General features: G+C 54.8%; 51 protein-coding genes, 3 tRNA genes, 2 other RNA genes, 1 pseudogene and 1 other annotated feature (2 of these 58 cut by a window edge). Of the genes and pseudogenes, 29 read left to right on the forward strand and 28 right to left on the reverse strand.

The features are described 5' to 3' along the window. Window positions 1–130 carry the end of a YciK family oxidoreductase gene (locus ACOTYB_RS09730; protein ID WP_017384219.1) on the forward strand. It extends 632 nt beyond the left edge of the window, so only the last 130 of its 762 coding nucleotides appear in the window; its start codon lies beyond the left edge, outside the window; it ends in the stop codon at window positions 128–130. After that, window positions 127–717 (forward strand): cob(I)yrinic acid a,c-diamide adenosyltransferase, encoded by a 591-nt coding sequence (gene cobO, locus ACOTYB_RS09735; RefSeq protein ID WP_220153107.1) that lies wholly within the window; start codon window positions 127–129, stop codon window positions 715–717. Before ACOTYB_RS09730 ends, cobO begins: the two co-directional genes overlap by 4 nt. Window positions 718–753: 36 nt before the next feature. Here cobO and rluB read toward each other — a convergent pair whose 3' ends face one another. From rluB to rnm, 3 genes are all read right to left on the reverse strand, one after another. Next, window positions 754–1,629 carry a 23S rRNA pseudouridine(2605) synthase RluB gene (gene rluB / locus ACOTYB_RS09740; RefSeq protein WP_003856794.1) on the reverse strand — a complete coding sequence of 292 codons (876 nt, stop codon included), beginning with the start codon at window positions 1,627–1,629 and terminating at the stop codon, window positions 754–756. Between the two features lie 97 nt (window positions 1,630–1,726). Then, window positions 1,727–2,347, reverse strand: coding sequence for an L-threonylcarbamoyladenylate synthase (locus tag ACOTYB_RS09745; RefSeq protein ID WP_003856793.1), 621 nt, complete (start codon window positions 2,345–2,347; stop codon window positions 1,727–1,729). Beyond that, window positions 2,344–3,237, reverse strand: a complete 894-nt coding sequence (gene rnm, locus ACOTYB_RS09750; RefSeq protein WP_023314252.1) for an RNase RNM — start codon at window positions 3,235–3,237, stop codon at window positions 2,344–2,346. Before rnm ends, ACOTYB_RS09745 begins: the two co-directional genes overlap by 4 nt. A 127-nt stretch (window positions 3,238–3,364) precedes the next feature. On the opposite strand from rnm, the gene trpL reads away from it, so the two are divergent. From trpL to yedF, 8 genes are all read left to right on the forward strand, one after another. Beyond that, window positions 3,365–3,409: a trp operon leader peptide gene (gene trpL, locus ACOTYB_RS09755; protein ID WP_071524153.1), complete on the forward strand. Its 45-nt coding sequence runs from the start codon at window positions 3,365–3,367 to the stop codon at window positions 3,407–3,409. Beyond that, window positions 3,386–3,480 (forward strand) — a sequence feature (Trp leader region). (Overlaps the previous gene by 24 nt.) Window positions 3,481–3,503: 23 nt before the next feature. Beyond that, the gene (locus ACOTYB_RS09760) at window positions 3,504–5,066 is read left to right on the forward strand and encodes an anthranilate synthase component 1 (RefSeq protein WP_220153108.1); all 1,563 of its coding nucleotides are present in this window, start codon (window positions 3,504–3,506) and stop codon (window positions 5,064–5,066) included. After that, window positions 5,066–6,661, forward strand: a complete 1,596-nt coding sequence (gene trpD / locus ACOTYB_RS09765) for a bifunctional anthranilate synthase glutamate amidotransferase component TrpG/anthranilate phosphoribosyltransferase TrpD (RefSeq protein WP_032609354.1) — start codon at window positions 5,066–5,068, stop codon at window positions 6,659–6,661. The genes ACOTYB_RS09760 and trpD overlap by 1 nt, the downstream gene beginning before the upstream one ends. 3 nt (window positions 6,662–6,664) lie before the next feature. After that, a complete protein-coding gene (gene trpCF, locus ACOTYB_RS09770; protein WP_220153109.1) occupies window positions 6,665–8,023 on the forward strand; it encodes a bifunctional indole-3-glycerol-phosphate synthase TrpC/phosphoribosylanthranilate isomerase TrpF in 1,359 nt (452 codons plus the stop codon). Between the two features lie 10 nt (window positions 8,024–8,033). After that, entirely contained in the window at window positions 8,034–9,227 is a 1,194-nt protein-coding gene (gene trpB / locus ACOTYB_RS09775) for a tryptophan synthase subunit beta (protein ID WP_003856780.1), read from the forward strand. Further along, window positions 9,227–10,036: a tryptophan synthase subunit alpha gene (trpA, locus tag ACOTYB_RS09780; RefSeq protein WP_220153110.1), complete on the forward strand. Its 810-nt coding sequence runs from the start codon at window positions 9,227–9,229 to the stop codon at window positions 10,034–10,036. The genes trpB and trpA overlap by 1 nt, the downstream gene beginning before the upstream one ends. 174 nt (window positions 10,037–10,210) lie before the next feature. Continuing rightward, window positions 10,211–11,422 carry a selenium metabolism membrane protein YedE/FdhT gene (gene yedE / locus ACOTYB_RS09785; RefSeq protein WP_022651357.1) on the forward strand — a complete coding sequence of 404 codons (1,212 nt, stop codon included), beginning with the start codon at window positions 10,211–10,213 and terminating at the stop codon, window positions 11,420–11,422. Beyond that, on the forward strand, window positions 11,419–11,652 hold the full coding sequence (yedF, locus tag ACOTYB_RS09790) for a sulfurtransferase-like selenium metabolism protein YedF (protein ID WP_006175744.1): 234 nt from the start codon (window positions 11,419–11,421) through the stop codon (window positions 11,650–11,652). Before yedE ends, yedF begins: the two co-directional genes overlap by 4 nt. Window positions 11,653–11,938: 286 nt before the next feature. On the opposite strand, the gene ompW is transcribed toward yedF, so the two are convergent. Then, a complete protein-coding gene (gene ompW / locus ACOTYB_RS09795; RefSeq protein ID WP_017693317.1) occupies window positions 11,939–12,571 on the reverse strand; it encodes an outer membrane protein OmpW in 633 nt (210 codons plus the stop codon). 282 nt (window positions 12,572–12,853) lie between these two features. On the opposite strand from ompW, the gene ACOTYB_RS09800 reads away from it, so the two are divergent. The 5 genes from ACOTYB_RS09800 (at window position 12,854) to yciA (ending at window position 17,441) form a co-directional block, all read left to right on the forward strand. Further along, on the forward strand, window positions 12,854–13,258 hold the full coding sequence (locus ACOTYB_RS09800) for a YkgJ family cysteine cluster protein (protein ID WP_003856766.1): 405 nt from the start codon (window positions 12,854–12,856) through the stop codon (window positions 13,256–13,258). Between the two features lie 25 nt (window positions 13,259–13,283). Next, entirely contained in the window at window positions 13,284–14,027 is a 744-nt protein-coding gene (locus ACOTYB_RS09805; RefSeq protein ID WP_003856765.1) for a YciC family protein, read from the forward strand. Window positions 14,028–14,040: 13 nt separating this feature from the next. Continuing rightward, complete coding sequence (locus ACOTYB_RS09810) at window positions 14,041–14,580, forward strand: septation protein A (protein WP_023324803.1); 540 nt, start codon at window positions 14,041–14,043, stop codon at window positions 14,578–14,580. A gap of 180 nt (window positions 14,581–14,760) precedes the next feature. Further along, entirely contained in the window at window positions 14,761–16,947 is a 2,187-nt protein-coding gene (locus ACOTYB_RS09815) for a TonB-dependent siderophore receptor (RefSeq protein WP_045343248.1), read from the forward strand. Between the two features lie 98 nt (window positions 16,948–17,045). Further along, window positions 17,046–17,441: an acyl-CoA thioester hydrolase YciA gene (gene yciA / locus ACOTYB_RS09820; RefSeq protein WP_003856759.1), complete on the forward strand. Its 396-nt coding sequence runs from the start codon at window positions 17,046–17,048 to the stop codon at window positions 17,439–17,441. A gap of 37 nt (window positions 17,442–17,478) precedes the next feature. Here the strand turns inward: yciA and tonB are convergent, their stop codons facing one another. Continuing rightward, window positions 17,479–18,207, reverse strand: a complete 729-nt coding sequence (gene tonB, locus ACOTYB_RS09825) for a TonB system transport protein TonB (protein ID WP_017384230.1) — start codon at window positions 18,205–18,207, stop codon at window positions 17,479–17,481. A gap of 221 nt (window positions 18,208–18,428) precedes the next feature. Here tonB and ACOTYB_RS09830 point away from each other — a divergent pair, with 221 nt between their 5' ends. Next, entirely contained in the window at window positions 18,429–18,725 is a 297-nt protein-coding gene (locus ACOTYB_RS09830) for a YciI family protein (RefSeq protein WP_003856755.1), read from the forward strand. Window positions 18,726–18,758: 33 nt separating this feature from the next. On the opposite strand, the gene leuE is transcribed toward ACOTYB_RS09830, so the two are convergent. From leuE to ACOTYB_RS09850, 4 genes are all read right to left on the reverse strand, one after another. Further along, window positions 18,759–19,394, reverse strand: coding sequence for a leucine efflux protein LeuE (leuE, locus tag ACOTYB_RS09835; RefSeq protein ID WP_022651359.1), 636 nt, complete (start codon window positions 19,392–19,394; stop codon window positions 18,759–18,761). A gap of 67 nt (window positions 19,395–19,461) precedes the next feature. After that, window positions 19,462–19,872, reverse strand: coding sequence for an Exc2 family lipoprotein (locus ACOTYB_RS09840; RefSeq protein WP_003856751.1), 411 nt, complete (start codon window positions 19,870–19,872; stop codon window positions 19,462–19,464). An 11-nt stretch (window positions 19,873–19,883) separates the two neighbouring features. After that, complete coding sequence (locus tag ACOTYB_RS09845) at window positions 19,884–20,012, reverse strand: KPN_01571 family protein (protein ID WP_210911827.1); 129 nt, start codon at window positions 20,010–20,012, stop codon at window positions 19,884–19,886. A gap of 118 nt (window positions 20,013–20,130) precedes the next feature. Next, window positions 20,131–20,304, reverse strand: coding sequence for a YciY family protein (locus ACOTYB_RS09850; protein ID WP_017384232.1), 174 nt, complete (start codon window positions 20,302–20,304; stop codon window positions 20,131–20,133). A 143-nt stretch (window positions 20,305–20,447) separates the two neighbouring features. Between ACOTYB_RS09850 and cls the strand changes: the two genes are divergently transcribed. Both cls and ACOTYB_RS09860 read left to right on the forward strand, forming a co-directional pair. Beyond that, a complete protein-coding gene (cls, locus tag ACOTYB_RS09855) occupies window positions 20,448–21,908 on the forward strand; it encodes a cardiolipin synthase (protein ID WP_003856750.1) in 1,461 nt (486 codons plus the stop codon). A 33-nt stretch (window positions 21,909–21,941) separates the two neighbouring features. Then, on the forward strand, window positions 21,942–22,271 hold the full coding sequence (locus tag ACOTYB_RS09860) for an HI1450 family dsDNA-mimic protein (RefSeq protein WP_003856748.1): 330 nt from the start codon (window positions 21,942–21,944) through the stop codon (window positions 22,269–22,271). A 31-nt stretch (window positions 22,272–22,302) separates the two neighbouring features. On the opposite strand, the pseudogene ACOTYB_RS09865 reads toward ACOTYB_RS09860, so the two are convergent. The 7 genes and pseudogenes from ACOTYB_RS09865 to ACOTYB_RS09895 all read right to left on the reverse strand — a co-directional run bounded on the left by ACOTYB_RS09865 (window position 22,303) and on the right by ACOTYB_RS09895 (window position 30,182). Continuing rightward, a pseudogene (locus tag ACOTYB_RS09865) lies at window positions 22,303–23,170 on the reverse strand (ion transporter). 14 nt (window positions 23,171–23,184) lie between these two features. Continuing rightward, entirely contained in the window at window positions 23,185–24,189 is a 1,005-nt protein-coding gene (gene oppF, locus ACOTYB_RS09870; RefSeq protein WP_003856743.1) for a murein tripeptide/oligopeptide ABC transporter ATP-binding protein OppF, read from the reverse strand. After that, window positions 24,186–25,199 carry an ABC transporter ATP-binding protein gene (locus ACOTYB_RS09875; RefSeq protein ID WP_003856742.1) on the reverse strand — a complete coding sequence of 338 codons (1,014 nt, stop codon included), beginning with the start codon at window positions 25,197–25,199 and terminating at the stop codon, window positions 24,186–24,188. Before ACOTYB_RS09875 ends, oppF begins: the two co-directional genes overlap by 4 nt. Before the next feature lie 11 nt (window positions 25,200–25,210). After that, window positions 25,211–26,119, reverse strand: a complete 909-nt coding sequence (gene oppC, locus ACOTYB_RS09880) for an oligopeptide ABC transporter permease OppC (RefSeq protein WP_015570372.1) — start codon at window positions 26,117–26,119, stop codon at window positions 25,211–25,213. Window positions 26,120–26,131: 12 nt separating this feature from the next. Next, the gene (gene oppB / locus ACOTYB_RS09885) at window positions 26,132–27,052 is read right to left on the reverse strand and encodes an oligopeptide ABC transporter permease OppB (RefSeq protein ID WP_003856738.1); all 921 of its coding nucleotides are present in this window, start codon (window positions 27,050–27,052) and stop codon (window positions 26,132–26,134) included. 82 nt (window positions 27,053–27,134) lie between these two features. Then, on the reverse strand, window positions 27,135–28,766 hold the full coding sequence (oppA, locus tag ACOTYB_RS09890) for an oligopeptide ABC transporter substrate-binding protein OppA (protein WP_220153111.1): 1,632 nt from the start codon (window positions 28,764–28,766) through the stop codon (window positions 27,135–27,137). A gap of 768 nt (window positions 28,767–29,534) precedes the next feature. Further along, on the reverse strand, window positions 29,535–30,182 hold the full coding sequence (locus ACOTYB_RS09895) for a YchE family NAAT transporter (RefSeq protein ID WP_126524876.1): 648 nt from the start codon (window positions 30,180–30,182) through the stop codon (window positions 29,535–29,537). A gap of 480 nt (window positions 30,183–30,662) precedes the next feature. On the opposite strand from ACOTYB_RS09895, the gene adhE reads away from it, so the two are divergent. After that, window positions 30,663–33,344, forward strand: coding sequence for a bifunctional acetaldehyde-CoA/alcohol dehydrogenase (gene adhE / locus ACOTYB_RS09900; RefSeq protein ID WP_003856730.1), 2,682 nt, complete (start codon window positions 30,663–30,665; stop codon window positions 33,342–33,344). A gap of 69 nt (window positions 33,345–33,413) precedes the next feature. Here the strand turns inward: adhE and tdk are convergent, their stop codons facing one another. Further along, the gene (tdk, locus tag ACOTYB_RS09905; RefSeq protein ID WP_003856726.1) at window positions 33,414–34,028 is read right to left on the reverse strand and encodes a thymidine kinase; all 615 of its coding nucleotides are present in this window, start codon (window positions 34,026–34,028) and stop codon (window positions 33,414–33,416) included. Between the two features lie 550 nt (window positions 34,029–34,578). Here tdk and hns point away from each other — a divergent pair. Further along, window positions 34,579–34,992 carry a histone-like nucleoid-structuring protein H-NS gene (hns, locus tag ACOTYB_RS09910; RefSeq protein ID WP_003856724.1) on the forward strand — a complete coding sequence of 138 codons (414 nt, stop codon included), beginning with the start codon at window positions 34,579–34,581 and terminating at the stop codon, window positions 34,990–34,992. A 202-nt stretch (window positions 34,993–35,194) separates the two neighbouring features. Here hns and galU read toward each other — a convergent pair whose 3' ends face one another. The 3 genes from galU to rssA all read right to left on the reverse strand — a co-directional run bounded on the left by galU (window position 35,195) and on the right by rssA (window position 38,305). After that, window positions 35,195–36,100, reverse strand: a complete 906-nt coding sequence (gene galU, locus ACOTYB_RS09915; protein WP_003856723.1) for a UTP--glucose-1-phosphate uridylyltransferase GalU — start codon at window positions 36,098–36,100, stop codon at window positions 35,195–35,197. Window positions 36,101–36,299: 199 nt separating this feature from the next. Next, window positions 36,300–37,313: a two-component system response regulator RssB gene (gene rssB, locus ACOTYB_RS09920; protein ID WP_003856721.1), complete on the reverse strand. Its 1,014-nt coding sequence runs from the start codon at window positions 37,311–37,313 to the stop codon at window positions 36,300–36,302. Between the two features lie 89 nt (window positions 37,314–37,402). Beyond that, window positions 37,403–38,305 carry a patatin-like phospholipase RssA gene (gene rssA, locus ACOTYB_RS09925; RefSeq protein WP_045333132.1) on the reverse strand — a complete coding sequence of 301 codons (903 nt, stop codon included), beginning with the start codon at window positions 38,303–38,305 and terminating at the stop codon, window positions 37,403–37,405. Between the two features lie 113 nt (window positions 38,306–38,418). On the opposite strand from rssA, the gene ACOTYB_RS09930 reads away from it, so the two are divergent. The 7 genes from ACOTYB_RS09930 to ACOTYB_RS09960 all read left to right on the forward strand — a co-directional run bounded on the left by ACOTYB_RS09930 (window position 38,419) and on the right by ACOTYB_RS09960 (window position 40,599). Next, on the forward strand, window positions 38,419–38,883 hold the full coding sequence (locus tag ACOTYB_RS09930) for a YchJ family protein (RefSeq protein ID WP_045333133.1): 465 nt from the start codon (window positions 38,419–38,421) through the stop codon (window positions 38,881–38,883). A gap of 41 nt (window positions 38,884–38,924) precedes the next feature. Beyond that, window positions 38,925–39,767, forward strand: coding sequence for a formyltetrahydrofolate deformylase (gene purU, locus ACOTYB_RS09935; protein WP_003856715.1), 843 nt, complete (start codon window positions 38,925–38,927; stop codon window positions 39,765–39,767). A gap of 157 nt (window positions 39,768–39,924) precedes the next feature. Next, a tRNA-Tyr gene (locus ACOTYB_RS09940) sits at window positions 39,925–40,009 on the forward strand. Between the two features lie 34 nt (window positions 40,010–40,043). After that, window positions 40,044–40,128 (forward strand) — tRNA-Tyr (locus ACOTYB_RS09945). A gap of 34 nt (window positions 40,129–40,162) precedes the next feature. Then, a tRNA-Tyr gene (locus ACOTYB_RS09950) sits at window positions 40,163–40,247 on the forward strand. A 45-nt stretch (window positions 40,248–40,292) separates the two neighbouring features. Continuing rightward, a non-coding RNA gene (locus tag ACOTYB_RS09955) (RtT sRNA) lies at window positions 40,293–40,423 on the forward strand. 45 nt (window positions 40,424–40,468) lie between these two features. Continuing rightward, window positions 40,469–40,599, forward strand: a non-coding RNA gene (locus tag ACOTYB_RS09960) — RtT sRNA. A gap of 211 nt (window positions 40,600–40,810) precedes the next feature. Here ACOTYB_RS09960 and narI read toward each other — a convergent pair. The 5 genes from narI to ACOTYB_RS09985 all read right to left on the reverse strand — a co-directional run bounded on the left by narI (window position 40,811) and on the right by ACOTYB_RS09985 (window position 49,249). Next, window positions 40,811–41,488 carry a respiratory nitrate reductase subunit gamma gene (gene narI, locus ACOTYB_RS09965; protein ID WP_409248839.1) on the reverse strand — a complete coding sequence of 226 codons (678 nt, stop codon included), beginning with the start codon at window positions 41,486–41,488 and terminating at the stop codon, window positions 40,811–40,813. Continuing rightward, window positions 41,488–42,198, reverse strand: a complete 711-nt coding sequence (gene narJ, locus ACOTYB_RS09970; RefSeq protein ID WP_058658131.1) for a nitrate reductase molybdenum cofactor assembly chaperone — start codon at window positions 42,196–42,198, stop codon at window positions 41,488–41,490. Before narJ ends, narI begins: the two co-directional genes overlap by 1 nt. After that, entirely contained in the window at window positions 42,195–43,730 is a 1,536-nt protein-coding gene (gene narH / locus ACOTYB_RS09975; protein ID WP_017384243.1) for a nitrate reductase subunit beta, read from the reverse strand. The genes narJ and narH overlap by 4 nt, the downstream gene beginning before the upstream one ends. Then, complete coding sequence (locus ACOTYB_RS09980) at window positions 43,727–47,470, reverse strand: nitrate reductase subunit alpha (RefSeq protein WP_023300281.1); 3,744 nt, start codon at window positions 47,468–47,470, stop codon at window positions 43,727–43,729. Before ACOTYB_RS09980 ends, narH begins: the two co-directional genes overlap by 4 nt. A gap of 381 nt (window positions 47,471–47,851) precedes the next feature. Next, window positions 47,852–49,249: a NarK family nitrate/nitrite MFS transporter gene (locus ACOTYB_RS09985; RefSeq protein WP_047054857.1), complete on the reverse strand. Its 1,398-nt coding sequence runs from the start codon at window positions 49,247–49,249 to the stop codon at window positions 47,852–47,854. A gap of 309 nt (window positions 49,250–49,558) precedes the next feature. On the opposite strand from ACOTYB_RS09985, the gene narX reads away from it, so the two are divergent. Together narX and narL are read left to right on the forward strand one after the other, a co-directional pair. After that, a complete protein-coding gene (gene narX, locus ACOTYB_RS09990) occupies window positions 49,559–51,355 on the forward strand; it encodes a nitrate/nitrite two-component system sensor histidine kinase NarX (RefSeq protein ID WP_003856703.1) in 1,797 nt (598 codons plus the stop codon). After that, window positions 51,348–51,998 carry a two-component system response regulator NarL gene (gene narL, locus ACOTYB_RS09995; protein ID WP_003856701.1) on the forward strand — a complete coding sequence of 217 codons (651 nt, stop codon included), beginning with the start codon at window positions 51,348–51,350 and terminating at the stop codon, window positions 51,996–51,998. Before narX ends, narL begins: the two co-directional genes overlap by 8 nt. A 1-nt stretch (window position 51,999) precedes the next feature. On the opposite strand, the gene ACOTYB_RS10000 is transcribed toward narL, so the two are convergent. The 3 genes from ACOTYB_RS10000 to nirB all read right to left on the reverse strand — a co-directional run. Beyond that, a complete protein-coding gene (locus tag ACOTYB_RS10000; RefSeq protein WP_220153115.1) occupies window positions 52,000–53,418 on the reverse strand; it encodes a YchO/YchP family invasin in 1,419 nt (472 codons plus the stop codon). Between the two features lie 174 nt (window positions 53,419–53,592). Further along, entirely contained in the window at window positions 53,593–56,070 is a 2,478-nt protein-coding gene (locus tag ACOTYB_RS10005; RefSeq protein ID WP_220153116.1) for a nitrate reductase, read from the reverse strand. Continuing rightward, a protein-coding gene (nirB, locus tag ACOTYB_RS10010; protein ID WP_220316919.1) for a nitrite reductase large subunit NirB crosses the window boundary here: on the reverse strand, window positions 56,067–57,671 show its 3' portion. It continues 2,382 nt past the right edge of the window; the window shows 1,605 of its 3,987 coding nt (coding positions 2,383–3,987); its start codon lies beyond the right edge, outside the window; its stop codon occupies window positions 56,067–56,069. Before nirB ends, ACOTYB_RS10005 begins: the two co-directional genes overlap by 4 nt.

A 57,671-nucleotide genomic window follows, 5' to 3' on the forward strand; every position in this document is an offset into this window, starting at 1 on the left:
TCCGCAAAAGCTTAAAACCCCGGCCGATATTATGCCTCTTTACCTGTGGCTGATGGGTGACGACAGCCGTCGTAAAACCGGAATGACATTCGATGCCCAGCCAGGCCGCAAACCGGGGATATCGCAATGAGTGAAGATCGGCATCAGCAGCGCCAGCAGCGTCTGAAAGAACAGGTTGATGCACGCGTGGCGGCCGCTCAGGACGAGCGCGGGATCCTCATTGTGTTTACCGGCAACGGTAAAGGCAAAACCACCGCCGCATTTGGTACCGCCACCCGCGCAGTCGGGCACGGGCAGAAAGTGGGCGTGATCCAGTTTATCAAGGGTGAATGGCCCAACGGCGAGCGTAATCTGCTCGAGCCGCATGGCGTTGAGTTTCAGGTGATGGCGACCGGTTTTACCTGGGATACCCAGAACCGGGAAACCGATACCGCAGCCTGCCTCGCCGCCTGGGAGCATGCTAAAAGGATGCTCTCTGACCCGTCGTTGAACATGGTGTTGCTGGATGAGATCACCTATATGGTCGCCTACGACTATCTGTCGCTGGAGGCCGTGCTGGCTGCCCTGAAAAACCGCCCAGCGCATCAGACGGTTATTGTCACGGGGCGCGGGTGTCATCGGGATATTCTGGAGCTGGCCGATACCGTCAGCGAGCTGCGTCCGGTTAAGCATGCGTTCGATGCGGGAATCAAAGCGCAAATTGGGATTGATTACTGAAGAAAAAAAGCCCGGTGTATTCACCGGGCTTTTCAATTAACCGTTGTTATTACGGCTGCCAGAGCGGCGATTGCTGCTGACCTGGCTGTGACGCTTCACCGCACGGCGGATCTGATTCGCCTTCATGCGACGACGATCTTTCTCTACCGCTACTTTCGACGTGGTTTCTGGCGTCAGGCCAACCAGATCGCGCAGGTAGTTGGTTTGCGTCAGATCCAGCTCGGTATAGCCGCCACGTGGCAGGCCTTTCGGCAGCAGAATGTCGCCATAGCGGACGCGAATCAAGCGACTTACCTGGACACCGACTGCTTCCCACAGACGACGCACCTCGCGGTTACGTCCCTCTGTCAGGGTAACGTTGTACCACTGGTTAATGCCTTCACCACCGGTAAACTTGATGGTTTTGAACGCCGCTGGGCCGTCCTCCAGCTGAACACCACGCGACAGGTCGCGCAGTTTGTTTTCATCAACCTGGCCGAAAACACGAACGGCGTATTCACGTTCCACTTCACGACTCGGGTGCATCAGACGGTTTGCCAGTTCACCATCGGTGGTGAACAGCAGCAGGCCGCAGGTGTTCACGTCCAGACGCCCTACGGCAATCCAGCGGGCGCCACGCAGTTTTGGCAGACGGTCAAACACCGTCGGGCGGCCTTCCGGATCGTTGCGGGTACATAGTTCGCCTTCCGGCTTATAGTAAGCCAGCACGCGGCAGATCTGTTCAGCAGACTCTTTCACGGAGATAAGATGGCCGTCAATGCGGATCTTCAGCCCCGGTACGATTTCAACGCGGTCACCGAGCGTGGCGATTTTACCGTCCACACTCACGCGACCTGCTTCAATAATGGCTTCGATTTCACGGCGCGAACCGTGGCCGGCACGCGCCAGCACTTTCTGTAACTTCTCGCTCATTGAGCTTCCTCAGGTGTCGCCTTCACAGGCGTCGAATCAGGTCAAAAACAGGGCGGCGCCCTGCTTTGATGGCCGCGTAGTATATCTGCTTACACCCTTACAAGAAAGGCTTAACATCGCCCACGCCTTCACGAATGACTTCTGGCGCGTCTTCGGTGAGATCCACCACGGTGGTCGGCTGCTGGCCAAGATAGCCGCCATGGATAATCAGCTCCACCACCTTCTCCAGACGATCTTTGATCTCTTCCGGGTCGGACTCTGTAAACTCACTGCCCGGCAGCATCAGCGATGTGGAGAGCATCGGCTCGCCGAGGGTTTCCAGCAGCGCCTGGGCAATCGGGTTCGACGGCACGCGCATGCCGATGGTTTTACGTTTTTCCTGCAACAGACGACGCGGCACCTCTTTTGTCCCTTTCAGAATGAAGGTGTAGTTACCGGGCGTGTTGTTCTTAATCAGGCGAAAGGCCACGTTATCAACATAAGCGTAGGTCGACAGTTCAGAGAGATCGCGACACATCAGGGTAAAGTTGTGGCCGTCCGGCAGCTGGCGGATGCGACAGATGCGCTCCATCGCCCCTTTGTCCTCAATTTTACAGCCCAGCGCGTAGCCAGAATCGGTTGGGTAGACAATAACGCCGCCTTTGCGGACGATCTCCACGGCCTGATTAATCAGACGTGGCTGGGGGTTATCCGGATGGATATAGAAAAACTGACTCATACTTCCCTCTCTTCAATTTGCTGTGGCTGTTCCCAGAGCTGCCAGACAGGCTCAACGCCCGCGGGTAACCAGAGCTTGCGCCCCAGTTCAATCCACGCGCAGGGCTGATGGAAATCTGAACCCTGTGAGCCAAGCAGGCCAAACTGACGGGCGTAGGTCGCGAGCTGCGAACGTTCATTGGGTGCCTGCTGACACTGGGCAACTTCCATCGCCTCACCGCCGCATTCGGCAAAGTGTGCCAGCAGTCTTTTCAGCCATTTAGCAGAAAGATTATACCGCCCCGGATGGGCCAGCACGGCCTTACCGCCAGAATGATGAATCACATCAATAGCTTGTTTTATTGTACACCACTGTGGGGGAACGTATCCGGTTTTCCCGCGCGCCAGATACTTTTTAAAGACATTCGCCATGGTCGTCGCCTTACCAGCGTCCACCAGAAAACGGGCGAAATGGCCGCGCGTCACCGCCCCACCGTTCGCCAGCTTTCGCGCGCCTTCCAGCGCACCGGGAATATGCGCTTTTTCCAGACGTTCGCCAATCATCTCCGCGCGTTGATTGCGGCGTGTTTTTTGTTCTTGCAAAAAAGCACGCATGGCCGGATGTTCTGTATCGATGTTCAGGCCAACGATATGAATTTCGTGGTTTTCCCAGACCGTCGAGATCTCAACCCCGGCCACCAGATCCAGCGCCAGTCCGCTGCGGACAATCTCGGCGCGCGCGGCGGGAATGCCGTCAGTGGTATCGTGATCGGTTATTGCCAGCGTGCCGACACGCATTTCAACGGCGCGATGGACCAGAGCTTCGGGTGTCAGCAGGCCATCTGAAGCCTGCGTATGGCTGTGTAAATCATAAATTACGGCGTAGGTGGTATCGCTCAAAGCACTTCCCATAACAGGTTGGAGACATCCGAAGCCCCTATGATACCGACTAACCGTGAAATACTGAAATCAGGGGTTGACAACACGCCATCGAACTAGTTAACTAGTACGCAAGTTCACACGAGAAAGGTATCTGAAAATGACAGCACATTTCGCTCTGCACGGTTGGTGGCGTACTTCCTGATCTTCGGGCAGTGTCACGCGTCTGCGATAAGCAAACAGATACCCAGCCCGCTACCCAGCGGGCTTTTTTTTGAACAGAATATGAGAACAACAACATGCAAACAGCCAAACCCCACCTCGAACTGCTGACCTGCGAGGCGGCCTATCGCCATAACCCTACCGCGCTGTTTCATCAGGTGTGCGGTGCACGACCTGCGACGCTGCTGCTGGAATCTGCTGATATCGACAGCAAGGACGATCTTAAAAGCCTGCTGCTGGTTGACAGCGCGCTGCGCATTACCGCGTCGGGTGACACCGTCACCATTAAGGCGTTATCTGAGAATGGCGCGTCGCTGCTGCCGCTGCTGGATGCGGCTCTGCCTTCAGGCATTGAAAATGAGCGTCATCCGGACCTGAGAATTCTGCATTTCCCGCCGGTAAGCCAGTTGCTGGATGAAGATGCCCGCCTCTGCTCGCTCTCCGTTTTTGACGCCTTCCGTCTGCTGCAAAATCTGGTGGCCGTACCGGAAGATGAGCGCGAAGCAATGTTCTTTGGCGGGCTGTTTGCTTACGACCTGGTTGCTGGCTTTGAAGATTTACCCCAAACCGAGCAGGGTAACCGCTGCCCGGACTACTGCTTCTACCTGGCCGAAACCCTGCTGGTGATCGACCATCAGAAAAAATACACCCGCATCCAGGCCAGCCTGTTCACGCCGTCTGCGTCTGAGAAAAATCGCCTCGCGCAGCGCATCGCCCAACTGCAACAGCAGATGTCGGAAGCACCGCCCGCGCTCCCGGTGCAGCGTGTTGAAAAGATGACCTGCGAGGTGAGTCAGACCGACGATCAGTACGGCGCGGTGGTGCGTCAGATGCAAATAGCGATTCGTGCCGGGGAGATATTCCAGGTGGTGCCGTCCCGTCGCTTCTCACTGCCCTGCCCGTCGCCGCTGGCGGCTTACGATGTGCTTAAAAAGAGCAACCCAAGCCCTTACATGTTCTTTATGCAGGACAATGATTTCACCCTGTTTGGCGCGTCGCCGGAAAGCTCCCTCAAGTACGACGCCACCAGCCGCCAGATTGAGATCTACCCGATAGCGGGAACCCGCCCACGCGGCCGTCGTGCCGATGGCTCCCTGGACCGCGATCTCGACAGCCGCATTGAACTGGAAATGCGTACCGACCATAAAGAGCTCTCCGAACACCTGATGCTGGTTGACCTGGCGCGTAACGATCTGGCACGCATTTGCACGCCTGGCAGCCGCTACGTGGCGGACCTGACCAAAGTCGACCGCTACTCCTTCGTCATGCACCTGGTCTCCCGCGTGGTGGGTGAGCTGCGCCACGACCTCGACGTCCTGCACGCCTACCGCGCCTGCATGAACATGGGCACGTTGAGCGGCGCGCCGAAAGTCCGCGCCATGCAGCTGATTGCCGAAGCTGAAGGCCGCCGTCGCGGCAGCTACGGTGGTGCCGTGGGCTATTTCACCGCTCACGGTGACCTCGATACCTGCATCGTGATCCGCTCTGCCTACGTTGAGGACGGCATTGCCACCGTCCAGGCCGGGGCCGGAATTGTGCTGGATTCTGTTCCGCAGTCGGAAGCCGACGAAACCCGCAGTAAAGCGCGCGCGGTACTGCGCGCCATTGCTACCGCACACCATGCACAGGAGATTTTCTGATGGCTGACATTCTGCTGCTCGATAATATCGACTCCTTTACCTACAACCTGGCAGATCAGCTGCGTGCGAATGGTCACAATGTCGTTATCTATCGCAACCACGTTCCGGCCCAGACGCTGATTGACCGTCTGGCGACCATGCAAAACCCGGTGCTGATGCTCTCCCCGGGCCCAGGCGCACCGAGCGAAGCAGGCTGTATGCCTGAGCTGTTGACCCGTATGCGCGGCAAGCTGCCGATTATCGGCATCTGCCTTGGCCATCAGGCGATTGTCGAAGCCTACGGCGGTTACGTGGGTCAGGCGGGGGAGATCCTGCATGGTAAAGCGTCAAGCATTGAACATGACGGTCAGGCGATGTTTGCCGGGCTGCCGAACCCGCTTCCGGTAGCGCGTTACCACTCGCTGGTTGGCAGCAACATTCCGGCCGGGCTGACCATTAACGCCTCGTTTGAAGGGATGGTGATGGCGGTGCGTCATGATGCGGATCGCGTCTGCGGGATGCAGTTCCACCCGGAATCTATCCTGACGTCCAACGGCGCGCGCCTGCTGGAGCAAACGCTCGACTGGGCGCTGCAAAAGCTGGAGCAGACCAACACCCTGCAACCGATTCTGGAAAAACTCTATCAGGCCCAGACCCTGAGCCAGCAGGAGAGCCACCAGCTGTTCTCCGCCGTCGTGCGCGGCGAGCTGAAGCCTGAGCAGCTGGCCGCTGCGCTGGTGAGCATGAAAGTGCGCGGGGAAAGCCCGCAGGAGATCGCCGGCGCGGCAACCGCGCTGCTGGAAAATGCCGCCCCGTTCCCGCGCCCGGACTACCCGTTTGCCGATATTGTCGGGACCGGTGGCGACGGCAGTAACAGTATCAATATTTCCACCGCCAGCGCCTTTGTGGCCGCGGCATGCGGTCTGAAAGTGGCGAAACACGGCAACCGCAGCGTGTCCAGCCGTTCAGGATCGTCCGACCTGCTGGCGGCTTTCGGTATCAACCTGGACATGAACGCCGAGCGTTCCCGTGAAGCGCTGGATGACCTTGGCGTCTGTTTCCTGTTTGCGCCGAAGTATCACACCGGTTTCCGCCACGCGATGCCGGTTCGCCAGCAGCTTAAAACCCGCACGCTGTTTAACGTGCTCGGTCCACTCATTAACCCGGCGCATCCGCCGCTGGCGCTGATTGGCGTTTACAGCCCGGAGCTGGTCCTGCCGATTGCGGAGACGCTGCGCGTCCTCGGTTACCAACGCGCCGCCGTGGTACACAGCGGCGGGATGGATGAAGTTTCCCTGCATGCGCCCACGCTGGTGGCGGAACTGAATCACGGCGAAGTGCTGAACTATCAGCTTGAGGCCGCTGACTTCGGGTTGACCCCGTACCATCAGGACGCCCTGGCGGGCGGCACGCCGGAAGAAAACCGTGACATTCTCACGCGCTTATTACAAGGTAAAGGTGAGGCCGCCCATGAGGCCGCCGTGGCGGCCAACGTAGCCATGCTGATGCGTTTACATGGCGAGGAAGATCTAAAAGCCAACGCCCAAAAAGTTCTGGACGTACTGCGCTCCGGTGCAGCTTACGATCGCGTTACCGCACTTGCGGCAAGAGGGTAAATAATGCAGACCGTTTTAGCGAAAATCGTCGCCGATAAGGCCATCTGGGTGGAAGCCCGCAAGCAACAGCAGCCGCTCGCCAGTTTTCAGAATGACGTCGTTCCGAGCAGCCGTCGTTTTTATGATGCGCTCCAGGGCGCGCGTACCGCGTTTATTCTGGAGTGTAAAAAAGCGTCTCCGTCCAAAGGCGTGATCCGTGACGATTTCGACCCGGCGCGTATTGCCGATATCTACAAGCATCATGCGTCTGCCATTTCTGTGCTGACGGATGAGAAATATTTTCAGGGCAGCTTCGATTTTCTGCCCGTAGTCAGCGGCATCGCGCCGCAGCCGATTCTGTGCAAAGACTTTATTATCGACCCGTATCAGATCTGGCTGGCGCGCTTTTACCAGGCCGATGCCTGCCTGCTGATGCTCTCCGTGCTGGATGACGAGCAGTATCGCCAGCTCTCCGCCGTCGCGCACAGCCTGAATATGGGCGTGCTGACCGAAGTGAGCAACGAAGAGGAGCTGGAGCGCGCCATCGCGCTGGAAGCCAAAGTGGTCGGCATTAACAACCGCGACCTGCGCGACCTGTCGATTGACCTCAACCGTACGCGCCAGCTTGCGCCGCGTCTGGGCGCGGGCGTCACGGTGATCAGCGAATCCGGGATAAACAGCTACGCTCAGGTGCGCGAACTCAGCCACTTTGCCAACGGTTTCCTGATCGGCTCCGCGATGATGGAACACGACGATCTTAATGCGGCCGTGCGCCGCGTGCTGTTGGGTGAGAACAAAGTCTGCGGCCTGACCCGTGAACAGGATGCGCAGGCCGCATATGAAGCGGGCGCAATCTATGGTGGTCTGATCTTTGTTGAGTCCTCTCCTCGCGCCGTTAATGAGGAACAGGCGCGCAAGGTGATGGCGGCTGCGCCACTGAACTACGTGGGCGTGTTCCGCGATGCGGATATTAACGACGTTGCGGCTAAAGCGGACGCGTTATCCCTGAGCGCGGTTCAGCTGCATGGCGATGAAGATCAGGCGTACATTGATGCTCTGCGACATGCTCTGGCGCCTCAGGTTCAGATCTGGAAAGCGCAAAGCGTTGGCGCCACCCTGCCCGCGCGTAACCTGAAGCATGTTGATAAATACGTGCTCGACAACGACCAGGGCGGCACGGGGCAGCGTTTCGACTGGTCACTGCTGCGTGGCGAAGTGCTGGACAATGTCCTGCTGGCGGGGGGATTAAGCCCCGATAACTGTGTGGAAGCGGCCAAAACCGGCTGCGCCGGCCTCGATTTCAATTCAGGCGTAGAGTCCCAACCGGGCATTAAAGACGCCAGCAAGCTGGCATCGGTATTTAAAACTCTGCGTGCATATTAAGGAAGAGAAGATGACGACATTACTTAACCCGTATTTTGGTGAGTTCGGTGGGATGTATGTCCCACAAATCCTGATGCCCGCGCTGCGCCAGCTGGAAGAAGCGTTCGTGAGCGCACAGAAAGATCCGGCGTTTCAGGCGGAGTTTACTGACCTGCTGAAAAACTACGCCGGTCGTCCGACGGCGCTGACAAAGTGCCGCAACCTGACCGAAGGCACTAAAACTACGCTGTATCTTAAGCGTGAAGATTTGCTGCACGGTGGCGCGCATAAAACTAACCAGGTGCTGGGCCAGGCGCTGCTCGCGAAGCGGATGGGTAAAACCGAAATCATCGCCGAAACCGGCGCGGGGCAGCACGGTGTGGCCTCAGCGCTCGCCAGCGCCCTGCTCGGCCTGAAATGCCGCATTTACATGGGGGCGAAGGACGTTGAGCGCCAGTCGCCGAACGTGTTCCGTATGCGTCTGATGGGGGCGGAAGTGATCCCGGTGCACAGCGGTTCTGCCACGCTGAAAGATGCCTGTAATGAAGCGCTGCGCGACTGGTCTGGCAGCTACGAAACCGCCCACTACATGCTCGGTACCGCCGCGGGCCCGCACCCGTTCCCGACCATCGTGCGTGAATTCCAGCGCATGATCGGCGAAGAGACTAAAGCGCAGATCCTCGAAAAAGAGGGTCGCCTGCCGGATGCGGTGATCGCCTGCGTTGGCGGCGGATCTAACGCCATCGGCATGTTTGCCGATTTTATCGACGAAACCAGCGTTGGGCTGATTGGCGTTGAGCCTGCCGGCCACGGCATTGAAACGGGCGAGCATGGTGCGCCGCTGAAGCATGGCCGCGTGGGGATCTACTTCGGCATGAAGGCCCCGATGATGCAGACCGATGAAGGGCAGATTGAGGAGTCTTACTCGATCTCTGCCGGGCTGGATTTCCCGTCCGTAGGGCCGCAGCACGCGTTCCTGAACAGCACCGGCCGCGCGGATTATGTCTCCATCACCGATGACGAAGCGCTGGAGGCCTTCAAAACGCTGTGCCGCAATGAAGGGATCATCCCGGCGCTGGAGTCTTCCCACGCGCTGGCGCACGCGCTGAAAATGATGAAGGAAAACCCGGAAAAAGAGCAGCTGCTGGTGGTAAACCTTTCCGGTCGCGGTGACAAAGATATCTTCACCGTTCACGATATTCTGAAAGCACGAGGGGAAATCTGATGGAACGCTACGACAACGCATTTGCACAACTGAAAGCCCGCCAGGAAGGCGCGTTCGTTCCCTTCGTGACGCTGGGCGACCCCGGCCCGGAGCAGTCGCTGAAGATTATCGACACCCTGATTGATGCCGGTGCCGACGCGCTGGAGCTCGGTATTCCGTTCTCCGATCCGCTGGCGGATGGCCCGACCATTCAGAACGCAACGCTACGCGCGTTTGCCGCGGGCGTGACGCCGAGCCAGTGCTTTGAAATGCTGGCGGCGATCCGTCAGAAGCACCCGACCATTCCGATCGGCCTGCTGATGTACGCCAACCTGGTGTTCAGCCGCGGCATTGATGCGTTTTACGCAGAGTGCGCCCGCGTGGGCGTTGACTCCGTGCTGGTGGCTGACGTGCCCGTTGAAGAGTCTGCGCCATTCCGTCAGGCGGCAATGCGCCACAACGTCGCGCCGATTTTCATCTGTCCACCGAATGCCGATGACGATCTGTTGCGCCAGATTGCCTCTTACGGACGAGGTTACACCTACCTGCTCTCCCGTGCGGGCGTCACCGGTGCGGAAAACAAAGCCGCGCTGCCGCTGCATCATCTGGTGGAGAAGCTTGCAGAATACCATGCTGCACCGCCGCTTCAGGGCTTTGGCATTTCCTCACCGGATCAGGTTACTGCGGCGATTGACGCGAAAGCCGCCGGGGCCATTTCGGGTTCGGCTATCGTGAAAATTATCGAGAAGAACGTGGATAAGCCACAGCAGCTGCTGGCTGAATTACACGCATTCGTCACATCCATGAAAGCGGCCACGCGCAAGGCGTAACCGTTAACACCGTCTGGCCCCGGCGTCAGGCGGTTTTCCCTCCTCTCTTCCTGAAAGAAGCAGGTCAAAATTGATCCTGTCGATATTTTCGGTGTGAATGACTTTCCAAACTTTCGCGTAAGCGTATGATCTGGGCTCTTTTTAGCGTTACCCTTCTGAGTTCAGAGGTTATTCATGTCATGGTATTCCTTCAAACAGACTTACCTGGTTAAGTTCTGGTCACCTGTTCCGGCCGTTATCGCGGCAGGCATTCTCTCTACCTATTATTTCGGTATTACCGGCACCTTCTGGGCTGTTACGGGCGAGTTTACCCGCTGGGGTGGGCAGCTATTACAGCTGGCAGGCGTCCATGCCGAAGAGTGGGGCTACTTCAAACTGATCCATCTTGAGGGCACACCGCTGACCCGCATCGACGGAATGATGATCATTGGCATGTTCGGCGGCTGTTTTGCGGCCGCGCTGTGGGCCAACAACGTTAAGTTGCGCATGCCGAAAAGCCGCATCCGCATTATGCAGGCCGTGGTCGGCGGCATCATTGCCGGGTTTGGCGCTCGTCTGGCGATGGGCTGTAATCTGGCCGCGTTCTTTACCGGCATTCCGCAGTTCTCGCTGCATGCCTGGTTCTTTGCCGTCGCCACCGCCATCGGCTCCTACTTCGGTGCTAAATTCACCCTGCTGCCGCTGTTCCGCATTCCGGTGAAAATGACGAAAGTTAGCGCTGCCTCTCCGTTAACGCAAAAACCCGATCAGGCGCGTCGTCGTTTCCGCCTCGGTATGCTGGTCTTTTTTGCTATGGTTGCCTGGGCGATTTGCACGGCAATGAATCAGCCCAAACTCGGTCTGGCCATGCTGTTCGGCGTCGGCTTTGGTCTGCTGATTGAACGCGCGCAGATCTGCTTTACCTCCGCGTTTCGCGATATGTGGATCACCGGACGCACCATGATGGCGAAGGCGATCATTGCCGGCATGGCCGTGAGCGCAATTGGCATCTTCAGCTATGTTCAGCTCGGCGTGGAGCCAAAAATTATGTGGGCGGGCCCAAATGCCGTGATTGGCGGGCTGCTGTTTGGCTTTGGCATTGTGCTGGCGGGCGGGTGTGAAACCGGCTGGATGTATCGCGCTGTGGAAGGCCAGGTGCATTACTGGTGGGTGGGTCTGGGTAACGTGATTGGCTCTACCCTTCTGGCCTGCTACTGGGATGACGTCTCTCCGGTGCTGGCAACAAACTGGGACAAGGTCAACCTGCTGAAAACCTTTGGTCCACTCGGGGGGCTCCTGGTGACCTATGCCCTGCTGCTCATCGCCTTCTTACTGGTTGTTGCACAAGAGAAGCGCTTCTTCCGACGCGCCACCGCCAAAACTGAAACTCAGGAGAATGCCGCATGAAAGATATCGTCCCCGATTATCGACTGGATATGGTCGGTGAACCCTGCCCGTATCCGGCGGTTGCCACGCTTGAGGCGCTACCGCAGCTAAAGAAAGGTGAAATTCTGGAGGTGGTGAGCGATTGCCCCCAGTCGATCAATAACATTCCGCTTGATGCCAAAAATCACGGCTATACCGTTCTGGATATCCAGCAGGACGGACCAACCATTCGTTATTTAATTCAGAAGTGATTTCACGATCGAAAAAGGCCTCTCAGAGGCCTTTTCTAGTTTACTGGCTTTGGCCACCGTCGTCGTCTGAGCTTCGGCAGGCATGAATGAATGGTGAGACGTGTTCCGCAAACGGAACAGATAGCACCGTGAGGTAGGCTATGTGCTGGGCTGAACGTCGTGAACTGAAAATGTTTACCTGCACAAACCGGACACTCAAATTTGATGTTGGGGATATCCCCTCCAGACAGGTGTGTGGAACAACCACCATACAGCAATCACCGGCTGACAGGGGATATATCTTCTGTCAGAAACGATAGCCTGCTGAGAACATAAATACCCACGGATCCAGACGGGTATTGATACTTTGCTGCTGCCCGCCAGCTTTAAAGCGCACGTCCGTATCAATGTCCATATACCAGACAGAGGCGTTGATCAGCCAGTCACGATTAATCAGATAATCCAGACCAACCTGTCCCGCCATGCCCCACGAGTCTTTCAGGCTGAGATCGGAGAGCCCGGCCTCTTTACCAGTATCGTTAAATTTCTCATCAAAGAAGGTGGTGTAGTTAACGCCTGCACCAATATAAGGGCGCACCTTGCTGCTGGAATCGCCGAAGTACCACTGCGCCATCAGCGTTGGTGGCAAATGGTGCACCGTGGCAATGTCCCCGGTCGGTCCTAAACCGACGCGGTGACGGAATGGCGTGGCGGCTAAAAGCTCGACGCCAACGTTATCCGTTGCCATATACGTAAACGTCAGGCCTAACTGGGTGTTATTGCTGACGTTAAACCCGCCCATACCCAGTACATTATCGGACCCTTCCGTTGGACGTACCGTTGCCGAACCGGCACGAATAAAGAATTCGCCTGCTTCATGCGCGTACGCGCCGCCAGAGAGACTGCTTAAGATAAGGGCTGCCACCGCTAATTTTTTCATATCCGCTCCATCGTTGTGGTTTTAATTGCGGAGGAGAATATACTCACAAATGAGTAATAAGTGATCTAACACAGATCACATTAAAACCAGTAAGTTAACATTCATTGATCTAGGTTAATTTTTGGTGACGCCTCATAAAGCAATAAGTTGTTACCGCGTCAATTTTTGGCATTTCATGGTTACAAAATTTTCTGTTTTCACTCTCTTGCGCTTCCTGTAGCGGCTGGATAATTTATCGCTCTCACAATGTGATTTGATGCGTTCTACTTTTGCAGGTGTGCCATGAGTGATCATAACCCGTGCATGACGTGCGGAGCCTGTTGTGCGTATTTTCGAGTCTCTTTCTACTGGGCTGAAGCCAGCGATGGCGGCGGCACCGTTCCGGTCGATCTCACTGAACCCTTAACCCCTTTTCTGCGCTGTATGCGCGGCACCAATCAAAAACAGAGCCGCTGTGTGGCACTGGAAGGTGAACCTGGGGTATCCACCCGCTGCTCCATTTACGCGGATCGCCCCAGCCCGTGTCGCACTTTCGCGATGTCGGGAGAGGATGGGCAGGTCAATGAGGCATGCAATCGCGCCCGCGCCCGCTATGGATTACCGCCGCTTTACAAAGATATGCTTTTCCATACAAGCCTTGATGCTGCCACCAGCGTGTTATCCGGTGTACAATTGCCGGCTAATTAACACCTGCAATACTCAAGGAGAGTGCATGTCTATCACGGCGAAGTCTGTCTACCGTGACACGGGAAATTTTTTCCGCAATCAGTTCATTACCTTTTTACTGATCGCGTTGTTGTGCGCCTTTATTACGGTGGTGCTGGGTCATGCGTTCTCACCCAGTGATGAACAGATTGCCACGCTGAGCCAGGGGGATCATCTTGCAGGCAGCGCAGGGTTGTTTGACCTTGTGCAGAATATGACGCCTGAGCAACAGCAAATCTTGCTGCGCGCATCTGCGGCATCTACCTTCTCGGGTCTGATTGGCAACGCCATTCTGGCGGGTGGCGTGTTGCTGATGATCCAACTGGTATCTGCCGGCCAACGCGTCAGCGCGTTACGTGCAATCGGGGCCAGTGCTCCGGTGCTGCCAAAGCTGTTTATCCTCATCTTCCTGACCACGCTGCTGGTCCAGATGGGGATCATGTTGGTGGTCGTTCCGGGCGTGCTGCTGGCTATCGTGCTTTCATTCGCGCCAGTAATGGTTGTGCAGGACAAACTGGGCATTTTCACCGCCATGCGCAGCAGCATCAGGCTCGCATGGGCCAATATGCGACTGGTCGCCCCGGCCGTTATCAGCTGGCTGCTGGCCAAGACTCTGCTGTTGCTGTTTGCGCCGAATTTTGCGGTGTTAACGCCAAACGTCGGAGCGGTTGTCGCCAATACGCTGAGCAATCTGATTTCAGCCGTGCTGCTGGTCTATTTGTTCCGCCTGTACATGTTAATTCGTCAGTAACTGGGATCGCAGAATGAAGCAGTTTCTTGATTTTTTACCGCTGATCGTATTTTTCGCTTTTTATAAGCTGTACGACATTTATGCCGGCACGCTGGCGCTGATTGTGGCAACGGCTGTGGTGCTGATTTACAGCTGGGTTCGCTATCGCAAAGTTGAAAAGATGGCGCTCATCACCTTCCTGATGGTGGCGGTGTTTGGTGGCCTGACGTTGTTCTTCCACAATGATGAATTTATCAAATGGAAGGTTACGGTGATTTACGGCCTGTTTGCGGGCGCGCTGCTCATCAGCCAGTGGGTGATGAAGAAGCCGCTGATCCAGCGCATGCTGGGGAAAGAACTGACCCTGCCGCAGGCTGTGTGGGAGCGTCTGAATATCGCCTGGGCGCTATTTTTTATTCTGTGTGGTCTGGCGAATATCTATATCGCATTCTGGCTGCCGCAGAATATCTGGGTCAACTTCAAGGTGTTTGGCCTGACGGCGCTGACCCTTATCTTCACCCTGCTCAGCGGCGTTTATATTTATCGCCACATGCCGCAGGATGACAAGCACTGATCCTTCTGGCCAGATCGCCACGCGGTCTGGCCTCTTTTCCCGCCTTCTCTTTTCTCTACATCCTTCCTGCGAAAATGTCTGAATTATGAAGATTTTATGGAGATCGCTGTCACTTTATTGAAATGGGAATGACTATCATTAATATTCGTCATCGCATTTTTAACAAATGGAAATGAGTTGATGAATAACATAATAAGATTTGCCCCGGCTACACTTACGCTCGCCATTTTTTCAACGCTATACCAGAGCGCACACGCAGCGGAAGAGACTCTCACCGATGGTGAAACAATGGTTGTTCAGGCCACCGCTGAAGAGGCGCTGAAGCAACAGCCGGGGGTTTCCATCATCACGGCAAAGGACATAGAAAAGGATCCACCGGTTAACGATCTTTCAGAAATTATTCGCAAAATGCCCGGGGTTAACCTCACCGGAAACAGCGCGACAGGCAGCCGCGGTAACAACCGCCAGATCGACATCCGCGGTATGGGGCCGGAGAACACGCTGATTCTGATTGACGGTGTGCCGGTGACGTCACGTAACTCGGTGCGCTACAGCTGGCGCGGGGAGCGCGACACCCGCGGGGATACTAACTGGGTTCCGCCAGAGATGGTTGAGCGCATTGAAGTGCTCCGGGGACCTGCTGCCGCCCGCTATGGTTCGGGGGCGGCCGGCGGCGTCGTCAACATCATTACCAAACGCCCGACCAACGACTGGCACGGCTCACTCTCCCTGTACACTAACCAGCCTGAAAATGATAAAGAGGGGTCGACAAAACGCGCTAATTTTGATCTGAGCGGCCCCCTTGCGGGCGATGCGTTAACGATGCGCCTGTACGGGAATATCAATAAAACTGACGCAGATGCTCAGGACATCAACACCGCGCAAAATGGCTCTTACGCCGCCGGACGTGAAGGCGTGCGCAACAAGGACATCAATGCCCTGCTCTCCTGGAAACTCACGCCACAGCAGATTATCGATTTCGACTACAGCTACAGCCGCCAGGGCAATATCTACGCGGGTGATACTCAATACAGCAACAGCAACGTCAGCCCTGACGGTCTGGTGTCGTCCCTGTATGGACACGAAACCAACCGAATGTACCGCCAGTCTTATGGCATTACGCACAACGGCATCTGGGACTGGGGTCAGTCAAAGTTCGGTGTCTATTATGAAAAGACCAACAACACCCGCCTGGAAGAAGGCTCTACGGGCAAAGTTGAGGGGATGATCAATAGCGATAAATACGATACCAGCCGGCTGGAGTCATACCGTTCAACGGGTGAACTGAACATTCCTTTCTTCTGGCTGGTCGAACAGACGCTAACCGTGGGTGCAGAATGGAATCGTGATGAACTGAACGATCCGGCCTCAATGCAGGCGACAAATGTGTCGGGAGAAGTGATTAACGGCGTTCCCGGCACGGCTTCTGAGCGCAACAGCAAAAACAGCGCTGACCTCACCGGCATCTATCTTGAGGACAATATTGAAGCGCGTCAGGGCACCAACCTGATCCCGGGGCTCCGCTTTGATTATCACAATCAGTTTGGCAGCAACTGGAGCCCGAGCCTGAACGTCTCTCAGGATTTGGGTGACATGTTCAAGGTTAAAGCGGGTATCGCTCGGGTATTTAAAGCGCCAAACCTGTATCAATCCAGCGAAGGCTATCTGCTTTCCACCCGCGGCAATGGCTGCCCGAACAATGTTTCCGAAGGAAGCTGTTACCTGTTAGGTAACCCGGATCTGGATCCTGAAATCAGCGTGAACAAAGAGATTGGCCTGGCCTTTGCGCTGGAAGGCTACGAGGCGGGCATAACCTGGTTCCGCAACGATTACAAAAACAAGATCGTTTCAGGAACGGATGTGCTGGGCCAGACAAGCAGCGGCGCAAATATCCTTCAGTGGCAGAACGGAGGAAAGGCTGTCGTTGAGGGGCTGGAAGGCAACCTCACCGTCCCGGTTATCCGCGACACGCTAACCTGGCGTACCAATGCGACGTATATGATTCAGTCTGAAAGTAAGGACACCGGCAACCCTCTGTCGATTATTCCAAAATATACCGTCAACACGATGCTCGACTGGCAGGTTAGCAGCAAACTTTCAGCGAACCTTAGCTGGACGATGTATGGCCGCCAGAAGCCAAGAGAAAATGCTGAAATCCGCAAAGAGCAGAATGCGATGTCAGATAAAGAGATTGGCGCCTATTCCATCGTTGGGATCGGCAGCAATTATCAGCTGACAAAAGATCTCCGCCTGAATGCCGGGATCAGCAACCTCTTTGATAAGCAGATTTACCGTAAAAATGACGGTGCATCGACCTATAACGAACCAGGCCGTGCGTATTACGCAGGCGTGACCCTGTCCTTCTGACCCTAAGGCGCCTGCTCTGCGGGCGCTAACCCTATTCTCTCCAGCCAGAAATCATAGTAGCATCCCGCCTGAAGTCTTCAGTTACGAGTTTAAAAACAATGACAACAAATGACGCCCCACAGGGCGAACTGGTTTTACGCACACTGGCAATGCCTGCGGATACGAATGCCAATGGCGATATTTTTGGCGGCTGGTTGATGTCGCAGATGGATATGGGCGGTGCAATCCTGGCAAAAGAGATTGCACACGGGCGCGTGGTAACCGTCCGGGTCGATGGCATGACCTTCCTGCGTCCTGTCGCGGTGGGGGACGTGGTGTGCTGTTATGCACGCTGCGTAAAACGCGGCAATACGTCTGTCTCCATCAACATTGAAGTCTGGGTGAAAAAAGTCTCTTCTGAACCGATTGGTCAGCGCTATAAGGCGACGGAGGCATTGTTCATCTATGTGGCGGTGGATAGCGACGGTAAGCCCCGCCAGCTTCCACGGAGCTGATCCTCAGGTAAAAAAAGCCTCCTTGCGGAGGCTTCTTTTATTCCATCTGTGCCCCGCCGTTCAGGCGGAAGACAATGTTCACAATCAACCCATTGCCGGGTTTACCGGCTTCATAGCGCCACCTGCGCATGGCCGATTTAACTTCACGTTCAAACATATTCGCCGGCTGTGCGGACAGGATTTCCACGTTATCGACACGTCCATCGGCCGTAACGTCGAATTTCACCCGTACACGCCCTTCAATACGTAACGCCTGAGCACGTGCCGGGTACTGCGGCTGGTTACGGCTCAGCGCGCGCGGGCCTGCTGGCGCCGTTACCGTCGGTTTTGTCGCGGTCGTGGTGTTATTCATCAGCGGACGTGACGGGGCGGCATTTTCAACCGGCTGCGTGGCGCGTGGCTCAACCGGACGCACTTCGCGTTTCGGACGTTCTTCAACCTTTTTGACCGGCTTGGGTTTTGGCTTCGGCTTAGGTTTCGGCTCCGGCTTATGGATCACCACCGGCGCTTCTTTCGGCGGTTCAGGAACCGGCTCGGGCTCTGGCTCCGGCTCGGGTTCAACAACGGGCTGTGGCGGCGGCGGCGCAACCTGCGGCGGCTCAAGATCCGCAGGCGATACCATGGTCACAGAAATTGGCTGCGCTGGCGCCGGCATTTCAATAACCTGATGAACCGAGGTATAGAGCAGACCCGCCACGACAGCACCGTGAATAACGACGGAAAGCAGCGTCGGCCATGGAAAGCGGCGAGGTAAATCAAGGGTCATCGAAGTCATAATCATCAACGTTAAAAAACCGAACCTTGATTTTAAATGCAAATAGCAATCATATTCAATAAGACACTTTGTCCTGGCGCAATTTAAGCGTACATGAGGGCAAAAAAGGGGCATCCAGATCAGGGTTTTAACATTGTTATTATCTTTACATTGCAGTCATTTGTGCTTTCACATAACGTAATTGTCACTTTTACCGGTTAAGGAGCTTTGCCGTGCTTTACGTGATTTACGCTGAAGATGTACCTGATTCTCTGGAAAAACGTCTTTCCGTTCGCCCTGCCCATCTGGCGCGTTTACAGTTGCTACAGGATGAAGGTCGGTTGCTGACCGCAGGCCCGATGCCTGCCGTTGACAGCAACGATCCGGGCGCGGCGGGTTTTACCGGCTCCACGGTGATTGCCGAGTTTGAATCTCTTGAAGCCGCGCAGGCCTGGGCAGAAGCAGACCCGTACGTCGCAGCCGGCGTGTACGAGAAAGTCACGGTTCGTCCGTATAAAAAAGTATTCTGAAACGAAAGGCTCCCTCAGGAGCCTTTTCTTCATTCAGTGCAGCGACGCCAGCCTCGCCGCAAATCCGACAAACAGCAGACCTATCAGCCCGTTCCCCAGCTTCGCCAGTTTCTTTTTGGTTTTGAGGTAACGCGTGACAAACGCGCCTGAGAAAATCAGGAAGCTCATGTACATGAAGCTGATCAGCTCAAGCGTTGTGGCGAGGATCAGGAACGACGTGCCGGTATTCTTCGCATTGACATCAATGAACTGTACGAAGAACGACACGTAAAAGAGAATCGCTTTCGGGTTCGTCAGGCTCAGCACCAGCGAACGCTTAAGGATTGCGCTTGCCGGTTCGGCGCTACTTTCGTGCGCATTTTTTTGACGCATCATAACGGACCAGAGCATTTTCCCGCCCAGCCACAGCAGATAAAACGCGCCCAGATAGCGGACAATATTAAATAATACCGGAGTGGTCTGGATCAACGCGGCGACGCCCGCCCAGGCCAAAAACATTAGCACGGCATCACCAATAAACACACCGGTGGCTGCCAGATAGCCTTTCTTAACGCCGTGGCCAATCCCTGTTTTCAGCACAAACAAGGTGTTCGGTCCTGGAACCAGCACGATAAAAAATGCGCCGACAACATAGGTCCAGAAATTCAGTACACCAAACTCCGCAAACACGTCTCACTCCTTTCGCTCAAAAACAGCGGGGATACCGGGAATTACGGTATCCCCTTAATCAGTTGCGCTATTGTACGCCGTTATAGCCATCAAGATAAGTCGCGGCCAGTTCGTTGCCAAATAATATGGCGTCTTTACTGTCCATGTCCGATGACCATTTATCCTTCGTGTTGCCTGCGAACAATTCCTGAGACGTCGCATTTTCTTTTAGCTGATCGCGAATGCTTTGTGCGTATTCACTGGCTTCAGCCTGAGTCCGCCCTTCCGCGCGGTCAGCTTTGCCCCGGGCATAAAGCTCGCGGAACTGCGCCACGTTCAGCTGATAATTTTTCTGCACGCTGGAGGTGTAATTGCCGCCAGTAAAGCTGGACTGATGCGACACGAAATAAAACGCGTGCCGTTCGGGTGAGGTTTTGCTGCTGGCACAACCGCTTAATATCGCAATCCCAAAGAGTGCTGCCATTACTTTTCCGTTCATCCTTTGTTCCTTTAATAAAGCCAATGTATTCCGCATGCGAAAACATAATCTGCCAATGAGGAAAATGACGAAAGTCCTAAATCTTCCCTGAGCGCATCCAGCGCCAAAAGTACAATAAAAATCCAGAGATAAGGATTCATCTTTTAATATCATGACGTTAAGGGGACTTAGTATATCGCGGAAAGCAGATGGGAAGAGACTGCAAAAATTGATAGCCTGGATGTTTAATGGGCACCTTTACGGTGCCCTTCATGCTTTTCAGATGTCCTGGACCGCGAACAACAGCGCGTTACGGTGTCTGTTCAGGCCACATTTTCTGATGGCGTGGATACGCATATTGCGGCGGGATTGTGCTTCCAGCCAACGAGCCTTACGACGACTCACCTGTCGCAACATGCGCCAGCGCCCAACTTCAGTTCTACTGCGCTTCATGTCTACAACTCTTTCTCTAACAGAGATGCCATTATATGCCTAAGCAGGCGGCAAACCAGCGCTTTTATCTGGTGTTTTTATTTGCCAGATGAATCCTGATGCGTAAACTCATAACAATACGCTTTCAAAAGGATTTTTTATTTATGACAACCTTCTACACCGTGGTGAGTTGGCTGGTCATTTTAGGATACTGGCTGTTAATTGCCGGGGTGACGTTGCGCATTCTGATGAAACGCAGAGCGGTACCTTCCGCCATGGCCTGGCTTCTGATTATCTATATTCTGCCGCTGGTGGGCATCATCGCCTATCTCTCTTTCGGTGAACTTCATCTGGGTAAACGCCGCGCCGAACGCGCCCGCGCCATGTGGCCCTCCACGGCGAAATGGCTTGCAGACCTTAAAGCCTGCAAGCATATCTTCGCTGAAGAGAACAGCAGCGTGGCCGCATCTCTGTTCAAGCTGTGCGAACGCCGCCAGGGGATTGCTGGGGTAAAAGGTAATCAACTGCAACTGATGACCTCTTCCGATGATGTGATGCAGGCGCTGATCCGTGATATCCAGCTCGCACGGCATAATATCGAGATGGTGTTTTATATCTGGCAGCCGGGCGGCATGGCGGACCAGGTCGCCGAATCACTAATGGCCGCTGCACGTCGCGGTATCCACTGCCGCCTGATGCTGGACTCCGCCGGCAGCGTGGCCTTTTTCCGTAGCCCGTGGGCAGGCATGATGCGCAACGCCGGTATCGAGGTGGTCGAGGCGCTGAAAGTGAATCTTTTCCGCGTCTTTCTGCGCCGCATGGATCTCCGCCAGCACCGGAAAATGGTTCTGATCGATAACTATATCGCCTACACCGGCAGCATGAACATGGTTGACCCCCGCTTCTTCAAGCAGGATTCCGGCGTGGGGCAATGGATCGATCTGATGGCGCGGATGGAGGGACCGATCGCGACCTCAATGGGTATCGTCTACTCCTGCGACTGGGAAATTGAAACCGGTAAACGCATACTTCCCCCGCCCCCGGATGGCAATATCATGCCGTTTGAGGAAGCCAGCGGGCACACTATCCACACTATCGCATCCGGTCCTGGCTTCCCGGAAGATCTGATCCATCAGGCACTGCTGACCGCCGCCTACTCCGCGCGGGAATATCTGATCATGACCACGCCCTATTTCGTTCCCAGCGACGACCTTCTGCATGCCATCTGTACAGCGGCACAGCGCGGAGTGGATGTGAGCATTATTATGCCGCGCAAGAACGATTCGCTGCTGGTGGGATGGGCAAGCCGCGCGTTCTTTAGTGAGCTGCTGGCCGCAGGCGTTAAAATTTATCAGTTCGAAGGCGGGCTGTTACATACCAAGAGCGTGCTGGTGGACGGAGAGCTGAGTCTGGTGGGCACCGTTAACCTCGATATGCGCAGTCTGTGGCTGAATTTTGAAATTACGCTGGTCATTGATGACGCCGGGTTCGGTGGCGATCTGGCAGCGGTTCAGGACGATTATATCTCCCGCTCACGCCTGCTGGACGCCAGACTGTGGGCGAAACGTCCGCTGTGGCAGCGAATTGCCGAACGACTGTTTTACTTCTTTAGCCCGTTGCTGTAAAACGTGCCCAACGATGTTTAACAGGTAGTCATCATGGAAATGGATCTGAACAATCGCCTGACCGAAGACGAAACGCTCGAACAGGCCTACGATATTTTTCTCGAGCTGGCGGTCGATAATCTCGACCCTGCTGACGTCATTCTTTTCAACCTGCAATTTGAAGAGCGTGGCGGTGCTGAGCTGTTCGATCCGGCTGAAGACTGGGCCGAACACGTCGATTTTGACCTCAATCCGGACTTCTTCGCCGAGGTGGTGATTGGCCTGGCAGATGAAGACGGCGGAGAAATTAACGACATCTTTGCCCGCGTCCTGCTGTGCCGCGAGAAAGACCACAAACTGTGCCATATTCTCTGGCGCGAATAATAAAAAAGGCTGCCCGCGCAGCCTTTTTTATTTAATCCGGTAAGGCATTTCCACAGCGGTGACAAAACCGCGCGCCGGGTTCATGATTCCCCTGCTGACAATTCGGACATTTGCGTTGCTGCTTGCTGTTCTGGAAGGCGCTGCTCATATGGGTGGTAATTAGCCCCGTTGGTATCGCTATTACTGAATAGCCGATCAGGATAAGAACCGATGCCACAATACGTCCGAGCGGCGTATGCGGGGTAATATCACCATAGCCCACGGTGGTCACCGTGACGATAGCCCAGTAAACAGACGCATTAAGCGTGGTAAACCCGTATTTTGGCCCTTCGATTAAATACATCAGGGAGCCAAAAACGATCATCACGATAGCAATAAACGAATAGAAGAGAATCAGCTGGTGGCGGGCGCTGACAATGGCGACCCAAAAAACCCGCAGCGACGGCATAAAGCGCAGCAGTTTGAGAATTCGTAACACGCGAATCGCCCGCATTGCGCGCCAGGCAAACACATAATTCAGGCTGATCTCAGGCCACAGCCACATGACATACAGCGGCAGGATGGTGGCTAAATCAATAAATCCCCAGAAGCTGAAAACGTATTTCGCCGGATTTGGCCAGCTAATGACCCTCAGCACATATTCCGCGGTAAACACCAGCGTGACAATCAATTCCAGCCAGACGAAAATGTGCCACTCCTCATACGTCATGTGGTACTGCGTTCCGGCCCCGGATTCGATAAAGATAATAATGACGCTAATCAGCGCAAATAAACCACACAGGCCTTCGAAACGGCGACCGGAAACCGTCTCAGGATCAAATAAAAGGTGATACAGCCGCTGACGGGCCGACGTGAATAATCGCGACACATTAACCTCGAAAAATAAGGGCTGACATCATGTCAGCCCTTGCGATTATAACGGGTCTACTTTCAGGCAGGAAACCGCATGTCGGAAACTGCCCTCCAGAACCGGCCGTGTTTTTGCACATTCCGGCCCGGCTATTGGGCATCGCGTACGGAATACGCAGCCTGAAGGCGGGTTGATTGGCGAAGGCAGTTCACCTTCCAGAAGCTGAATGGTTTTATTTTTTTCCAGATCGGGATCCGGAACGGGAACCGCAGACATCAGCGCTTTGGTATAAGGGTGCAGCGGATTGTGGTACACCTCATCATACGTACCCAGCTCCACGGCGTGGCCCAGATACATGACCAGCACACGGTCCGAAATGTGTTTTACCACCGCCAGATCGTGGGCGATGAAGATCAGCGACAGCCCCATTTCCCGTTGCAGTTTCTGTAGCAGGTTAACCACCTGGGCCTGGATGGAGACGTCCAGCGCCGAAACCGGTTCATCACAGATAATCAGTTTTGGTTCAAGGATCAACGCGCGTGCGATACCGATACGCTGGCACTGACCGCCGGAAAACTCATGTGGGTAGCGGTTTATGAGGTTAGGTAACAGACCCACCTTGAGCATCATCGCTTTCACCCGATCGCGAACTTCCTGGCGCGGCATCTTCGGATGATAGGTGCGCAGCGGCTCGGCAATGATTTCGCCAATGGTCATACGCGGGTTCAGGGACGCCAGCGGATCCTGGAAAATCATCTGGATGTCGCTGCGCACGTCGCGCCATTCATCCGGCTTCATCCCCAGCAGATCTTTGCCAAGCCAGGCCACTTTCCCGTCGGTGGCTTTCACCAGGCCGATGATCGCACGCGCAAATGTCGATTTGCCGCAGCCAGATTCACCCACCACGCCCAGGGTCTCCCCTTCGTACAGGCGTAGCGTGACGCCATCCACCGCTTTCAGGGTTTTGGCAGGCTGCCAGAACCACTGTTTACCGTCTTTGATATCGAAATGGACCTTCAGGTCAGCGATTTCGAGCAGCACATTTCTTTTTTCGTCGATTGCGTTCATACCAGCTCCTCCAGCGGCTTAAAGCAGGCGCGCAGACGGCCTGGGACAAACGCTTCCAGCGGCGGTGCGCTGTTACAGATTTCCATCGCATGCGGACAACGCGGCTGGAACGGACAGCCTTTTGGCAGACGCAGCAGGTTTGGCGGGTTACCCGGGATAGTCAGCAGCGACTCCCCTTCCGCATCAAGGCGCGGTACGGCATTCAGCAACCCGATAGAGTACGGATGGGCTGGCTGGTAGAACACATCGCGGGCATTACCGTATTCCATCGTGCGACCTGCATACATGACTAACACTTTGTCGCAGATCCCGGCAACGACGCCTAAATCGTGGGTGATCATGATGATGGCGGTGTTGAACTCGCGCTTCAGCTCGTTCAGCAACGTCATGATCTGCGCCTGGACGGTCACGTCCAGAGCGGTGGTCGGTTCATCAGCGATCAGCAGTTTTGGCCGACAAAGCAATGCCATCGCGATCATGACGCGCTGGCGCATACCGCCGGAGAATTCGTGCGGATACATGCGCATGCGCTTACGTGCCTCAGGCATTTTCACCGCATCCAGCATTTTGACGGACTCTTCAAACGCTTCGGCTTTACCCAGCCCCTTGTGGAGCATCAGCACTTCCATCAGCTGTTCGCCCACACGCATATAGGGGTTCAGGGACGTCATCGGATCCTGGAAAATCATTGAAATCTGCTCCGCGCGCAGCTTATTCAGCTCATGTTCCGGCAAATTCAGGATCTCTTTTCCGTTAAACGTCGCCGAACCACCGATCACGCCGTTTGACGCCAGCAGGCCCATCAGCGCGAATGCGGTCTGGGATTTACCGGAACCGGATTCGCCCACAATGCCCAGCGTTTCACCGGCACGCAGGTCGAAGTTGAGATCGTTAACGGCAGTAACATCCCCGTCGGGGGTTTTAAACGTCACGCGGAGGTCTTTAACGTCCAGCAGTGCGCTGGTCCGCTGTTGCGCCTGTGGCGCGGTTGCCGTTTCAATAATAGTCATGACGGCGCTCCTTAACGGTCTTTCGGGTCGAGGGCATCACGCAGGCCATCGCCGATAAAGTTGAAACAGAACAGGGTGACGACCAGGAAGCCCGCCGGATACAGCAGTAACCACGGTGACACTTCCATGGAGTTTGCGCCATCACTTAACAGAGCGCCCCAGCTACTCAGCGGCTCTTGCGTACCTAATCCCAGGAAGCTCAGGAAAGATTCAAACAGGATCATACTTGGCACCAGCAGGGAGGCGTATACCACAACCACGCCCAGCACGTTAGGAACGATATGACGCACCACAATATTGGCGGTAGAAACACCACCAACCTGTGCGGCTTCGATAAACTCCTTACGTTTGAGGCTCAGCGTCTGGCCGCGCACAATACGCGCCATATCCAGCCAGGACACCATCCCGATCGCCACGAAGATCAGCAGGATATTTTGACCAAAGAAGGTCACCAGCAGAATGACGAAGAACATGAACGGGAAGGAGTTCAGGATTTCAAGCATACGCATCATCACGGAGTCCACTTTCCCGCCGAGGTATCCGGAAAGCGAACCGTAAAGCGTGCCGACGATCACCGCCACCAGCGCCGCCGCGATGCCAACCATCAGGGAGATACGGCCGCCAATCGCCACACGCACCAGCAAATCACGCCCGGAGGAGTCAGTGCCGAAATAGTGCCCGGATTCCATATCCGGCGCGCTGGACATCATGCCCCAGTCCGTATCGAAATAGGTGAACTGAGAGAGCATTGGCGCCAGGGTGACAAACAGCGCAATAAGCACCAGCACGACCAGGCTGGCAACGGCGGCACGGTTATGCATAAAACGACGGCGGGCGTCCTGCCAAAGGCTACGACCTTCAACCTCCAGCTTTTCACTGAAGTTTTCCAGCGCCTCGCTGTTTTTCTTACTCAACATCATGGCGTGCTCCAGTTAGTAACGGATTTTCGGGTCGATAACGGCATACAGCACATCGACAACGGCATTAAACAGAATGGTCAGCGCACCCACGAGGATCGTCAGGCTCAGCACCAGCGAATAGTCACGGTTAAGCGCCCCGTTAACAAACAGCTGCCCGATGCCCGGCAGACCATAAATGGTTTCAATCACCATTGAACCCGTGATAATGCCGACGAAAGCAGGGCCCATATAGGAGAGTACCGGTAACAGTGCAGGCTTGAGGGCATGACGGAAAATAATCCGGCGCATCGGCAGCCCTTTCGCACGGGCGGTACGGATGAAGTTCGAGTGCAGGACTTCAATCATTGAACCGCGGGTAATACGGGCGATGCTGGCGATGTAGGCCAGAGATAATGCCACCATCGGCAATATCATGAACTTCAGCGCCCCGCCGTTCCAGCCGCCTCCGGGAAGCCATTTCAGGGTTATGGCGAATATCATGACCAGCAACGGCGCAACAACGAAGCTGGGGATAACCACCCCGGTCATTGCGACCCCCATTACGGCGTAATCCCATCGGGTATTTTGTTTAAGCGCGGCGATAACGCCCGCAGTGACACCGAGAACAACGGCCAGGATAAATGCAGCAGCTCCTAATTTAGCCGATACCGGGAAGCTGGACGCCACCAGGTCGTTAACGGAATAGTCTTTATATTTAAATGACGGACCAAAATCACCGTGTGCAAGCTGCTTCAGATAGTTGAAGTACTGCGTGGTGATAGGATCGTTTAAATGGTATTTCGCTTCGATGTTGGCCATAACTTCTGGCGGAAGCGTGCGTTCACCGGTAAAAGGACTGCCCGGTGCAAGACGCATCATGAAGAAGGAAATTGTAATTAGAATAAATAACGTTGGAATCGCTTCAAGACAGCGACGCAGGATAAATTTCAACATTGCCCGTACCTTCTGGCGTGTGCCTGATGAATGTTACAAAATAGACACAGTGGGGCAAGCTCGCTCGCCCCACGTATTGCCATTAATGCTTGATAATATAAAGATTCTTAACGGAAATATTATCCAACGGGTCTTTACCGGTATAACCCCCTACCCATGGTTTCACCAGGCGGGCGTTAACGTAGTAGTAAACCGGAACGATCGCAGAGTCTTTATCGAGCTGTTGTTCTGATTTCGCGTACAGATCGGCGCGCTGGGCGTCATCTGCCACCTTCAGGGTTTCGCCAATCAGCTTATCAAACGCCGGGCTCTTATAGTGTGCGGTGTTGTTCGAACTGTCGCTCAGCATGGTGTTCAGGAATGAGGTCGGTTCGTTATAGTCCGCACACCATCCTGCACGTGCCACGTCAAAGGTTCCCTGGTGGCGCGTATCGAGGAAGGTCTTCCATTCCTGGTTTTCCAGCTTCACGTTCACGCCGAGGTTTTTCTTCCAGATAGACGCGACGGCAATAGCCAGTTTTTTATGCAGATCAGAGGTGTTGTACAGCAGGCTAAAGGTCAGCGGCTTGTCGGCGGTATAGCCAGCTTCAGCCAGCAGTTTTTTCGCTTCTTCGTTACTTTTTTCCTGGGACCATTTGAACCATTCAGGTTCAACCAGCTTCATACCGTCGGTGTAAGGCGGGGTGTAGCTGTAAGCTGGCAGGTCGCCCTGATTCTTCACTTTATTCACGATAATGTCGCGATCCAGAGCCAGCTTCAGTGCGGTACGAACACGTACGTCGGTGAACGGTGCTTTCTGGTTGTTAATTTCGTAATAGTAGGTGCACAGATACGGATCGACGTGAACTTCTTTCGGGATCTCTTTTTTCAGCTTCTGGAACAGTTCAATCGGCATGTTGTTATAGGTCATGTCGATTTCACCACTGCGGTAGCGGTTTACGTCCGTCACTTCAGAAGAGATTGGCAGGTAGGTGACCTGATTGATAACGGTCTTCGCATTATCCCAATACTGCGGGTTGCGCTCCAGCACCATACGTTCGTTAACGACCCAGTCCTTCAGCTTATATGCACCGTTGGTCACGATATTCGCAGGCTGCGTCCATTTTTCACCAAATTTTTCTACCGCGGATTTTGGTACCGGGGAGACGGACGGGTGAACCAGCAGCTTATAGAAGTACGGAACAGGTTCGCTCAACGTCACTTCAAAGGTATTGGCATCGATGGCTTTTACGCCCAGGTCGGTTACTGGCTTTTTACCCGTGATGATGTCATCGATATTGGCAATATGGCCATACTGGAGGTAACTCGCATACGGGGAGGCGGTATTTGGATCCGCCAGACGCTGCCAGCTATAGACGAAATCTTCGGCGGTAACCGGCGTACCGTCGGACCATTTGGCATCTTTACGCAGATGGAAGGTCCAGACTTTGAAATCTTTGTTGTCCCATTTTTCCGCCACGCCCGGAGCCGGGTGGCCGTCTACGTCAGTCACCAGCAGACCTTCAAACAGATCGCGGTTAACGTTAGACTCTGGAACACCTTCAATTTTGTGCGGATCAAGAGACTGCACTTCCGCACCGTTATTACGTACCAGCGTTTGCTTCTCAGCCAGCTGAACACCAGCAGGAACGTCCGCAGCCATTGCAGCGTTGCCCGCGATTAGCGCAGTAAAAATCCCCGCCGCTACCAGACTTTTTTTTGTGATGATGGACATTGTGTTGATACTCCACTCATTATAATGACTGGCCTTCGCCAGTTGTGTAATCCCCTGTTGGGGCCTGTACAGCGCAGGAGTTTTTTTTGCTACTGTCAGGTTCTTTTTTTACTTCTTGCTATCACCGACTTCATTATTACTGACCGCTCGTACGGCGGTCTTGCGTCGATTCTTTACACCTCTCCCCTGTCAGAGAGATGCGTTGGATATCTTACGTGAGGGCTATATGAAAATAGTTCTCATCAACTTGTTTAATGCTGCAAAATATAAGGCCGGAAAGTACCAAATGGTGCCAACTCTCGCCAATACATTTTGCAAATTTGTTAAGCATTTCTCTTTTACGATGACTGGCATAACTATGGCGCCAACCCTGGCTTACGCCGAAATCAACAAAAAGACATGTAATTCATACAGATAAGAAATTTTGTTGCTCCAAACGCGACGAAATAGCTTAGCTGAACGATTTTTCACGATAATTTAACAATTGATTATTATTTAGCACATTCGTCTGAGTCAGCGTCGAAATTACTAATATCATTTCGGTTATCTGTCAGCAAGCCCCAGAGTATCATGTGAGTAAAATAACAGAGGGTTTGAGGGATTTATGCGCGGCAAGGGGAAATGAAAATAAACAACTTCTTGAAAAACAACAAAAGAGAGTTATTAGTAGAACTTATTATGACTGGCGCCTATTTCAACTTTATTTATATGATTTGCAGATAATCACGTAAAAAACGGAGCCGCTGGCTCCGCTCTTTCAAATGAAAGTCAGTGTACTAACCCGGGGAATATACTTTTTATACCGGTAACGATAAATTCGATGCCCAACGCCATTAACAACAGACCCATGATACGGGTAACCACGTTGATGCCCGTTTGTCCCAGCAAGCGAACCAGCCATGGCGCCATACGAAATACGCCCCAGCAGCACAGTGCAAACAGCGCAATAGCGACGGAAAAGCCAATCAGGTGCATCAGGCTGTGGTAGCGCGTTCCCCAGACGATAGTGGAACTGATCGCCCCCGGGCCCGCCATCAACGGCAGCGCCAGTGGCACGACCCCGATGCTCTCGCGGATAGCTGTCTCTGATTTTTCCTGCTTGTTCTGTTTATCCTCCCCCAGCTTGCCGCTGATCATCGACATGGCAATCGTCACCACCAGGATCCCGCCTGCTATACGGAACGAATCAATCGAGATGCCGAAGACCTGAAGAATGGCGTCCCCGAGATAAAGAGACGTAAGCAAGATGATGGCCACCGACAGGTTTGCCGTCAGGTTGGTTTTATTTCGTGCCGCAGCCGTCTGATAGCTGGTCATACTGATGAAGACAGGGATGATCCCTACCGGGTTAACCAGAGCAAACAAGCCGATAAAAAACTTGAAATATGTAGGGAAATCAAAGAGCGTTTGAATCACATTAAGCTCCGCAATTGAGCATGGCCAGGGAGAAACTGCGTGTCATGATAAATCCGCGCTGAAGATACGCTTTTTAGCCGCATACTTCACCAGAAATTTGTTCTTAAACGTTATCAATTCATGATGTTAAACATTTGTGTAATCAATGATATCGCTGCTTCCAATAGTTACTTAATTATTTAACAGTAGAATAATTAGCACAAAATAACCCTGCTGAAAGGTATCAGCTTAGGACAAAATTGATCTCGATCATAATTTTCGTACTCAGAAGTGAGTAATCTTGGTTACGCCGCCAGGGAGATCACCTATCAAAAAGGTATGATGCTAAGGTAAGGCTCTTTTAGTAAATTAGTGAGCTGGAGCAGTGAGTAATCCTTTGTTTTACTGTGTGTTACGCAAGTGGGATCGGCTCTGACTATACTGTCAGACGTATCGAGCGCTGGTTTACTAAAAGAGTTTAAACATTATCAGGAGAGCATTATGGCTGTTACCAATATCGCTGAACTGAACGCCCTCGTCGAGCGCGTGAAAAAAGCCCAGCGTGAATATGCCAATTTCACTCAAGAACAGGTTGATAAAATCTTCCGCGCGGCCGCTCTGGCTGCTGCTGATGCTCGAATCCCTCTCGCTAAAATGGCCGTTGCCGAATCCGGCATGGGTATCGTTGAAGATAAAGTGATCAAAAACCACTTTGCTTCAGAGTATATCTACAACGCCTATAAAGATGAGAAAACCTGCGGTGTGCTGTCAGAAGACGATACTTTCGGCACCATCACCATCGCAGAACCGATCGGCATCATTTGCGGTATCGTTCCAACCACTAACCCAACCTCTACCGCCATCTTCAAATCTCTCATCAGCCTGAAGACACGTAACGCAATCATTTTCTCTCCGCATCCACGTGCGAAGGACGCCACCAACAAAGCAGCAGATATCGTGCTTCAGGCAGCCATTGCTGCGGGTGCGCCAAAAGATCTGATCGGCTGGATCGACCAACCTTCTGTTGAACTGTCCAACGCTCTGATGCATCACCCGGACATTAACCTGATTCTGGCGACCGGTGGTCCTGGTATGGTTAAAGCAGCATACAGCTCCGGTAAACCCGCCATCGGCGTAGGCGCAGGTAATACCCCTGTTGTGATCGACGAAACGGCAGATATCAAGCGTGCAGTTGCTTCTGTGCTGATGTCTAAAACCTTCGATAACGGCGTTATCTGTGCATCTGAACAGTCTGTTGTCGTGGTTGATTCGGTATACGACGCCGTTCGTGAACGTTTCGCCAGCCACGGCGGCTACCTGTTGCAAGGTAAAGAACTGAAAGCCGTTCAGGACGTGATCCTGAAAAATGGCGCGCTGAACGCAGCTATCGTAGGTCAGCCAGCGTATAAAATTGCTGAACTCGCTGGCTTTAGCGTCCCTGCTACCACCAAGATTCTGATTGGTGAAGTGAAAGTCGTTGATGAAAGTGAGCCGTTTGCTCACGAGAAACTCTCCCCAACGCTGGCAATGTACCGTGCGAAAGATTTTGATGACGCGGTAGAAAAAGCAGAGAAACTGGTGGCAATGGGCGGTATCGGCCACACCTCTTGCCTGTACACCGATCAGGATAACCAGCCTGAGCGTGTTGCTTACTTCGGTCAGAAGATGAAGACGGCACGTATCCTGATCAACACCCCTGCTTCTCAGGGTGGTATCGGTGATCTGTACAACTTCAAACTCGCACCTTCCCTGACTCTGGGTTGTGGTTCCTGGGGTGGTAACTCCATCTCTGAAAACGTTGGTCCAAAACACCTGATCAACAAGAAAACCGTTGCTAAGCGAGCTGAAAACATGTTGTGGCACAAACTTCCGAAATCTATCTACTTCCGCCGCGGCTCTCTGCCAATCGCGCTGGATGAAGTGATTACTGATGGCCACAAACGTGCGCTCATCGTGACTGACCGTTTCCTGTTCAACAATGGCTATGCAGACCAGATCACCTCTGTTCTGAAAGCGGCTGGCGTGGAAACTGAAGTCTTCTTTGAAGTTGAAGCTGACCCAACCCTGAGCGTTGTACGTAAAGGCGCTGAACTGGCGAACTCCTTCAAACCTGATGTGATCATCGCACTGGGTGGCGGTTCCCCAATGGACGCTGCGAAAATTATGTGGGTGATGTACGAGCATCCGGAAACTCACTTCGAAGAACTGGCGCTGCGCTTTATGGATATCCGTAAACGTATCTACAAGTTCCCGAAAATGGGCGTGAAAGCGAAAATGATCGCCGTCACCACTACTTCCGGTACTGGTTCAGAAGTGACTCCATTTGCCGTTGTGACTGATGACGCAACCGGTCAGAAATACCCGCTGGCTGACTACGCACTGACGCCAGATATGGCTATCGTTGACGCCAACCTGGTCATGGAAATGCCGAAATCACTGTGTGCGTTCGGTGGTCTGGATGCGGTAACTCACGCTCTGGAAGCTTACGTTTCCGTACTGGCTTCTGAGTTCTCTGACGGTCAGGCTTTGCAGGCGCTGAAACTTCTGAAAGAAAACCTGCCAGCTTCTTACAACGAAGGTTCGAAAAACCCTGTTGCGCGTGAACGTGTACACAGTGCGGCAACAATCGCGGGCATCGCGTTTGCTAACGCCTTCCTGGGTGTCTGTCACTCTATGGCGCACAAGCTGGGTTCACAGTTCCACATTCCTCACGGTCTGGCGAACGCCCTGTTGATCAGCAACGTTATCCGCTATAACGCCAACGATAACCCAACCAAGCAAACTGCATTCAGCCAGTATGACCGTCCACAGGCGCGCCGTCGTTATGCTGAAATCGCAGATCACCTGGGTCTGAGCGCACCGGGCGACCGTACTGCCGCGAAGATCGAAAAACTGCTGGCATGGCTGGAAAGTCTGAAGGCGGAACTGGGTATTCCTAAATCTATCCGCGAAGCAGGCGTTCAGGAAGCTGACTTCCTCGCTCACGTAGATAAGCTGTCTGAAGATGCATTCGATGACCAGTGTACTGGTGCTAACCCGCGCTACCCACTGATTTCCGAACTGAAACAGATCCTGCTGGATACTTATTACGGTCGTAACTTCACTGAAAGCGATGTCGCAGCCGTAAAAGTTGAAATCCCCGCAGTTGTAAAGGCTGACAAGAAAGCGAAGAAAAACGCTTAGTTGACAGTGTGATAAAAAACCCGCCAGCGGCGGGTTTTTTTATATCTGAGGATCGGTAAAACATTCATGTTATTTTCGATTGTCGCCCTGTAACGCCGTCAGCGAGCCTACAGCCAGCGCCTCTTTATAATGCTTGCGGCAGACCGAGACATAACGTTCATTGCCTCCTATCACCACCTGCTCGCCATCAGCATAGGGTTTACCCGACTGGTCCAGGCGAAGAACCATACTTGCCTTGCGGCCACAAAAGCAGATTGTTTTCAGCTCAACCAGCTTATCCGACCAGGCGAGCAGATACTGGCTGCCGGCAAATAACTCCCCACGAAAATCGGTACGTAATCCATAGCAAAGAACGGGAATATCCAGCTCATCAACGACCTCTGAAAGCGCATGGACCTGCTCACGGGTCAGAAACTGGCTTTCATCTACCAGCACGCAATGGACAGGCTTAGAGGCATGCTCGGCACGAATGTCCTCCAGCAGGTCCGTTTCAGGGTTAAACAGCCTTGCAGGCGATGAAAGCCCTATTCTTGAGCTTACCTTCCCTGCCCCAAAGCGATCGTCGATTTCGGCGGTATAAACAACGGTACGCATCCCCCGCTCCTGATAATTGTATGAGGATTGCAGTAACGCCGTCGATTTCCCTGCATTCATTGCCGAATAGTAGAAATAAAGTTGTGCCATTGGCCGAAGAACCCTAATCAATGTGAAATATTCCCGATGGATCATTGTACCATATTTTGTACCGTCATCAGCGGCGAGCAGCACACTCCAGCCTGCCATGCACCCGTAAATCCTTCGCGAGTAGCGCAAAATAATGCGTTAAAACAGGCAGTAAAGGCATTAAACACTGACAATAAGGTGAGACCGCAACCAGAGATAACACTTCTTTTTATAGTGTCTTCTTCGTTCATTAAAATTCACTATTTATTAACTATTCCTGGCTTCGCTGCGTTTACACGGGGTAATACAAAAGGCTGATATTTATCAACCGCAACTATAATTCCTGAGGTAAAAGTCACAAAACAAACATGCAAATGACGCGCTTTTGCCGTTTGAAACGATATCTCGCAGCCCCAACAAACAATGAAATTTAAGTTAGCGTAATTAATAATAGCGTCGTTTATTTTGTATTTTTTGAATTCCTTACATTCCCACCTATTGCACAAGTGAAATTAAGGCTCTATTATTAGGACAACAAACCCACCCCCATTATAAGTTTGAGATTACTACAATGAGCGAAGCACTTAAAATTCTGAACAACATCCGTACTCTTCGTGCGCAGGCAAGAGAATGTACCCTTGAGACGCTTGAAGAAATGCTCGAAAAATTAGAAGTTGTAGTTAACGAACGTCGTGAAGAAGAAAGCGCAGCTGCGGCTGAAATCGAAGAACGTACACGTAAACTGCAACAGTATCGCGAAATGCTGATTGCCGATGGTATCGATCCAAACGAATTGCTGAACAGCATGGCTGCGGCTAAAACCGGTACCAAAGCAAAACGCGCGGCACGTCCTGCTAAATATAGCTACATCGATGAGAACGGCGAAGAGAAAACCTGGACCGGCCAGGGCCGTACTCCTGCTGTAATCAAGAAAGCAATGGACGAACAAGGTAAACAACTGGATGACTTCCTGATCAAGGATTAATCTGGAAAGATTCTGAAAAATCCCGCTTAATGCGGGATTTTTTATGCCTGTAATATTCGCCCGAACATCTCCTTACATTCTGTCATATTGTGAGGCTCCGTATTTAACGTCCTTGACAATCCCCCGCCAATTACAGAGTGACAGGCATAAAAAAACCGGTGGGCGACGCCACACCGGTCTTGTTCACAGGCTGGTGAGTTTATTACTTTATACCCACGCTACCTTTGAGCCAGGCTTTAAATTCTTCACCCAGGCTGTTATGGCGAATACCATATTCGACGAATGCCTGCATATAACCGAGCTTATTCCCGCAGTCATGGCTCTTACCTTTCATATGGTAGGCTTCCACGGTCTCTTTCTCGATCAGCATATCGATAGCATCCGTCAGCTGGATTTCATCGCCCGCACCAGGAGGCGTTTTCGCCAGCAGCGCCCAAATTTCAGCGCTCAGTACGTAACGACCAACAACAGCAAGGTTAGACGGCGCGACGTCCGCTTTAGGTTTTTCAACAACGCCAACCATCGGTACGCTTTCGCCAGGTTGCAGGTCAACGCCTTTGCAGTCAACCACGCCGTAAGCGGTCACGTCGTCGACTGGCTCAACCATAATCTGGCTGCTGCCGGTTTCGTCGAAGCGTTTAATCATTTCCGCCAGGTTTTCCTGGGAAAGATCGGACTCGTACTCATCAAGGATCACATCAGGCAGAATAACCGCGACCGGCTCATCACCCACTACAGGATGTGCGCACAATACTGCATGCCCCAGGCCCTTCGCCAGGCCCTGACGAACCTGCATAATGGTAACGTGTGGAGGACAAATAGACTGCACTTCCTCCAGCAGCTGGCGCTTAACGCGTTTTTCCAGCATTGCTTCGAGTTCGAAACTGGTATCGAAATGGTTTTCGATAGAGTTTTTAGATGAATGCGTCACCAGCACAATTTCGGTGATACCTGCTGCAATACATTCATTCACGACATACTGGATTAATGGCTTATCAACCAGAGGCAGCATCTCTTTTGGGATTGCCTTCGTCGCTGGCAACATCCTGGTACCCAATCCCGCCACCGGGATAACGGCCTTTCTGACTTTCGAATTAAGGGCAGCCATTGAAATTCTCCTGAACTGTTCAAGTTTTGAACTTTTATGCATTGAATAACGCGTTGAGTATACAGTCTCAGCCACTAATACGGGTCTGAAAAGAACGCGTTGCCGATCAATTAAGACAAATACGCATGAAACTTGCAGCGATAGTAGCACTGCCAGCAAAAACACAGGTAAAGCAATCTGAAAAATAAAATCTGACTGCTTACTCCGTGGACAACATTAAGCGTAACCGCCCTCCGGCACCCCAAATTTGGCACTGCCAGGAGGTGCAGCGATGGCTAATTTGATTAAGGTAAGTATTTCCCAGCGTACCCAACGGCACGCCGTTACTCACCTGAATATGGTGTTCGCCAGTATTCAGTGTGGCATTTAATCCCGCAGACACCAGAATAAGGTTATTCAACCCGCTGTGATAATAGCCAACCAGAAGCGGGAACTGCCCCGGTAAATTGGCCTGGCGAAAAAGTTGGTTGACCTGTTTTAGTAAACTGCCTAGCTCAGGAAGTCGTTGCCCCTGATGGGATAATTGTTCCTGTAGCAATCCATTAAACAGCGCCCGGAGTAATAAGGCCGCCAGAACGCCGTTATCTCCCGCTCGGGTAACATCCAGGCAATAAAAAGCGAGGTCGGAATCCGAGAGCGGCGCAATATCCAGCACCAGTCCAGGCTGGTCAGCCGCTACCAGCTGGCGATAATTTACTCTGCAATGAGAGATATTTTGCTGCACCGGCGGCTGAAGTTCCTGAAGCAGCTTCGCGGCCGCGAGCGGATTACTGACTAAAGCATCCCAGTCCTGGAAAAGACGTTCTTCTTCTTCCACCCGGGAATTAAACATATTGGGATACAGGCAGGCCAACACCGTTTCGCGCAGACGGTTTAAATCTTTAACCGGTTTGAGCAGGATATCCTGCACTCCTAAACGCAACGCCTTAGCAATATCCGCCATATTTTCGGTGGCCGAGATCACCAGTATCGGTGTCTGATAACCTTCATTACGCAGGTTTTCTACCAGCATTAATCCGTCCATGCGCGGCATCTCGAGATCGCAGATCATCAGATCCGGCGCCATGCTGGCCATTTTTTCCAGTGCCTCGACGCCATCTTCGGCAAGGGACGTGGTTGCACCCAGTGAGGATAACCACGAATCCAGTAGCGATCGGAAAACGGGCTCGTCTTCTACTATCAAAATATGTTTTCCGGCCAATGGCTGTGTCATGGTTCCTCCCCTGGCTGACAGTTACTCAATAGTGGCATGCTATTGGTACTATCGCCTGTCAGATTTTGCTGAAGTAATCAAAAAAGTGCTCAACGTGCTGTACGCACAAAAGGCAACAGTTCATCTATTTTCTTTTCGACGGCTAACGAGCCCGCTGCTATGGCGGCCTCAGCCCGGTGGAAATCAAGGGTAGAGATTTGTGGACAATAGGGTTGAATAAGAATATCCGGAGGATCGCCAGCCATACGGTTTCGCTTGAGGCGATTCTCAAGAATTTGAATAGAGGTCGTCATGATTTCAATGGCGTTCGGTGCGGTCACCGCGCGACGGGCAGCCAGGCGCCCTATTCTGCCGCGTAATCGAGCATGCCAGGCAAGTTTCTCCTCTTCCGTGTCATCGCTCTGAAGATTAACCGGCATCAAATCCTGCTGCATAAGGTGAGCGTCGTGCTGTAAATCCACGGCAATGACGATATCCGCCCCCATGGCGCGCGTCAGAGAGACAGGGACAGGATTCACTACGCCACCGTCAACGAGCCAGTAGCCATTGTGAGGCACAGGCGCCATTAATCCAGGCATACTACAGGATGCACGAACGGCGAGATGAATATCCCCTTCGGTGAGCCATAACTCCCTGCCCGTACTGAGGTTGGTTGCAACGGCCCCGAAAGGCATTTGGCAGTGGCTGAAGTCAGCGAGGGGCATTATCTTGCGAAACTGATTGAAAACGCGTTCGCCGCGCAACAGGCCGCCACGCTGCCAGGAGAGATCCATCAGGCGCAGCACATCCCAGTAACTGAAGGAGCGCACCCAGCTTTCAAGCTCCGGGAGCTTACCGCAGGCGTACGCGGATCCGACCAGCGACCCGATAGAACATCCTGCGACAATATCAACGTCAATCCCCATCTGGTTTAAGGTATTGATAACGCCAATATGTGACCAACCCCGGGCTGCACCTGAGCCCAACGCCAGTCCAATTTTTACCTTTCTCATTAGCCCTGTTTTACTTCCCCTGGATTCCCGACATAGCGTCAACGCACCTGCTCAGTTAACATATTGCTACCTTAAGCGTTTAACGCCTTATTTTTTGTTCCAGGAAGAGAATCGTGTCTCAACTCTGCCCCTGTGGTAGCGCTCTGGAGTATAGCCTATGTTGCCAGCGATATCTTTCTGGCAAGCAGGTTGCACCAGACCCGTCACACCTTATGCGCTCGCGGTATACTGCTTTTGTGATCAAAAACGCAGACTACCTGATTAAAACCTGGCATCCGTCCTGCCATGCTGCCGATTTTCGCCAAGAGATTGAAGCCGGATTTGCCAACACCGTCTGGCAGGGCCTCACCGTCTTTGAAGCCGCTCCCGGCCGCGATGCCAACGAGGGCTATGTCAGTTTTGTCGCCCGCTTTAGCGAACAAAACAAACCCGGCGCCATCATTGAACGCTCACGGTTCTTAAAGGACAGCGGGCAATGGTATTATATTGACGGCACACGTCCACAATTCGGTCGTAACGATCCCTGCCCCTGTGGTTCAGGAAAAAAATTTAAAAAGTGTTGCGGCAGTAATGCCTGACAACTCAGACTTCGCAAATACATAAACAGGATTTCCCGGCGATGCAATCATTACAACGTAAAGTTCTGCGCACTATCTGTCCCGATCAAAAAGGGCTGATCGCACGAATTACCAACATTTGCTACAAGCATGAACTGAATATCGTGCAGAACAACGAGTTCGTTGACCACCGTACCGGTCGCTTCTTTATGCGTACCGAACTGGAAGGCATTTTCAACGACACAACCCTGCTTGCCGATCTGGACAGCGCCCTGCCGGAAGGCTCGGTGCGCGAGCTGAACCCGGCGGGCCGTCGCCGTATTGTCATTCTGGTCACCAAAGAGGCGCACTGCCTGGGCGATCTGCTGATGAAAGCCAACTACGGTGGCCTGGACGTCGAAATTGCCGCCGTCATTGGCAACCACGAGACGCTGCGTACGCTGGTAGAACGTTTCGACATTCCGTTTGAGCTGGTCAGTCACGAAGGCCATACCCGTGAAGAGCACGACAACCTGATGGCTGCTGCGATTGAAGCGCATAACCCGGACTACGTGGTGCTGGCGAAATATATGCGCGTGCTGACGCCATCCTTCGTGGCGCGCTTCCCGAACAAGATTATCAACATCCACCACTCCTTCCTGCCAGCCTTTATTGGCGCGCGTCCGTATCACCAGGCATACGAGCGTGGGGTGAAAATCATTGGCGCAACCGCGCACTACGTGAATGATAATCTGGATGAAGGCCCAATCATCATGCAGGACGTGATTCACGTGGATCACACCTACACGGCAGAAGATATGATGCGTGCCGGCCGTGACGTTGAGAAGAACGTACTAAGCCGTGCGCTGTATCAGGTACTTGCCCAGCGCGTCTTTGTGTACGGCAACAGAACGATTATTCTTTAATCCCTCGGAAAATGAATTGATTAGCTTTACGCCTTTGCGGATAAAAAGCAGGCAAACAGCTTCATTTTCCTAAAGGAATGCTTTACAGGGGCGTCTCATTTGATATGATGCGCCCCGCTTCCAACACGAAGCAGGCCAGTTAAAAGCATTACCCCGTGGTGGGGTTCCCGAGCGGCCAAAGGGAGCAGACTGTAAATCTGCCGTCATCGACTTCGAAGGTTCGAATCCTTCCCCCACCACCATCTCCAGCTTTACCTCAAAATATGAATTACCCCTGGTGGGGTTCCCGAGCGGCCAAAGGGAGCAGACTGTAAATCTGCCGTCATCGACTTCGAAGGTTCGAATCCTTCCCCCACCACCATCTCCAGCTTTACCTCAAAATATGAATTACCCCTGGTGGGGTTCCCGAGCGGCCAAAGGGAGCAGACTGTAAATCTGCCGTCATCGACTTCGAAGGTTCGAATCCTTCCCCCACCACCATCACTTCCAGATGCTACAGCACTCTCTCAAAGCACAATGCCCCATGGTTCTTCAGTGCGGGGAAGGATGAGAAGCTTCGACCAAGGTTCGATTCGAGCGTAGCGAGAAAGCGTTGCCGCAGGCAACGACCCGAAGGGCGAAGCGCGAAGCGCTGAGTAATCCTTCCCCCACCACCATCACTTCCAGATGCTACAGCACTCTCTCAAAGCACAATGCCCCATGGTTCTTCAGTGCGGGGAAGGATGAGAAGCTTCGACCAAGGTTCGATTCGAGCGTAGCGAGAAAGCGTTGCCGCAGGCAACGACCCGAAGGGCGAAGCGCGAAGCGCTGAGTAATCCTTCCCCCACCACCATCACTTCCAGATTCTTTAGCACTATCCAAAAGCACAATGCCCCATGGTTCTCCCATGCGGGGAAGGATAAGAAGCTTCGACCAAGGTTCGATTCGAGCATAGTGAATTCTGTAGGCCGGGTAAGGCGCAACCGCCACCCGGCATCCGCACGAAACCCTGGATCGGGGACAAAAAAAACCCCGCATATGCGGGGTTGTATTAATACAGCGAATCAGCGACGAACACGCACAACCTGATATTTGCGCGTCAGGTACTCCACCGGCGCACTCCAGATGTGCACCAGGCGAGAGAACGGGAACAGCACAAACAGGGTCATACCCAACACCAGGTGAACGCGGAAGATGAACGCCACGCCGTCCAGATGCTCAGAGGCGCCCCCGCGGAAGGTCACGACAGACTGCGCCCATCCCACCAGCTTCATCATCTCGCTGCCGTCCATATGCTGCGCAGAGAATGGAATGGTCAGCAGACCCAGCGCACACTGCACCATCAGCAGGGAGAGGATAAGGATGTCCGCTCCGGTCGTGGTAGCCCGCACGCGTGGGCTGAACAGACGGCGTTTCAGCAGCAACAGACCACCCACCAGGGTCATCACGCCACAGGCGCCACCGGCGAGCATCGCCATCTTCTGCTTCACGTCAATCGGCAGCCACGCTTCGTACATCCAGTGCGGGGTCAGCATCCCCAGGAAGTGACCGGCGAAAATCCCCAAAATCCCGATGTGGAACAGGTTTGACGCCAGGTTCATCCCTTTACGATCCAGCATCTGGCTGGAGGCAGCACGCCAGGTGTACTGGCCATAGTCATAACGCAGCCAGCTTCCCACCAGGAACACGGTGCCCGCGATATACGGGTAAATGTCAAAGAAGAACATATTCAGGAAGTGCATTAGTGCTGTCCTCCGTTAGAGATATTCAAATATTGCGGAGCCACCGCTCCGGCAAAACGACGCTGATGCGCGGAGATTTCAGATTCGCCACAGCTCTGGTCAGCAAAGAATTTCACCTGCTCTTCTTCCCAGACGGCATCCAGTGCTTGTGGGGTATCGTCCCTGGCTTCATCCGCGATTTTTTCCGCCACTTTTTTACTGTCAACCGAGGCGTTAGCCAGTTTCACCAGCAGATCAAACAGGAGTGCATAGCTGCTCTCACGTTGCTGGAGACGCGCGCCGAGCAACGCCAGAATGGGAGCAATGTCCTGCAACCCGCCCAGCGCTTCCTCTTTCGGCAACTGCGCCAGATATTCCAGATACAGCGGCAGGTGATCCGGCAGCTCGCGGCTGTCGAGCTGCAAACCGTGCTGCTCGTACTGGGCCATCAGATCCACCATCGCCTGACCACGGTCGCGGGATTCACCGTGAACGTGTTCGAACAGCAGCAGAGACGTGGCACGCCCCCGGTCAAACAGCTGGCTGTAGTCCGCCTGCGCATCAAGAAGATCGCGCGCCAGCAGATCGCGGAGGAAAACGCCCAGCTTCTGGGCATCCTCTTTATCCAGGTTTTCAGATGACGCGAGTGCATCAAAGAGTTCCTGTTGATGCTGCACAAGCGCAGCATCAGGGTACTCGAGCAGACGCGAAACAATGACGAGTTCAATCATTGGTGCGGCTCCGTTTTGCTGGTCACATCCATCGCGTCGATGCGGCGGCTGTTGAACAGGTTGAATTTGCTGTCTGACCCGTGGCAACCGTCGCCAAAGGTAAAGCCACACCCACTCTTCTCCGGGAAGGCCTCGCGAGCCAGTTCACGGTGGCTGCTCGGCACCACGAAACGATCTTCGTAGTTAGCGATTGCCAGATAGCGGTACATCTCCTGCGCCTGCGCTTCGGTCAGACCAACCTCTTCCAGCGCGCGGGTATCGTTCACGCCGTCAACAGTTTCCGCACGTTTGAAGTGACGCATCGCCAGCATACGTTTCAGCGCCAGCAGTACCGGCTGGGTATCCCCGGCGGTGAGCAGGTTGGCCAGATACTGAACCGGGATACGCAGGCTTTCCACGTCCGGCAGAATGCCGTTGCTGCCCAGTTCACCCGCATCCGCCGCAGACTGAATCGGAGACAGCGGCGGCACATACCAGACCATCGGCAGCGTGCGGTATTCCGGGTGCAGCGGCAGGGCCAGCTTCCAGTCCATCGCCATTTTGTACACCGGAGACTGCTGTGCGGCGTCAATCACGCTCTGCGGAATACCGTCTTTCAGCGCCTGCTCAATAACCTTCGGATCGTTTGGATCGAGGAAGACATCCAGTTGACGCTGATACAGATCTTTCTCGTTCTCGGTGCTTGCGGCATTTTCAATCGCGTCCGCGTCGTACAGCAGCACGCCGAGGTAGCGGATACGACCTACGCAGCTCTCTGAGCAGACGGTCGGCATACCGGCTTCGATACGCGGGTAGCAGAAGATGCACTTCTCAGACTTACCGCTCTTCCAGTTGAAGTAGATTTTTTTGTACGGGCAGCCGGTGATGCACATACGCCAGCCGCGGCACTTGTCCTGGTCGATCAGCACAATGCCATCTTCTTCACGCTTGTAGATGGCGCCGCTTGGGCAGGTCGCCACGCACGCCGGGTTAAGGCAGTGTTCGCACAGGCGCGGCAGGTACATCATGAAGGTGTTTTCGAACTGGCCGTACATCGCCTTCTGCATGTTCTCGAAGTTCTGGTCTTTGGCGCGTTTTTCGAACTCGCCGCCCAGAATCTCTTCCCAGTTTGGACCGCTGGTAATTTTGTCCATGCGCTGGCCGGTGATCAGCGAGCGAGGACGGGCGATCGGCTGGTGTTTGCTTTCCGGCGCGTTGTGCAGGTTCTGGTAGTCGTAATCAAATGGCTCGTAATAATCATCGATGCCCGGCAGATGCGGGTTAGCGAAGATTTTACCCAGCAGCATGGCACGGTTACCCATGCGCGGTTGCAGTTTGCCGTTGATTTTACGGATCCAGCCCCCCTTCCATTTCTCCTGGTTTTCCCAGTCGGTCGGGAAGCCGGTGCCCGGCTTACTTTCCACATTGTTGAACCAGGCGTACTCCATACCTTCACGGCTGGTCCAGACGTTTTTACAGGTGACTGAGCAGGTATGACAGCCGATGCATTTATCCAGATTCAGCACCATGCCGACTTGTGAACGAATTTTCATTTTACGCTCTCCTGTACCTGGTCATTACCTTCGCCATCTAACCAGTTAATATTCTTCATCTTACGTACCACCACGAACTCATCGCGGTTCGATCCTACGGTGCCGTAGTAGTTAAAGCCGTAGGCCAGCTGGGCATAACCACCGATCATGTGGGTCGGCTTCGGCGTAATACGGGTCACGGAGTTGTGAATACCGCCGCGCTGTTCGGTGATCTCAGACCCCGGCAGGTTAACGATACGTTCCTGCGCGTGGTACATCATGGTCATCCCGGCCGGTACACGCTGGCTCACCACCGCACGTGCCGTCAGGGCACCGTTGCTGTTGAACACTTCAATCCAGTCGTTATCTTCGATACCCAGATCTTTGGCGTCCGCTTCGCTCATCCAGACGATTGGCCCCCCGCGCGACAGGGTCAGCATCAGCAGGTTGTCGCTATAGGTGGAGTGGATACCCCACTTCTGGTGCGGCGTCAGGAAGTTCAGCGCCTTCTCAGGGTTACCGTTCGATTTCGCACCCATCACCGCTTTCACGGAGCGGGTGTCGATTGGCGGACGGTACACAAGCAGGCTTTCACCGAAGTCACGCATCCACTGGTGGTCCTGATACAGAGACTGACGGCCAGAAAGCGTGCGCCATGGGATCAACTCGTGAACGTTGGTGTATCCGGCGTTATAGGACACATGTTCATCTTCGAGGCCAGACCAGGTCGGGCTGGAGATAATCTTGCGCGGCTGGGCCTGAATATCGCGGAAGCGGATTTTCTCTTCCTCTTTATTCTTCGCCAGGTGCGTATGGTCACGACCGGTAAACTCGCTCAGGGCCGCCCAGGCTTTCACCGCCACGTGGCCGTTGGTTTCCGGGGCCAGGGTCAGGATCATTTCCGCCGCATCAATCGCCGTGTTCAGCATCGGCTGGCCTTTCGCCGGGCCGTCCGCTTTGGTGTAGTTGAGCTTGCGCAGCAGGTCCATTTCACTCTGGGTGTTCCAGGCGATCCCTTTCCCGCCGTTACCGATTTTTTCCATCAGCGGGCCGATAGAGGTAAAGCGCTCGTACGTTGCCGGGTAATCACGTTCAACCGGAATAATGTGCGGCGCGGTTACGCCTGGGATAAGGTCGCACTCGCCTTTTTTCCAGTCCTTCACGTCCAGCGGTTGCGCCAGTTCGGCAGCGGAGTCGTGCTGGATTGGCAGCGTCACCACGTCGGTCTCTTTGCCCAGGTGCCCTACACAGACTTCGGAGAATTTCTTCGCGATGTCTTTGTAGATTTCCCAGTCGCTTTTTGATTCCCATGCCGGATCAACGGCCGCAGACAGCGGATGAATAAACGGATGCATATCCGACGTATTCATGTCGTCTTTTTCGTACCAGGTGGCGGTAGGCAGCACGATATCGGAGTACAGGCAGGTACTGGACAGACGGAAGTCCAGCGTTACCACCAGATCCAGCTTGCCGTCCAGACCGTTGTCTTTCCATTCAACTTCTTCTGGCTTCACGCCGCCCTGCTTGCCGAGATCTTTACCCTGAATACCGTTTTCGGTACCGAGCAGGTATTTCAGCATGTATTCATGGCCTTTACCGGACGAACCCAGCAGGTTAGAGCGCCAGATGAACAGGTTACGCGGATGGTTTTTACCGTTCTCCGGCTGTTCTGCCGCGAAGCGGATTGAGCCGTCTTTGAGGGATTTAACGGTGTAGTCAACCGGTGACATGCCCGCTTTCTTCGCCGCTTCCGCAATGCGCAGCGGGTTCGTGCCCAGCTGCGGCGCAGACGGCAGCCAGCCCATACGCTCAGCGCGCACGTTGAAGTCAATCAGGTGGCCGCTGTAGCGGGATTTATCCGCCATCGGCGACAGCAGTTCCTGGGCGGTAACCGTCTCGTAGCGCCACTGGCTGGAGTGGTTATAGAAGTAGGAGGTGCTGTTCATGTGACGGGCCGGACGCTGCCAGTCAAGGGCAAACGCCAGCGGTTGCCAGCCGGTCTGCGGACGCAGTTTTTCCTGGCCCACGTAGTGCGCCCAGCCGCCGCCGCTCTGCCCGACGCAGCCGCAGAAGATCAGCATGTTGATCAGGCCGCGATAGTTCATATCGAGGTGATACCAGTGGTTCAGACCGGCACCGACGATGATCATGGAGCGACCGTGGGTTTTGTCGGCGTTTTCCGCAAATTCACGCGCGATACGGGTGATCTGCGCGCGTGGCACGCCGGTGATTTGCTCCGCCCAGGCCGGGGTATAAGCCTTCACGTCATCATAGCTGGTCGCGCAGTTTTCGTCGTTCAGGCCGCGCTCCAGGCCGTAGTTCGCCATGGTCAGATCGTAGACGGTAGTGACCAGAGCAGTAGAACCGTCCGCCAGTTGCAGGCGCTTAACCGGCAGTTTGTGCATCAGAACGTTTTGCAGCTCAACCTTGTTGAAGTGCTCGGAACCTTCACCACCAAAGTACGGGAAGCCGACATCGGCGATCTCATCCTGGCTGCCCAGCATGCTGAGACGAAGTTCCGTCTCTTCACCCGTGGTGCCGTTACGCTGCTCCAGGTTCCATTTGCCTTTTTCGCCCCAGCGGAAGCCGATAGAGCCGTTTGGCGCCACCAGCTCGCCGTTGCTGTTGCAGGCGACCGTTTTCCACTCCGGGTTGTTTTCCTGACCCAGCGCGTCCACCAGATCTGCGGCACGCAGCATACGGCCTGCGGCGTAATAGCCGTCACGCTCTTCGAGCATCACCAGCATTGGCATGTCGGTGTAGCGACGCACGTAATCGGTGAAATACTGGCTTGGCTTGTCGAGGTGGAATTCGCGCAGCATGACGTGGCCCATCGCCAGCGCCATGGCGGCATCGGTACCCTGTTTCGGCGCCAGCCACAGGTCGCACAGCTTGGCGATTTCGGCGTAGTCCGGGGTCACGGCAACGGTTTTGGTCCCTTTGTAACGTACTTCGGTAAAGAAGTGCGCATCCGGGGTACGGGTCTGCGGAACGTTAGAGCCCCAGGCGATGATGTAGCTGGAGTTGTACCAGTCAGCGGACTCCGGCACGTCGGTCTGCTCGCCCCAGGTCTGTGGCGACGCTGGCGGCAGGTCGCAGTACCAGTCGTAGAAGCTCAGGCAGGTTCCGCCGATGAGTGACAGGTAGCGCGCGCCGGAGGCGTAAGAGACCATCGACATCGCCGGGATTGGCGAGAAGCCTGCCACACGGTCAGGACCGTAAGTTTTCACGGTGTAGACGTTGGAAGCCGCAATCAGCTCGTTCACCTCTTTCCAGGAAGAGCGAACGAAACCACCGCGACCACGCGCCTGCTTGAAGCTTTTCGCTTTGTCGGCATCTTCAATGATGGAGGCCCAGGCATCAACCGGATCGCTGTGCTGCACTTTCGCTTCACGCCACATTTTCATCAGGCGTTTACGCATCAGCGGGTATTTCAGTCGGTTTGCGCTGTAGAGATACCAGGAGTAGCTGGCCCCACGCGGGCAGCCACGCGGCTCGTGGTTCGGCATATCCGGACGGGTACGCGGATAATCGGTCTGCTGCATTTCCCAGGTCACCAGACCGTTTTTAACGAAAATCTTCCAGCTACATGAGCCAGTGCAGTTTACGCCGTGGGTAGAACGGACAACTTTGTCATGCTGCCAGCGTTGACGGTAACCGTCTTCCCAGTCCCGGTTGGTATCCAGAACCTGGCCGTGCCCATCGGCAAAAGTTTCACCCTTCTGTTTGAAGTAGCGAAACCGGTCCAAAAATTTGCTCATCGGGTATCTCCTGTGTGGAGCCTGTGGCTCTCTAAATCGACATTGCTGATTTGCAGCGAAGGTAACGCTATGAAAGATGGTGAGAATTGATAACGATCAAGACGAAGGGGGACTCTGAGGGGGGGTATTAGATCAAATACCACCAAAGCGGTAGTTGTTAATATTTTTTAACCTTATGATTTATATAGATATATTTTATTTATCGTACAATAAGCGAGGCAAAATTTAACATCTTAGGTATTAAGGGGTAGAAACACCTGTAAAGCGATGGCGATCACAGCGTGACCTGCGGGTGAGCACGGGTAACGCCATTAGTATGTTGTAACTATTTAGCGATTAAAAAAAGCGCGGCACTCAGGCCGCGCAAACGGATAATCAAGCTTACTTGTTTTTCTTGGTATTACGGCCATATACCAGCCAGGTGATGACCACGCAGGCGATATAGAAGACGAGGAATACTTTCATCGCACCCGCCGGAGAGCCGGTCAGATCCAGTGAGATACCGAACGCTTTTGGAATAAAGAAGCCGCCAATCGCGCCTATCGCAGAGATAAACCCAAGCGCCGCAGCGGTATCGGTGGCGGCTTCACGCATTGCCTGCTCGTCGCTCCCACCCTGCGCTTTCACGCGGTCCATGGTCAGCTTGCGGAAGATGACAGAGATCATCTGGAAAGTAGACGCACTGCCCAGCCCGGCGGTCAGGAACAGCACCATGAAGACGCCGAAGAAGGCAAAGAAGTTACCCCCCTCACCACCCGCAGGCAGCGTCAGGAACAGCAGCGCACAGAAGATGGCCATTACAACAAAGTTCACCAGCGTAACGCGCGTCCCGCCCAGACGGTCGGAGATCATCCCGCCCAGCGAACGTGCCAGCGCGCCGATAAACGGACCGAAGAAGGCAAACTGAAGGATCTGCACGTCCGGGAACTGGGTTTTAGACAGCATGGCAAAGCCTGCGGAGAAACCGATGAACGAGCCGAAGGTCGCCAGATACAGCAGCGCCATCACCCACAGGTGGCCACGCTTCAGAACCGGCAGCTGCTCGCTCAGTGACGCTTTGGACGCGGACAGATCGTTCATGAAGAACCACGCCGCCAGGGTAAAGACCACCAGGAACGGTACCCAAATCCAGGAGGCGTTTTGCAGGAACAGCACGGAACCGTCGGGCTGCGTCACACCGCCGCCGCCAAAGGCCGCAAAGATGGAGACAGAGATCGCCAGCGGTGCAATCAGCTGCATCACGCTCACGCCCATGTTACCCAGGCCGCCGTTAATGCCCAGCGCGCCACCCTGCTTCGCTTTCGGGAAGAAGAAGCTGATGTTTGCCATACTGGACGCAAAGTTCGCCCCCGCAAAACCGCACAGCAGAGAGATAATCACGAACACGCTAAACGGTGTGGAGGTATCCTGCACCGCAAAACCGAGCCACACGCACGGTATGATCATGATCCCGGTACTGAAAGCCGTCCAGCGACGACCACCAAAGACCGGCACCATAAACGCATAAGGAACGCGCAGCAGTGCGCCTGAAAGCGACGGCAACGCGGTCAACATAAACAGCTGATCGGTGGTAAAGGTAAAGCCCACTTTTGGCAGGTTAACCGCAACCGCACTGAACAACATCCAGACGCAAAACGCCAGTAACAGACATGGAACGGAAATCCACAGATTACGACTTGCTACACGGTGGCCGCGCTGTTGCCAGAACGCCGGATCCTCTGGACGCCAGTCTGTAATAACGGCACCAGTTTCCCTTTCGGGAGCGGATAAGTGACTCATAGACACCTCTGATTCTCGAATGATGCTGCAAACATTAGGACTTTAGGACGGCGGTAAGTTGATATAAATCAAAGGAAAAGTGGGAGGTTTTGCGGCAAAAAAAAAGCCATCACTCTTAATGAGTAGATGCAAAACGTAAAAAAGGTGTGGTTTTTCACGGTGCTGAGGCATCCCTGCTTCGTCCACCCACTAACCGTTACCCCTCTGGCAATTTAGAGGTAATCCTTTATTGGTATGGGTATACTCCAGGGTATGCACCAGAATAGCGCCATTCCTGCAATCAGGTCACGTCAGGAGCCCGGCAACTCTATGTTAAAAAGATGTTTATCTCCGCTGACGCTGGTTAACCAGCTGGCGCTTATTGTTCTGCTGTCCACCGCTATCGGTGTGACCGGCATGGCTATTTCTGGCTGGCTGGTACAGGGTGTACAGGGTAACGCGCATGCCATCAACGAGGCAGGCTCACTACGTATGCAGAGTTACCGGCTACTGGCGTCGGTGCCGCTGACGCAGGCTGACCAACCGCTTATCGACGAAATGGAGCGTACCGCATTCAGCCCTGAACTGGAAAGAGCCGCCATCCGTGACGGTCAGCAATCTCAGCTTAAGGCGCTTCAGGGCTACTGGCATACCCAGCTGGAGCCCGGCTTAAAGCGGGCGGAAGACCGGGAAACGGTCGCCCAGGATGTCGCCGGGTTTGTGTCACGCATCGATCATCTTGTCTCCTCATTCGATCGCACCACAGAGTTACGCATTGACCGTGTGGTGATGGTTCACCGCGCAATGGCGCTGTTTATGGGTTTGCTGCTGATTTTCACGGTTATCTGGCTGCGCGCGCGGTTGCTTAACCCCTGGAAACAGCTCCTGGCGATGGCCCGCGCCGTCACACAGCGCGATTTTACCCAGCGCACGCACATCAGCGGGCGCAACGAAATGGCGATGCTCGGCGAGGCGCTCAACACCATGTCGGCAGAGCTATCAGAAAGCTACGCGGTACTGGAACAACGCGTCCAGGAGAAAACCGCCGGGCTTGAGCAAAAAAACGAGATCCTCTCTTTCCTCTGGCAGGCGAACCGTCGCCTGCATATGCAGGTACCGCTTTGCGAACGTCTCTCGCCAGTACTGAACGGCCTGCAAAACCTGACTCTGCTCCGCGATCTTGAGCTTCGGGTTTACGACGTTGAAGATGAGGAAAACCATCAGGAATTTACCTGTCAGTCGGACATCTCCTGCGACGATAAAGGGTGTCATCTGTGCCCGCGCGGCTTGCCGCCGCTTACCACCAGCGGCACAACCCTCAAGTGGCGGCTGATGGACAGCCATACCCAGTACGGTATTTTGCTGGCCACCCTGCCCGCCGGACGTCACCTGAGCCACGACCAGCAGCAGCTGGTCGATACGCTTGTTGAGCAGCTCACGGCCACGCTGGCGCTCGACCGCCACCAGGAGAAACAGCAGCAGCTGATCGTGATGGAGGAGCGTGCCACCATCGCCCGCGAGCTGCACGACTCCATCGCCCAGTCCCTCTCCTGCATGAAGATGCAGGTGAGCTGCCTGCAAATGCAGGACGAAGGCATGCCCGAGAGCAGCAAACAGCTGCTCAGCCAGATCCGCAACGAGCTTAACACCTCGTGGGTTCAGCTTCGCGAGCTGCTGACCACCTTCCGTTTGCAGCTCACCGAGCCGGGGCTGCGCCCTGCGCTGGAGTCCAGCTGTCAGGAGTTTAGTGCCCGGCTGGGCTTCCCGGTGAAGCTGGATTACCAGCTGCCACCGCGTTTTGTCCCCTCTCACCAGGCGATCCATTTGCTGCAAATTGCCCGTGAAGCCCTGAGCAACGTGCTCAAGCATGCCGAGGCGACGGCCGTTACGGTCACCGTCAGCTGCCAGGATAATCAGGTGAAGCTCAGGGTTCAGGATAACGGCCGCGGCGTGCCGGAAAATGCCGAACGAACGAACCATTATGGTTTAATTATCATGCGAGACCGCGCGCAAAGCCTGCGCGGTGATTGCCAGGTTCGCCGGGGAGAGTCAGGTGGCACCGAAGTAGTGGTCACCTTTATACCCGAAAAGCCCCTCATAACTGCTCAAGGAGAAAACCATGACTAATCAGGAACCGGCATCTATCTTGTTGATTGACGATCATCCGATGCTGCGCACTGGCGTTAAACAGCTTGTCAGCATGGCGCCAGATATCACCGTCGTCGGGGAAGCCAGCAACGGCGAACAGGGTATTGAACTTGCCGAATCGCTCGATCCTGATTTGATCTTGCTCGATCTCAACATGCCGGGCATGAATGGCCTGGAAACCCTCGACAAGCTGCGGGAGAAATCCCTCTCTGGCCGGGTGGTGGTCTTCAGCGTCTCAAACCATGAAGAAGACGTGGTCACCGCCCTCAAGCGAGGGGCAGACGGCTATCTGCTGAAAGATATGGAGCCGGAAGATCTGCTCAAGGCGCTGCAACAGGCTGCCGCAGGCGAGATGGTGCTGAGTGAAGCGTTAACGCCGGTACTGGCCGCCAGCCTGCGTGCGAACCGCGCCACGTCTGACCGCGACGTCAGCCAGTTGACCCCGCGCGAGCGTGACATTCTGAAGCTGATTGCCCAGGGGCTGCCGAACAAAATGATCGCCCGCCGTCTGGACATCACCGAGAGCACGGTCAAAGTGCATGTCAAACACATGCTGAAAAAAATGAAGTTAAAATCCCGCGTCGAAGCCGCCGTCTGGGTGCATCAGGAGCGCATTTTTTAACTTACTCATCCGGCAGCAACTTCCACCGTGGATCGTCGGCAGGCATTGCGACGAGCGGTTGCACCACGGAAAGCGTGATCTCATTGGAGGAGACACGCTGCCCATCCTTATCTTCCACCACGGCCGTTAGCCGCCATGCGTTTTTCGCCCCTTCTGAATCATCCCATGCAGGCATGATCACACTCCAGCCATCGCTGCTGTTGCCGTTTGCCGGTGAGGTCAGGCTGAGCGCCTGGGTATCACCCAGCCAGTGGATCTGCCGGATACCGTGCGTGCTGCGAATTTGCAGCTTCAGCATCACGGTTTCGCCTGGCTTAAGATCCCACGGCGGCGTGGCCAGATATACCGAGAGGGTTTTGCGCTGACGGAATTCCATCACGGGCAGATTATCGCGCTCAGGTGAATCATAGCGGCTGCCCCGCAGCGAGCGCGTCGCCGCCACTTCTCCGGCGGAAAGCTGTTTCGCCAGCGGCACGCCAAAGCGATAGTTGAGCTTCAGCCCGAGGTTATTCTGGCTAACGCCGCTCTCCCCCTGCTTATGGGCAGCCGTCAGGGTGACCAGCGGAACGGGGGTATAGTTCAGCCCCAGGTTGACCGCAACCGGATTGTGATACCCCGTACCGCTGTTAAACAGATCGACGTTATCGCCAAAATACTGTTCAAAGCTGACGCTGGTGTTCAGGTGATGAAACCAGGGAAGCCAGGCTTTGGCCGTTACGTCGTACCCGCGCGCCATGCGCTGCTCGCGGATGTCGGAACGCGGCTGCCAGCCAGCGAACGGCTGGTAGTAATTGGCCGACAGGCGCAGGTTTTCACCCCACGCCTCTGCGCCCAGCCCGGCACGTTGCAGGTTGTCTTCCAGCAGGTTGTCGTAAAAGGTGTTGTAGCCCAGCAGCCAGTTTCCGGCAACCCAGCGCTGCCCGATCCCGACATTGCTCACCAGCCCATCTGTCTGCTGCGTCAGGCCAAGCTGGCTCCAGCTCAGATAACGGGTGTTGTCGTTCCAGGGGATAAACCAGCTACCGCTGCTGCCGTTAAAGTTGCCGTCGTCATCCACCAGTACATTGACGTTGGCGTTTCCCCAGGGTGAAAGCCAGGATTCAATCTGCTCGTTGACTTCCCCGCTGACGGCATCCCGCACTTTGCCAAACGCGAACTGTCGCGCCTGCTGCCCGGCCGTCAGGCCGTTATCGGTCATACTGGCTTCACCGAAGGCCTTTGCCATTTCAGCCAGATGCTTTTCGCCTTCGGTGGTCGGTTGCGCCATACCGAGATCCGGCAGGCTATCGCCGTTATTATCAAACGGATTCTGCGCCTGCTGCACGAAGGATTTCGGCGCACCGTGAACGGCTCCAGCCGTAAAAAGGGGGAGTAACAGCAAAAAACGGATGCGGGACGATACAGCCTTCAACGTCGTCAATCAGAACCTGTGTTTATGAACAAACGCTTATTATGTTAACGCCATAACCCCTGAAAACCAGTCTTAACAGAAATTTCAGGAATATCCTGAAAAGATTTGTCGGGTGGCGGCTTCGCCTTACCCGACCTACAAATTCGTACCGGTGCGAAGCCGTCAACCGACGCCCTTGCACTATTATCCCAACAGCGCCTTCAGCTCCGGCACGCAGGAGCCGCAGTTCGTGCCGCAGCGCAGCTTCACGCCCAGCGCTGCGGCAGAATCACAGCCTCCGGCTATCGCCTTACGTATCGTATTTTCACCCACGCTGAAGCAGCTACAGATAATTCGCCCGGGATCGGCATCTTCGCCCGGCCGTTGTCCGTGCAGCAGCGCATGGCGTTCAGCGAGTTGTACGGGTGCAGCAGCAAAGGCTTCTTCAATAAACGCATGCGCCAGCGCCGGCAGCGTATGGCCCTCCCAGTAGCCCAGCATCAGCTCGCCGTGATGCCAGGCGAGCACGCTGCTGCGTTCTCCCGTCTGTGCCACCTGTAACTGCCAGCCCCGACCGCTGGCGTACGCCATGACCCACGACAGCAACGGCTGCTCCCCCGCCACCGTCAGACGTGAGGCTTTACGCCACCAGCAGACCGACGGCGGCAGCGCTGGTAGCTCGCGGGCATACAGTTCACCCTGCCAGGCGGGTAGCCAGGGCAGGATCTTCACCGCGGTTTGTTTACTCTCCGGCTGGCCGGAACCGGCATCAACCCGCCCTTCCACCAGCGCGTTGACCTTCCCCTGCCGTGCAAATTGCGCGTTCCAGTGCATCGGCGCAAACAGTTCGCCCGCACGCTGCGCGGTGGAGATACGTACTCTGGCAACCATCACTCCGCGCGGTGAGCTTACCCGCGCCAGCTGGCCGTCAGTCAGCCCGGCGCGCGCCGCATCGGTTGCGTTCATCTCAACAAAAGGCTCATCGATATGCTGCATCAGGCGCGGAACATACCCCGTGCGCGTCATGGTGTGCCACTGATCGCGGATCCGCCCGGTATTCAGTATCAAGGGGTACAATTCGTCGACGCCTGCCCCATGCGAGGAAGGATCAACCGGTACAAGATTTCTTTGCGGGAAATCACCGGCATGCCACTGATAAGGCGCCAGCGCGTCCCACGTCTCTCGCGACAGCGACGCCAGTTCGCGCAGGTTTAGCGCCCGTTCGCCGTTATTTTCAAACGCCGTCAGCGCCGCATGTTCACAAAATATCTCCTGAGGGTGTTCCCAGGCGAAGGCATCGCCATAACCGAGCTGGTCTGCCATCCGGGCGATTATCCACCAGTCCGGTCTGGCCTCGCCCGGCGCAGGCAGAAAGGCGCGCTGGCGGGAGATACGGCGTTCAGAATTGGTAACCGTGCCGTTTTTCTCGCCCCAGCCCAGGGCGGGAAAACGGATATGGGCAAACCGGCTGGTGTCCGTCTCCTGCATCACCTCAGATACCATGACCAGCGGGCAGGCCGCCAGAGCCTGGCACACCGCGTGGCTGTCGGGAAGCGACACGGCAGGGTTGGTGCCCATGATCCACACCGCCTTCACCTCGCCGCGGGCAATAGCGTCAAACAGTTCCACCGCCATCAGGCCCGGGGTCTGCGCCAGCCGTTCCGTTCCCCAGAAACGCGCCACGCGCGAGAGATCGTCCGGCTCGAAGTTCATGTGCGCCGCCAGCTGATTCGCCAGCCCGCCCACTTCCCGCCCGCCCATGGCATTTGGCTGTCCGGTCAGCGAAAACGGGCCGCAGCCAGGACGGTTGAACTTCCCGCTGGCAAGATGCACGTTAATGATGGCGTTACACTTGTCGCTGCCGGTGGAGGACTGGTTGATCCCCATGGTGTAGAGCGTGATCGCGCGTGGCGCGGTGATAAACCAGTCGTAGAAGGTGCTAATCTCGTCTGAAGGCAGATCGCAAAACGCCGCCACGCGAGGGATCGGCCACTCGCCCCGCCCCTGAATCAGATTGAGCAACCCCACAAACAGCCCGGCGTCGCTGCCGGGTCTGAGCGCGAGGTGGAGATCGGCGATATCGCAGGTGGCGGTTTTACGCGGATCGATCACGACCACTTTCATCTGCGGATTGTTGTGCTTTGCCTGCACCAGCCGCTGATACAGCACCGGATGCGTCCAGGCCGCGTTTGAGCCAACGAGTACCACCAGATCGCTGTTTTCCACGTCCTCGTAGCTGCACGGCACCACGTCTTCACCGAAGGCGCGTTTGTAGCCCACCACCGCCGATGACATGCACAGCCGCGAGTTGGTATCAATGTTCGCCGCCCCGATAAAGCCTTTCATCAGCTTGTTGGCGGCATAGTAATCCTCGGTCAACAACTGGCCGGAGGCATAAAACGCCACCGCCTGCGGCCCCCATTCGTTGATGATGTTCCGTAGCCGCTCGCCCGCTTCGCCCAGCGCCTGCGGCCATGCCACCTCCCGGCCATCGACCACCGGGCGCAGCAGGCGTCCCTGCAACCCCGTGGTTTCCCCGAGGGCAGATCCTTTTACACACAGACGACCGAAATTCGCCGGATGAGTTTCATCCCCCCGAATGCTCACCTTATCACCGTCTGCGCTGGCGACCACGCCGCAGCCCACCCCGCAGTAAGGGCACGTTGTCCGGGTTTCGGTCATGAGGCCTCCGCACGCATCACCAGCTCTTCATTTCCAACCCATACCTTGCCGTTTTCAATTTTTACCGGCCAGGCGCGCACCACGGGTTCGCCGTTCTCCACCTGACACCCATCGCGCAGACGTATGCGCTGCTTGTAAAGCGGGGAAATCACCACCGGCTCGCCCGCTGCATCGCCAAGGATGCCGCGCGAAAGCACGTTCGCGCTGCTGCCCGGCTCCAGGTCGTCCAGGGCATAAACGGACGTTCCAAAGCGGAACAGCGCAATCGGTTTTCGGCCAAGCCGCGCGCCGATGCCCGCCTGCTCGGGGATATCATCGATGCCGCAAATTTCCTGCCAGCGCTTGTTCTCCTCCGCGGCGGGGACGTTCACCGCAGTGCGGAACAGCGCCAGGCGGTCAGGATCGTTAAGGGTGGTTTGCCATTCGCACTGGTAAGTTTCCACCACCCGAGCCATCTCCTGCTCCAGCTCGTGGGCGATCCCCAGGCTGTCGTTGAGGATCACCTCGCGCAGATAGTCGAGGCCGCCTTCCAGGTTATCCATCCAGGTACTGGTACGTTGCAGACGATCTGCCGTGCGAATGTAGAACATCAGGAAACGGTCAACGGTGCGGATCAGCGTTTCGTCGTCCAGATCGCTGGCGAAGAGGTCCGCGTGGCGCGGCTTCATCCCGCCGTTGCCGCACAGATAGAGGTTCCAGCCTTTGTCCGTGGCAATCACCCCCACGTCTTTGCTCTGCGCCTCTGCGCACTCACGGGTACAGCCGGAGACCGCCATTTTGATTTTGTGCGGCGCGCGCAGGCCCTTGTAGCGGTGCTCCAGCCTGACCGCAAGGCCGGTGGAATCCTGCACGCCGTAGCGGCACCAGGTCGACCCGACGCAGGATTTCACCGTGCGCAGAGATTTCCCGTAGGCATGTCCGGTCTCAAACCCGGCCTCCACCAGCGCCTGCCAGATTTCCGGCAACTGTTCGAGCGTGGCGCCAAACAGGTCAATACGCTGCCCGCCGGTAATTTTGCTGTAAAGGCTATAGCGTTTCGCGATCTGGCCGATGGCGATCAGCCCGTCGGCGGTCACTTCACCCGCAGGCATCCGCGGGACGATGGAGTACGTTCCGTCCTTCTGAATATTGGCGAAAAAGCGGTCGTTGGTGTCCTGCAACGGCAGATGCGCCGGTTTCAGCAGATACTCGTTCCAGCAGGAAGCCAATACCGATCCCACCAGCGGCTTACAGATCTCGCACCCGTGCCCCTGACCGTAGCGGCTGATAAGCTGGTCGAAGGTGCGGATATGGTTGACGCGCACCAGGTGGTAAATCTCCTGACGCGAGTACGGGAAGTGTTCGCAGATATCTTTCTTCACCTCCACGCCCTGCTCCGCAAGCTGGAACTCCATCACCTGCTTCACCAGCGCGCTACAGCCTCCGCAGCCGGTCGCCGCTTTGGTGCACTGCTTAATGGCGCCGATATCCGTTGCGCCCGCGCTTACCGCCTGGCAGATATCCCCTTTGCTGACGTTATGACACGAACAGATCTGCGCGCTTTCCGGCAGCGCCGCCACGCCCAGCGCTTTCGGCGCGCTGCCTGACGATACGGGTAAGAT

This window comes from Enterobacter cloacae complex sp. IR5450 (genome assembly GCF_049238665.1).
GTDB classification, from domain to species: Bacteria; Pseudomonadota; Gammaproteobacteria; order Enterobacterales; family Enterobacteriaceae; genus Enterobacter; species Enterobacter hormaechei_C.

Bases quoted from the DNA above. Each gene is read 5' to 3' on its own strand.
- ACOTYB_RS09760 (WP_220153108.1), top strand. From the start codon at position 3,504: ATGCAAACAGCCAAACCCCACCTCGAACTGCTGACCTGCGAGGCGGCC.
- ACOTYB_RS09800 (WP_003856766.1), top strand. From the start codon at position 12,854: ATGAGTGATCATAACCCGTGCATGACGTGCGGAGCCTGTTGTGCGTAT.
- trpCF (WP_220153109.1), top strand. From the start codon at position 6,665: ATGCAGACCGTTTTAGCGAAAATCGTCGCCGATAAGGCCATCTGGGTG.
- cobO (WP_220153107.1), top strand. From the start codon at position 127: ATGAGTGAAGATCGGCATCAGCAGCGCCAGCAGCGTCTGAAAGAACAG.
- adhE (WP_003856730.1), top strand. From the start codon at position 30,663: ATGGCTGTTACCAATATCGCTGAACTGAACGCCCTCGTCGAGCGCGTG.
- hns (WP_003856724.1), top strand. From the start codon at position 34,579: ATGAGCGAAGCACTTAAAATTCTGAACAACATCCGTACTCTTCGTGCG.
- ACOTYB_RS09850 (WP_017384232.1), bottom strand. From the start codon at position 20,304: ATGAAGCGCAGTAGAACTGAAGTTGGGCGCTGGCGCATGTTGCGACAG.
- ACOTYB_RS09985 (WP_047054857.1), bottom strand. From the start codon at position 49,249: ATGAGTCACTTATCCGCTCCCGAAAGGGAAACTGGTGCCGTTATTACA.
- tdk (WP_003856726.1), bottom strand. From the start codon at position 34,028: ATGGCACAACTTTATTTCTACTATTCGGCAATGAATGCAGGGAAATCG.
- rnm (WP_023314252.1), bottom strand. From the start codon at position 3,237: ATGGGAAGTGCTTTGAGCGATACCACCTACGCCGTAATTTATGATTTA.
- ACOTYB_RS09875 (WP_003856742.1), bottom strand. From the start codon at position 25,199: ATGACTATTATTGAAACGGCAACCGCGCCACAGGCGCAACAGCGGACC.
- rssA (WP_045333132.1), bottom strand. From the start codon at position 38,305: ATGAGAAAGGTAAAAATTGGACTGGCGTTGGGCTCAGGTGCAGCCCGG.
- trpD (WP_032609354.1), top strand. From the start codon at position 5,066: ATGGCTGACATTCTGCTGCTCGATAATATCGACTCCTTTACCTACAAC.
- rssB (WP_003856721.1), bottom strand. From the start codon at position 37,313: ATGACACAGCCATTGGCCGGAAAACATATTTTGATAGTAGAAGACGAG.
- yciA (WP_003856759.1), top strand. From the start codon at position 17,046: ATGACAACAAATGACGCCCCACAGGGCGAACTGGTTTTACGCACACTG.
- narI (WP_409248839.1), bottom strand. From the start codon at position 41,488: ATGCACTTCCTGAATATGTTCTTCTTTGACATTTACCCGTATATCGCG.
- ACOTYB_RS09980 (WP_023300281.1), bottom strand. From the start codon at position 47,470: ATGAGCAAATTTTTGGACCGGTTTCGCTACTTCAAACAGAAGGGTGAA.
- ACOTYB_RS09810 (WP_023324803.1), top strand. From the start codon at position 14,041: ATGAAGCAGTTTCTTGATTTTTTACCGCTGATCGTATTTTTCGCTTTT.
- trpB (WP_003856780.1), top strand. From the start codon at position 8,034: ATGACGACATTACTTAACCCGTATTTTGGTGAGTTCGGTGGGATGTAT.
- ACOTYB_RS10005 (WP_220153116.1), bottom strand. From the start codon at position 56,070: ATGACCGAAACCCGGACAACGTGCCCTTACTGCGGGGTGGGCTGCGGC.
- ompW (WP_017693317.1), bottom strand. From the start codon at position 12,571: ATGAAAAAATTAGCGGTGGCAGCCCTTATCTTAAGCAGTCTCTCTGGC.
- oppB (WP_003856738.1), bottom strand. From the start codon at position 27,052: ATGTTGAAATTTATCCTGCGTCGCTGTCTTGAAGCGATTCCAACGTTA.
- narH (WP_017384243.1), bottom strand. From the start codon at position 43,730: ATGAAAATTCGTTCACAAGTCGGCATGGTGCTGAATCTGGATAAATGC.
- ACOTYB_RS09815 (WP_045343248.1), top strand. From the start codon at position 14,761: ATGAATAACATAATAAGATTTGCCCCGGCTACACTTACGCTCGCCATT.
- narJ (WP_058658131.1), bottom strand. From the start codon at position 42,198: ATGATTGAACTCGTCATTGTTTCGCGTCTGCTCGAGTACCCTGATGCT.
- yedF (WP_006175744.1), top strand. From the start codon at position 11,419: ATGAAAGATATCGTCCCCGATTATCGACTGGATATGGTCGGTGAACCC.
- narL (WP_003856701.1), top strand. From the start codon at position 51,348: ATGACTAATCAGGAACCGGCATCTATCTTGTTGATTGACGATCATCCG.
- rluB (WP_003856794.1), bottom strand. From the start codon at position 1,629: ATGAGCGAGAAGTTACAGAAAGTGCTGGCGCGTGCCGGCCACGGTTCG.
- yedE (WP_022651357.1), top strand. From the start codon at position 10,211: ATGTCATGGTATTCCTTCAAACAGACTTACCTGGTTAAGTTCTGGTCA.
- oppA (WP_220153111.1), bottom strand. From the start codon at position 28,766: ATGTCCATCATCACAAAAAAAAGTCTGGTAGCGGCGGGGATTTTTACT.
- oppC (WP_015570372.1), bottom strand. From the start codon at position 26,119: ATGATGTTGAGTAAGAAAAACAGCGAGGCGCTGGAAAACTTCAGTGAA.
- purU (WP_003856715.1), top strand. From the start codon at position 38,925: ATGCAATCATTACAACGTAAAGTTCTGCGCACTATCTGTCCCGATCAA.
- oppF (WP_003856743.1), bottom strand. From the start codon at position 24,189: ATGAACGCAATCGACGAAAAAAGAAATGTGCTGCTCGAAATCGCTGAC.
- ACOTYB_RS09860 (WP_003856748.1), top strand. From the start codon at position 21,942: ATGGAAATGGATCTGAACAATCGCCTGACCGAAGACGAAACGCTCGAA.
- ACOTYB_RS09745 (WP_003856793.1), bottom strand. From the start codon at position 2,347: ATGAGTCAGTTTTTCTATATCCATCCGGATAACCCCCAGCCACGTCTG.
- ACOTYB_RS09840 (WP_003856751.1), bottom strand. From the start codon at position 19,872: ATGAACGGAAAAGTAATGGCAGCACTCTTTGGGATTGCGATATTAAGC.
- cls (WP_003856750.1), top strand. From the start codon at position 20,448: ATGACAACCTTCTACACCGTGGTGAGTTGGCTGGTCATTTTAGGATAC.
- ACOTYB_RS09845 (WP_210911827.1), bottom strand. From the start codon at position 20,012: ATGAATCCTTATCTCTGGATTTTTATTGTACTTTTGGCGCTGGATGCG.
- tonB (WP_017384230.1), bottom strand. From the start codon at position 18,207: ATGACCCTTGATTTACCTCGCCGCTTTCCATGGCCGACGCTGCTTTCC.
- trpA (WP_220153110.1), top strand. From the start codon at position 9,227: ATGGAACGCTACGACAACGCATTTGCACAACTGAAAGCCCGCCAGGAA.
- galU (WP_003856723.1), bottom strand. From the start codon at position 36,100: ATGGCTGCCCTTAATTCGAAAGTCAGAAAGGCCGTTATCCCGGTGGCG.
- ACOTYB_RS09805 (WP_003856765.1), top strand. From the start codon at position 13,284: ATGTCTATCACGGCGAAGTCTGTCTACCGTGACACGGGAAATTTTTTC.
- narX (WP_003856703.1), top strand. From the start codon at position 49,559: ATGTTAAAAAGATGTTTATCTCCGCTGACGCTGGTTAACCAGCTGGCG.